We start from the raw sequence: 57671 nt of genomic DNA, 5'->3' as shown, positions 1-57671 counted from the left end.
GCCGCCGATTTCGCCGGCATCGACGACCGGCCTTTCGTCTTCCTCGACCGCAAGACGCCGAGCTATACGGCGATCATTGAGAAGGACGGCAATCTGGTGATCGCCCTTGCCGACATGGATCTCTACCGCTTCTTCGTGCCGCGGCGTCTCTCCATCCGCTGGGTGCGCGAGGCCTTCGCCGTCCATGATCTCATTCTTTTCGACGCCAACCTGCCGGAGGAGACGATCGCGGCGATCGTTGCCAAGGCGCAGTCCCTGGCAAAGCCGGTCGCAGCGATCGCCATTTCGCCCGCAAAGGTCGTCAGGCTGAAACCCTGTATCGGGGATATCGACTACCTGTTCCTGAACGAGGCCGAGGCCGCCGCCCTTGCCGGGCAACAGCCGGAAGACGCTGCCGGCTGGCCGCCGCTTCTGAACGCGATCGGCATCAGGAACGCCGTCGTCACCCGCGGCCGCCGCGAGCTCGTCGCTCTTTGCGAGGGCCGCGCCGTGACGCTGCAGCCGCCGATCGCCGACACTGTCGCCGATGTCACCGGTGCCGGCGATTCTCTTGCAGCCGGCACGCTCGCCGCCTTGATGGACGGCCTGCCGCTCGAGGAGGCCGTCCGCCACGGCACCGCGGCCGCCACGCTGACCGTGCAGTCGCGGCACGCCGTCAACGAAAATCTGACGCCGGATCTCTTGAATGCGGCGCTTGCCCTTGTTCCCAAGGTCAGAATTCTGCATTGAAACGACGAAATTAAATAGTTGAGTGTGATCGCGTCCGAAACCGCTGAGACTTTCGGCATCATGCTCCATCGACGACAGGACAAATCATGACCAAGCCCATCTCGCCTCTTCTGCCGATCGCCTATTCGAAAGAGGTCGCCAGCGCCAAGCAGCGCGGCGCGCCGTTGGTGGCACTGGAATCGACGATCATCACCCACGGCATGCCCTATCCCGGGAATATCGAGATGGCCCGCAGCGTCGAGACGATCATTCGCGAACAGGGTGCCGTCCCGGCAACGATCGCCGTCATTCACGGCACGCTGCATGTCGGCCTTGAAGCCGGCGAACTGGAGCAGCTTGCCAAGGCGACCGAAGTGATGAAGGTGTCGCGCGCCGATCTCGCCTTCGCGATCGCTGAGCGCCGCACCGGCGCTACCACAGTCGCCGCGACGATGATTGCCGCCGCCCGCGCCGGCATCCGGGTTTTTGCCACAGGCGGCATCGGCGGCGTGCACCGCGGCGCCGAGGAAAGCTTTGACATCTCCGCCGATCTCGAGGAACTGGCGCGCACCGGCGTTATCGTCGTCTGCGCCGGCGCCAAGGCAATCCTCGACATTCCGAAGACGCTGGAGGTGCTGGAAACCCGCGGCGTTCCCGTCGTCACTTACGAGAGCGAAGAATTCCCCGCCTTCTGGTCACGCTCCTCGGGCATCCGCAGCCCGCTGTCACTGAACAGCCCGGCCGCCATTGCCAATTTCCAGACGGTGCGCGAACAGCTCGGCATCGACGGCGGCATGCTGATTGCCAACCCGGTGCCCGAGGCTGACGAGATCGCCCGCGAGGAGATGGAAATCTATATTGAGCGGGCGCTGGACAGCGCCGAGCGCGACGAAATCACCGGCAAGGCGGTCACGCCCTATCTGCTCTCGACCATCTTCGACCTGACGGATGGCCAGAGCCTGAAGACCAATATCGCGCTGGTCGAAAACAATGCGCGGCTGGCGGCAGAGATTGCCGTGGCGCTTGGGGAATAAGGTAGCGGGCCGGCAGGAATCGCCTCGGTAGATAGGCCGTACCGGGTGAGCCCCCCTCTGCCCTGCCGGGCATCTCCCCCACAGGTGGGGAGATCGGCTGCGGCACCGGCTTCCACGACAATCAACATTGCAATCCGGCAAACGATAGAGAGGCGGGAGGATCATGCCTCTTGTCGATCTCCCCACCTGTGGGGGAGATGGCCGGCAGGCCAGAGGGGGTGTCTCACGGCACGCCCTCTCAAACCTCTGAGCCACCGAGCTCCTAACTATCCAGCGTTTCCTTCACCACCACCGCAAGCTGCTTCAACGAAAAAGGCTTCGGCAAGAACCCGAATTTTGCCTCGGGCGGCAGGTTGCGGGCGAAGGCATCTTCGGCGTAGCCCGAAACGAAGATGAATTTCATGTCGGGATAGGTCTTGCGCAGCTCGCGCAGCAGTGTCGGCCCGTCCATTTCGGGCATCACCACGTCGGAAACGACGATGTCGACCTTGCCGTCGAGCTCTTCCATAATGTTGAGCGCCTCGACGCCCGATCCCGCCTCGTGCACGGTATAACCGCGGGTTTCCAGCATGCGCTTGCCGCCGCGGCGCACCGCCTCCTCGTCTTCGACGAGAAGGATGACCGCCGATCCAGTCAGGTCCTCCGGCTGCTGCGGTGATGTGGGCTGGGGCAGCACCTCGATGGCGCCGTCGATCGAGCCTGCTTCGCCGGCAACCACCGGCTCCGGGATGTGGCGCGGCAGAAAGACACGGAAGGTCGTGCCCTTGCCGACTTCGGATTCCGGCTGGATGTAGCCGCCCGATTGCTTGACGATGCCGTAGACCATGGCAAGGCCAAGTCCCGTGCCCTTGCCGACATCCTTGGTGGTGAAGAAGGGCTCGAAGATTTTGTCCATGATTTCGGGCGCGATCCCGGTGCCGTTATCGGCAACTTCGATCAGCACCATGTCCTCGGCCGGCATGTAGGAATAGTTGAAGGCGGAGACCTCGGAGGCTGTCAGGTTTCGGGTTCGCAGCGTCAGAGTGCCGCCCTCCGGCATCGCATCGCGCGCATTGACGCAGAGATTGATCAGCACCTGCTCGAATTGCGAAAGGTCTGTTTTGACAGGCCAGAGGTCGCGGCCATATTGCACGTCGAGCTTGACGTTGGTGCCGGAGAGCAGCCGGTCGACCAGCATGCGCAGGTCGCCGACGACATCGGTGAGGTTGAGCACCGAGGGCCGCATCGTCTGTTTGCGCGAGAAGGCGAGCAACTGGCGCACCAACACCGCGGCGCGGTTGGCGTTGCGCTTGATTTCCATCAGGTCGGCAAAGCTGGCATCGGCCGGCCGCGCCTGCAGCAGCAGATGGTCGGAGGAAAGCAGGATCGCCGTCAGCACATTGTTGAAATCATGTGCGATGCCGCCGGCGAGCGTGCCCACAGCATTCATCTTCTGCGTCTGCGCCATCTGCGCTTCCAGCGCCTTCTGCTCGGTCACCTCGACGGCATAGACGATCGCCGCCTCCTCGGGCGCCTCGTCGCTCTGGTCGATGACCGCATTGACATAGAAGCGGAAATAGCGCGCCTCGTCGGTCGGCGTACGGGTATCGAGCGGCGCGATGTCGCCCTGCCGGTCCTTGGCCGCCGCCAGCGCCGCAGCCAACTGCGGCCGATCGCTCTCCTGGACAATGGTTTCGAGATGCGGCGCCTTTTCGAGATCGTCGCGCGAGACGACGCTGGAAAACAGCTTCAGGAACGGCGCGTTGGTCCGCAGGATGCGCCCGTCGCCGTCGACAGAGGCGATTGCCATCGGCGTGTTGTTGAAGAAGCGGGTGAAACGCATAGCGGCAGCCGACGCGGACTGGCCGCCGGCCTCGCTCTTTTCACGCCCCAGCACGATCGTCCGGCTTTCGCCGGGTGCGCCGTCGCGCATCGAGGTGACGCTGTGAATGATCTGCACCGGCAGGCTCTGGCCATTGGTCTTGCGCAGGTCGAGATCGAGCGTCACGGTCTTTTTCAGGCCCGGTTCGGCCTGCACCGACTGGATCAGCGCCAGCCCCTCGCCCGCCACGACGTCGCCGATCGTCATCGAGCCCGGCACGAATTTGGTAAGGTCGAGGCCCAGCCACTCGGCAAGCGTTGCATTGAGATAGAAGATCTCGCCCTTCCTGCCGGCGGAAAAGAAGCCGGCCGGTGCATGGTCGAGATAGTCGATCGCGTTCTGCAACTCCTTGAAGAAGCGCTCCTGGTCGTCGCGCTCGGTGGTAATGTCGGTGATCTGCCAGATCTGCAGCGGTTTGCCGCTGTTCTCCTCGGGCTGCAGCAACCGCGCCTTCAGCCGGTACCAATGCGCGCCGGAGCTGTTGCTGCCAGGCCCGACGGCGCGCAGCAGGCGGAATTCCTCCCGGCCCTCCTTGCCCTCGCGCAGGCCGTTGACCAGCCTGTAGAGTGCTTCGTTCGATTCGCGGTGGCGCGACAGCAGGGTTTCCAGTGTCTGCACCTCGGTCGCCTTGCGCGCGCCGGTCAGCGCGCCATAGGCGGCGTTGGCATAGATGATTCGGCCCTTTTCGTCGGTGATCAGCGTGCCGTCCGGATGGCTGTTGAGGAAGGCGCGCGCCAAGCTGTCGGATTGGCGCTGCGGCATCACCTCGATGAAACCGATGACCGAGGAGACCAGGAAGAAGATGCCGACCATGGCGAGCACGCCGAGACCGCCAAGCACGACCTCGTTGTCGAGCGAGCTCTTGAAGACGACAAAGCCGCCGGCGGCTGCGATCAACACGAGAGCCAGCAGAAGAATGCGCAAAACCGTGCCAGAACGCCCCCCACGATCCACAAGCGGTGCGTTATACTCGTCGGCCTGACGCGGTTTCGTCATGTATTCCTCACATAAGCCCCTCCAGCTTCGTAGCACGAACACGAAGCGGGAATCAGGCACTGTTTCCTTCTTAGCAATTTGCTGCGTCGGCAAAAACACCGCTGGCCGGCAAGACTGCTTGAATTCACAGGCAACAGCGCCATCTGCCCCTGAAGCTCAACCCGGCCACCCGAGCGCATGGTCGCCGGGCGCCAAGCAGCGAAACACGAAATCGCGTTCTCCCGTGACTGGACAGCACCGGCGGCCCTTGCCTAAGGAACGGAAAAGTCGTCAATATGTGCCGAAATGTGAAATGGAGTGAGTGATTATGTTGGGTGATGTTGTCGGAGCTTATGGCAGCCGTTTCCTGCTTGCGGCCGGTGGCGTCGGTCTGGCGCTTCTCTTGCTCATCCTCGTGCTCTGGGTGATTCGCAGACGGGCGCCCTCGCCCTTCTTGCGCGGCGGCCGCAACCGCCAGCCTCGCCTGCAGGTGCTGGATGCCGCAGCTGTCGATGCCCGTCGCCGGCTGGTGCTGGTGCGCCGCGACGACGTCGAGCATTTGATCATGATCGGCGGCCCGAGCGATATCGTCATCGAAAGCCGTATCCTGCCGGGAGCGGCCGAACAGCCGGAAAGCGCCAACCGCCCGCAACTCGTCGAGCAGCGGCCAATACCCCCAGCGCGGCCGGAAACGCCGGCGGTTTCTCCGCCCCACCCGCCGGTCGCGACCCCAGTCGCAGCCCCTGTTGCAGCCCGCATCGAGCCGGCGGCCGAGCCTTCCTTCTCCTCGCCGGTTTCGCCGGTGCCGCTCCCGCACCCCGAACCGCCTGCGCCGCCGGCTGTCGCCCCGCCCGTGGCGACGAGCCCTCTTCCGGCAAACCCCATGACGCTGTCGGTCGAACGCGACTCTCCTGTGCCTGCCGCCCCGCCGCAGCCGCGCCCGCCGGAGCGTCCCGTCGCTCCTCCGGTCGCACAGCCTGCATCTTTCCACGATACAGCAAGTGCGGCCGAGATCCTCGATGCCGCCCGCCAGCGCGTGCTGCCGCAGCAGCGCATTGAACCCGAGATCTCCGCCCCGCCTGTCCACGTGCCGGCCGCCGCCCGCGCCGCACCTGGTACGGCAGAGGCCGATGCGGCTGCGCAGTCGGCAGCGGCAATCCGCGGCGATTTCCAGCGGGTGCTGGATGAGGAGATGTCGAACAATCTGACGGCCGAACGCATCGTCCCGGTGCCGGCGAACCAGGCCCCCCGCCAAGCCATACCGCAGCCGGGCAACCTGCCGCGCCGCGATCCCGATCTTGCTCCGATCACCGGCGCCGATACCGAGCTGCAGAAGGAAGTAGCCCGCATCTTCGGCGAGATGAGCGTCAACCGCGACAAATGAGGCAAACGCGTCCGCGTGAAACCGCGTTGCTGCGCCTTCGTTTTCATCATCAAGTTGCACAAAAGCCGCATGCCGCGGCTTTTTCCGTTTCCGAATGCCTCCGGCCTCCCCATCATGCCGATCATTTGGTATCGATCAGGGTGAAGAGCGTCGGCGCATTCGAGGTTACATATTGCCTAAGTAAATTCCGGTCTCACTCCAGTTTCACCCGTACTGCCGCCTAGCGACACGCTGGCGGCATGCGAACATGTTCATCGGGTGGTGGCGAGAGACCGGTTTGGCATTGTTACAATGTGCCAAGTGCAGCTCCGCTGTCTCAGCTCTTCAGCCGTCCACAACATCGCCACACCGCGCCCGCAAGGGTCTTCTCACGCACCATCTCGATGGGCTTCCGAACGGAAGACCAAGACGATATGTGCAAGACGCTTCGGGTCCGATGGACCATTATTCCCAAGACAGCGCCCCGGCCTTGGATTGCATGCGGCGGATGCGGAGGCCTGAGAGCCTTTCAGTCCAGCGGCAAGATCCGGCTCAATGCCAATGGCCGCAAGCTGGACGCCTGGCTTATCTACAAATGCCTGACCTGCGAACGGACATGGAACCGGCCGATCCTCCAGCGCCGGAATGTCCGCGACATCGATCCTGCCGTTCTTGACGCTTTGCAATCCAACGATCCGGACTGGATCCGCGCGGAAAGCTTCAACCTCGATGCTCTCCGACACAAATCGCTGCGTGTGGATGAGTTTGCCGAATTTGAAATCGCGAAGGAAATGCAGCACGAAACTGCCAATTGGACGAGATTGGCAATCGAACTGATGGTGCCGTTTCCAACAAGCACCCGCCTCGACCGTCTGCTGGCCTCGGAACTGAAGCTTTCACGTTCGCGGCTGCGGGCTCTTCACGACAAAGGCATGGTCCGGACGGCTCCTGAGCGGGCAGACATCATGCGGCGGCGGATCAGAAATGGCGCCCTTGTGGTGATTGACCTCTCCATGGAGACCGAGCGGGAGCAATCGTGGAAACCTCTGGCGACAGGCAATTACGCCGTAGAACAGTGATCAACGAAAAAAGCGCCGCGATCGGATCGCGGCGCTTGTTCTGTTCTCATCTCTGCATGAAGACCATTATTCGTCGCGATAGACCTTTTCGCGGCGTTCGTGGCGCTCCTGCGCCTCGATCGACAGCGTCGCGATCGGGCGGGCGTCGAGACGCTTGAGGCCGATCGGTTCGCCGGTTTCCTCGCAAAAGCCGTAAGTGCCGTCTTCGATGCGCTGCAGTGCCGCGTCGATCTTGGAAATCAGCTTTCTCTGCCGGTCACGGGCGCGAAGTTCGATCGCCCGATCAGTTTCCGACGACGCCCGGTCGGCGAGGTCGGGATGGTTTGCGCTTTCCTCGGCCAGATGGTCGAGGGTTTCACGCGCTTCTCTAAGGATATCATTTCTCCATGCAACCAGCTTCGTCCTAAAGTAGGCACGCTGGTTTACGTTCATGAACTCTTCCTCTTCCGAGGGAACGTAATTGCTAAGATCGATCTTCTCACTCAACGCGATTCTCCTGAAGAACATCTCATCTGGCCGGGTGTATATCCCAAGCGCTAGCCGCGGTTCAAGCCAAATACGACAGGTAAACAGATTTTTAAATCTGTTACAATTTTAGGCTAACGATCTATTTTGTCATGGTTATTCCGGCTTCCGTTTTTTTCTTCGCCTTCAAAACGCCGTGTTGTCAGCCACGTTTTGCGCCGTTGCGGCATGGCTGGCGATTGACGGCGGCCGATTGCAACCGCTACTGAAAAGACCCACCCGATCCTGGATTTGCCCATGACCGTACCGCTGCATCCGCCCAACCGCATCTATCTCCTGCGTCATGCCGAGGCCGCCTGGGCCGACCCCGGGCAGCGCGATTTCGACCGGCCGCTCAACGAAAAGGGCTTTGGCGATGCGGAGATCATCGCCGACAAGGCCGCCGACAAGGGCTACCGTCCCGATCTTGTGATCAGTTCGACGGCGCTGCGCTGCCGCGACACCGCCGGCGCCGTCCACCGGGCAATGGGCGTTGCACTCGACGTGCGTTATGTCGATGCGCTCTACAACGCCACGGTCGACACCTATCTCGAGATCGTCGATGCCCAGGATGAGGCGGCCGTCATGCTGGTCGGCCACAATCCGACCATGGAGCAGACGCTGGAGGCGCTGATTGGCCATGAGGCGATGGTCGGCGCCCTTCCCGGCGGCTTCCCGACGGCTGGCCTTGCCGTCGTCGATTACGACGCTTCCGCCGCCGTCTGGCGCCTCGCCGATTTTGTGATCGTCTGAAAGCTTTCGCGCCGCGTCTTTTTCGGGCGGCGTGCCCTTCCTATATTGCCGGCAGTCACCAACCGGAATCGCGCCTTGCCGCCACGCTTGACATCCTTTGCCGATGACGCCCGCATCGCCCTCGACAATCTCGCCGATCGGGCGAGCGGCCTCGTCAATCCGACCGTGCGGCTCGGCGTCACCGGCCTCTCCCGCTCCGGCAAGACGGTCTTCATTTCCTCGCTGGTTCACAATCTCCTGCATGGCGGCCGCCTGCCGCTGTTCGAGCCGGTGCAATCCGGCCGCGTCTCGGCGGTGCGGCTGGAGCCGCAGCCCGACGATGCCGTGCCGCGCTTCCAGTACGAGGACCATATCCGCGCGCTGGTGAAGGACCGTATCTGGCCGGATTCGACCCGCGCCATTTCCGAACTGCGCATCACGCTGGACTATCAGAGCGCCAGCGGATGGAACCGGCTGTTTTCGCCCGGTCGCCTGTCGATCGACATCGTCGATTATCCCGGCGAATGGCTGCTCGACCTGCCGCTGCTCGGCAAGGATTACCGCACCTTCAGCGAGGAAACGCTGGCGCTGGCGCAAACCGGCGTCCGCTCGGAACTGTCGCGTGGATGGCTGGCGCTGACGCATGCCGCCGATATCCACGCCGGCGCCGACGAAATGGTCGCTCGCGACCTCGCCACCGCCTTTGCCGATTATCTCAAGGCCTGCAAGGCCGACGAACGCTCGCTCTCCACCCTGCCGCCCGGCCGCCTGCTGCTGCCGGGCGATCTCGACGGGTCGCCTGCGCTGACTTTCGCGCCGCTCGCTCTGCCGCCGGACGGGCGTCCCGGCCGCGGCTCGCTCTGGACGATGATGGAACGGCGTTACGAGGCTTATAAATCGGTCGTCGTCAAACCCTTCTTCCGGGAGCATTTCGCCCGGCTCGACCGCCAGATCGTGCTGGTCGATGCACTGCAGGCGATGAACCGCGGCCCTGAAGCCGTGCAGGATCTGGAACGCGCCCTGACCGATGTGCTCGCCTGTTTCCGCCCAGGCACCAATTCGCTGCTCTCCTCGCTGCTCGGGCGCCGCATCGACCGCGTGCTGGTTGCCGCCACCAAGGCCGATCATCTCCACCATGAAAGCCACGACCGGCTCGATGCCCTGACCCGCCGCCTGGTCGATCGTGCCATCGACCGCATCGGCATGGCCGGTGCCGGCATCGACGTCATGGCGCTGGCCTCCGTGCGCGCCACCCGCGAAGCCTCGGTCAAGCGTGAGGGTCATGAACTGCCGGTCATCGTCGGCACGCCGATGGAGGGGGAAACCATTGCCGGCGAGCGCTTCGACGGGCAGAGAAAGACCGCAATCTTTCCCGGCGACCTGCCGGAGGATCCGGAAAGCCTGTTCGACCGCATCGCCTCGGGCGAGACCGGCCTGCAACTGCCCGATGTCAACGTCGTCAGGTTCCGCCCGCCGCAGCTTGAGGAAACCGGCGGCGGCATCAAGCTGTCGGTACCGCATATCCGCCTCGACCGGGCCATGCAGTTCCTGTTCGGAGACCGTCTCGCATGAGCAAGCCTCCGTCCGAGCCGCCACGCCGCCCACCGGCGGTCTTCACCTACGAGGACGAGGCCACCGAGCGTCATGATAACGGCCGCCAACGAGAGCAGCGGCGCAGGCCGGAAAGCTTCTCCGAAAACGTCGTCGTGACGGCCGATGAAGACGATCCCTTCCTCAATCCCGACAAGGATCTGAGCGCAGTGCCCGTGGCAACGCCGCTGAGACGTCGGACCTCCTTCGGCAAGATCGCCGCCGGCGCCTTCGGCATCCTGTTGTCGCTAGGCCTCGGCCTCTGGACCGACAGCCTGATCCGCGATCTCTTCACCCGCGCCGACTGGTTGGGTTATGCAGCCCTTGCCGTGCTCGCGGTCGGCATTCTCGCCGTGTTTGCCCTCGTCATCCGCGAGACATTAGGCATGATGCGCCTTGCCGCTGTCCAGGCGATCAAGGCCGAAGCGGAAGCCGCAATGGTCGAAACCCGGCCGGCAAAGGCGCGCGCCGTCGTCGCCCGCCTGATCACGCTGCTTTCCGCCAATCCCGAAACATCGAACGGCCGCACCACGCTGAAGGCGACCGAGGGCGAGGTCATCGATCCCCCGCACCTGATTGCGCTTGCCGAACGGGAATTGCTCGCTCCGCTCGACCGCAAGGCTCGCGCCTTGATCGTCAACGCCTCGAAGCGCGTCTCGATCGTCACCGCCGTCAGCCCGCGCGCCGTGGTCGATCTGCTCTATGTGCTCTATGAGGCCGTGCGGCTGATCCGCGCCATGGCCGAGCTCTACGGCGGCCGCCCCGGCACGCTCGGCATGTTCCGTCTGCTGCGTGACGTGTTGGCGCATCTGGCGGTCACCGGCTCGATCGCCGTCGGCGACAGCCTCGTCCAGCAGGTGCTCGGCCACGGGCTGGCCTCGAAGCTCTCGGCAAGACTCGGCGAAGGCGTCATCAACGGCCTGATGACCGCCCGTATCGGAATCGCGGCGATGGATCTCTGCCGCCCGCTCGCCTTCCACGCCCTGAAGCGACCGGGAATCGGTGATTTCATCGGCGATCTCGCCCCCTCCATGTCGCCGCGCGGCAACACTCCTTGAACGAAGCAGCGATTCCGCGGCTTTCTCCTCCCCTTGCGTAAAGCGGAAGAAATTACAGCGGATTCAAAGCGATAATGGCGGTATGCTGAAATTACAGCCGCGCGAAAGCCCTGTGCCGCATCGCATTTCGACATGATTGAAAGGAAGGATTAACCATTCTTCGGCAAAACTTGCAGCCAGTTCGTGAGTGGTGTTTGCCAAGGAAAATCCATGTATTCGCGCAAGCTTCTTATTATATGCGGTCTGGCCGCCGCGGCACTGTCTCCCGTCGCAGATGTCGCTCCGGCAGCCACCGCTGCAACCCGTGACAAGGCCTTCTTCGATTCCGTCACCGGCTCCTGGAAGGGCCCGGGCGAAATCGTTGCCGGCAAGTACAAGGGCACCAAATTCACCTGCAATCTGATCGGTGAGCCGACTGGCGACAGTGGCGCCGGCATCAAGCTCGACGGCACCTGCCGCGTCGGCGTCTTCAAGCAACCGATGACCGCCGTCATCTCGCAGTCGGGCTCGACCTACAAGGGCAAGTTCCTCGACGGCGCCGCCGGCAAGGGGCTTGACGTCGTCTCCGGCGCCGTTTCTGAGGATACCGTCGTCGTCGGCATCAACCGCGCCAAGCTGAACGGCGCGATGATCGCCCGGGTGCGGGACGACAAGACGATGAATGTCACCGTTTCCGTCAAGGTCGAAAGCCAGATGATCCCGGTCATCGGTCTGACACTGACCCGCCAGGTCGACGAGATGGCCGTCGGTTCTATCGAATAGATAAATCGTATAGTGGATTTTCCTGAAGCGGCGGGTTTCCCGCCGTTTTCCGTTTCAGGATCTCCGCTTCAGCTTTTGAGCCACCAGTCGCGGCTGTTATCGGCGACTTCGATGCCCGCCACATCAGCATCCGACAGCCAATCGCTGATCGCCCTGCCCTTGACGAAAATGTCCGCCGCGATATCGGCGAGCGGCATCAGCACGAAACCGCGATCGGTCATGCGCGGATGCGGCAGTTCCAGCCGCGGCGCCTCCTGAATGACGTCGCCATAGGTCAGCACGTCGATATCGAGCGTGCGCGGACCCCAGCGCTCGATGCGCTCGCGTTTCATCTCCCGTTCGATCGACAGGCAGACATCGAGCAAAGCCTCGGGTTCCAATCGGGTCTCGACGGCGGCGCAGGCGTTGAAGAAGAAGGATTGGTCGGTCTTGCCCCAGGGCGGCGTGCGATAGAGCCGGGAGACCGCCGTCACCCGGCAGTCATCTCGTTCGTCCAGCCTCTGCAGTGCGGCGGCCATCGCCTTGACGGGATCGCCGACATTGCCGCCGAGACCGAGTGTGGCCGATTGCCATGCGGCCTCAGGCAAAGTGCTCAACGCTCACCTGCACGAAATCGAGCACGCCGGGCACCGGCGCGTTCGGCTTGCGCACCGTGATCTTCGCCCGCCGGACCTGCGGGAATGTCTCGCACAGCCCCTTGGCGATATCGAGCGCCAGGGCCTCGATCAGGTAACGCCGCTTGCCCGTGACGATCTGCTCGATCACGGTGAAGGCGATGCCGTAATTGACGGTATCGTTGATCGAATCGCTTTCCAGCGCCTCGCCGGCAACGACATCGAGCTCGGCATCGACGAAGAAGCGCTGGCCGAGGAATTCCTCCTCGTCATGCACGCCGTGGCGCGCAAAGAAGGCGCAGTTCTGCAGCGTGATCGTGTAGGTGGTCATGTCGGCCGCTTCCTCTCGAATTCCTGGCGCGCATTCAGCATAGCATCGACGATGTCGAGCGCATCCCTGTTGATTGCGACATTGTGCACCCGAAAAACCGCAGCGCCTTGAAGTCTGAGCAGGGCGCTGGTGACAGCCGTCGCCGCGTCTCGGTCCGGCGCCTCACGTCCCGTCACCGCGCCGAGGAAGCGCTTGCGTGACGTGCCGGCGAGCAGCGGCAGGCCAAAGCGGGAAAGTTCGGAAAACCGCGCCATCAGTTCGAGATTCTCCTCCGCCGTCTCCTTGGCGAAGCCGAAGCCCGGATCGAGCACGATGCGATCGCTGCTGACGCCGGCGGCCTGGGCGATCGCAAGCGACCGTTTCAGAAAATGCACCTGGTCGGCGATCACATCGGGAAGCTTCGCCCTGTCGCGGCCGGTATGCATGATGCAGAGCCCGGCCCCGGTCGCCGCGGCGATGTCGGCGATATCGGGCTCCTTCTGCAGCCCGAAGACGTCGTTGACGATATGGGCGCCGGCACTGACCGCCAGCCGCGCCGTCTCGGCGCGATAGGTATCGATCGAGATCAGCGCCTGAGTGCGCCCGCGTAGCGCCTCGATGACGGGCAGCACGCGCGCCTGCTCCTCGGAAGGGCTGACGGATGCTGCGTTCGGCCGGGTCGATTCGCCGCCGATATCGACAATCCCGGCCCCCTCGCTCACTGCCCGCAGCGCGTGTTCGACCGCCGCCTCGACGGTTTCAAAACGTCCGCCGTCGGAAAAGGAGTCCGGCGTCACGTTGATGATCGCCATGATGAGAGAACGACGGCCGAGTTCGATCTGCCGGCCATGGCCCACACGCCATAAACTGCCTTCGAGCCCTGTCACCAGACTTATCCCATTGATCACGAAAAAAGCGCCATCCGATATTGCGCTTGTGGTGGCTATGCCCCAAGCTCCGGTCGATTTCAACACGGGTTGCGTTCAGAATGCCGCTTGCAGTGCGTTATATGGTCCTTCCTATCGCCTTTTCCATTGCTCTTTCCGTCTGCAGCCCAGCGGCGGCAGAAGTGATCGCATCGAAAAGCTACTCCTATTTCGACATCCGCGGCAAAACCGCGGATGAGCTCGACCGCGAACTCAGCCGGCGCGGCCCGACGTCGAGCGGCTCCTCGGCGCGCCATCCCGGCGCAACGAAGATCCGCTTTGGCGGTGAAGCCACCTATATCCAGGATAACGGCCGTTGCCGCGTTGGCAGCGTCAAGGTCACGGTCCACACGCAGATCATCCTGCCGCGCTGGAGCAGCCGCAAGGGCGCCAGCAAGGAGCTGTCGATGATCTGGGATGCCCTGTCGAGCGATATCAAGCGCCACGAGGAGCGCCATGCCGAAATCGCCCGCGATCAGGCCCGCGCCATGGAACGCGCCATTCGCGCGCTGCCGCAGCAGCGCAGCTGCGAGGCCATGCAGGAACTCGTCACTGGCGAATCAGCTCGCGGTATAGACGAGCACGATCGGCAGCAGGCGCGATTCGACCGGGTCGAAGCGGTCAATTTCCAGAAGCGTATGCTGAGGTTGCTGAACAATCGAATCAACGGCCGAGCCGGCGAAAAATAAGGCTTTTTTAGTCTGGTTGCGAGCGGAAAACCTTAGCTGCACAACAAAACTTGTGCGAAACTTGCACCCTCCCCAGTGATTTAATGGTCATTTTTCATCCTGGCAGACTCAACCGGAACGCGTTAATATGAACACATTCGAAAGTTCAGGTACGGCATCTGCACTTTCATCGCTGGGTTCTCCTGGCGCGTTCCGAAGCCGCGGATGTTCCTCCCTCATCCGTAGGTAATGCGCCCGCCTCGCCTCGCTCGCTCAAGCGCGCGAGGCGTCTTTTTTCTGGACGAATTCTGGCGAAGTTTGAAGCGCAGCGCGCTTAAGCCTGGCGTTCCGGCACGTGCACCACGAGACCGTCATAGACAGACTTCATGCGGATCTGACAGGACAGCCGCGAGGTCGGGCGCACATCGAAGGCGAAGTCGAGCATATCCTCTTCCATCGCTTCCGGCTGACCGACCTGTTCGGTCCACGCCTCGTCGACATAGACATGACAGGTCGCGCAGGCACAGGCGCCGCCGCACTCGGCCTCGATGCCGGGCACCGAATTGCGCACGGCATTCTCCATCACGGTGGAGCCTTGGTCGACGTCGAGGTCGAAGCGCGTGCCGTCGAAGGCGACGATGGTAAGTTTGGGCATCAGGACTATTTCCGGTCTTCAAATGATGGGCGGATTTTCTTCCGACAATTCGACGCGTCAGTCAACATCGGGAAATTCACTATAGCCTCGCAGATTGGGGTTTCACCCGCCGTCTCCAAAGCGTCATGCCACAGGTCGCAAAAAGACCCGTGGTTCCGCAATGGAACAACGGGTCCTTGTTTGAACGGTCTAGAGAAAGAAATCAGCCGCGGCAGAGCTTCAGAATGAAATTCTCGGCGTCGATGACGGCTGCACCGAGCGCTGCCGTCGCACCGGCATCGCCGCCGTTTTCCTCGACGGCCTCAGCCGTCTGCGACACGCGGAACGCGCCGACCGAACTTGCCGCGCCCTTCAGGCGGTGCGCGGCCGCGCCGACGCGGATGGTTTCGCCGCTCGCAATATCCTGCAGACATGCACGAGCCTGGCGCGCAAACATCTGAAGGACTTCGATTTCCAACGTCTTGTCGCCCATCGTCTGCTTGGCGAGATGAACCAGATCGATTGGCCGGACCTTCGAGGGACAGGGTCCCTTTGCATTATCCGGCGCCTCGAATACGATGTTCAATGCTGCCATCTGAGCTGCCATTGCCAATTCTCCCGTCTCGTGTCGTGCGCAGTTCCAACAGTTCTGCGTCAGGAGGGTGGCCATCACGTTAAATTCCGGCACATTCAGGGCGGAAATCTCGCCACATGGTTAACGTCCGTTAAATATCGCTAAATTATTGGTTTTTAAGCGGTGCTACGGATTTAAAGATGTTAACAACGGGTTAACGAGCCTCAAATCTCAAGCCTTCATTAATTGTGTGAGGAGCCCAGATGTGTCACTACGATACTGGTGGAGCGGGTTTATGGTACGCGCCTTTGCCGAGTGAGTGGATAATGGTAGTGTTTTGATACCTTCCGTTTGAAAAAGCGGCTATCTACTCTGAAATGACATGCTTAATCCGTCCGTCGTTGGGATGGAAGGGTGGAACGGCAAAGTTGTTCCCCGGGTGAGGCGGAAGCCCGGGATTGCGCTGCCAGACCGGCCGACAGTAACGAGGCGTAACCAATGGCGAACAACAAATATAACGAGTCGGTTGAGGACAAGGCGTTCAAGGCATTGGACGAGGCGCTCCAGATCGACTTCGGCAAAGATAACGTGCCGTCTCGCCGCGGCGACGCGCCTGAAGCCCCGGAGGCTAATGTGTCTGATCCAGTGAACGCGCGTAACCAGCAGGCCCAGGAAGAAGCGCAGCGCCGTAGCCGCCGCGCCGCCGCCGGCGAGCAGACATCCCGGGGGCCGGCCTTCGCGCCCGCAAACGATGCCAGTCGCAATACGCCCGCCTCGATACTGAAATCCTTCGACGGCGCCTCCAGCCGCTCAGCGGTGCGCACCGCCACCCTCTTCTCGGTGCTTTGGGTCATGGGCGGGCTCGGCCTGATGTCGCTGCTTTATGCGCCTCAGATCTGGCAGATCCGTTCGCTCGCCGATCTCGTCGCCCTGCCGGGCGTCATCGCCGGCCTCGTCGGCATCATCATTCCCGTCATGATGTTCTATGCTTTCGCCATCATGATCGCCCGCGCCCAGGACATGCGCAACGCCGCCCGTTCCATGGCAGAGGTGGCATTGCGCCTGGCGGAGCCCGAAACCATCGCCTCCGAGCGCATCATGACCGTCGGCCAGGCCGTCCGCCGTGAGGTCTCGGCGATGAATGAAGGCATCGAGCGCACCATCGCGCGTGCGTCCGAGCTGGAAACGCTCGTCCATTCCGAAGTCAATGCACTTGAACGTTCCTATGCCGACAATGAGTTGCGCGTCCGTGGTCTCGTCCACGAACTCGGCTCCGAGCGCGAGGCAATCGTCAACCACGCCGACCGCATCCGTACCTCGATCGGCAGCGTCCACGACCAGTTGAAGGAAGAGCTGTCGCTTGCGACCGAAGAGATCGCGGTGCGGCTCTCCACATCGGGCGAAGCCTTCGCCTCGCTGATCGACACGCGCGCCGCGACGATTTTGGAACGATCGGACAACGCCCTGCAGTCGATGGGCAGCCTGCTCGCCGCCAAGACCGATAGCCTGTTGCAGACACTGAACGCATCGGGTTTCGCGCTCGCCACCGAATTCGACAGCCGCCTCGAAGCGCTCTCCGTCAATCTCAACGACCATGGCGAAAGGTTGCTCAGCCAATTCGAGACGCGCGCCTCGACCATGGACAGCAGCACCGAGAAGCTGAATGCGGCGCTGAACGAACGCACGCATCAGCTCAGCGAGATCCTGATCGCCCGCACCCGCGAGATCAATGAGAGCCTGAAATCAGGCGAACGCACCATCGGCGGCACGCTCGACGACGTGCTGTCGAAGCTGAACAGCGCCCTCGACGAAAAGGGCGCGAGCTTCCGCCAGAGCCTGCAGACCACCGCCGACGATGCCGTCATGGATCTCGACGTCCGCTCCGGCTTCTTCGAAGAACGGCTGCAGACGACCGTCGCCCAGCTGTCGACCGCCTTCGACGAACGAGTCGCCGAATTCACCAGCGCCTTCGACAAACGCACCGGCTCGCTCGACACCAAGCTGATGGAGAGCCTCGCCCGCATCAACGAGACGCTGACCGGCGGCTCGGATTCGATCGACGGCATCCTGAGTTCCGGCATCGACCGGCTCGGTTTGTCGATGACCGATCAGTCGCTGGCGCTCGCCACCACACTCGCCACCAGTCACGAAGTGCTGGAAAGCACGCTCGGCACCCGGGCGGATGAAATCACCACTGCACTCACCAGCCGGACCGGCGAACTGACCTCGGCGCTGCAGAGCGCCACCTCGGAAATCGCGCTGACGCTTGCATCCGGCACCTCCGAGCTGCAGAACAATCTGCAGACCCGGACAGCCGAATTCCGCGACACGCTGCGCACCACCACCACCGATCTGACGACCGCCGTTGCCGCCGGCACCGAGCAGGTGACCGCTGCCTTCGGCGGCCGCGCCGAGGAACTGACCGGCGCGCTTGCGGCGCGTGCGGCAGAAATCAGTGAGGCGCTCGGCACGGCCCACGGCCGCATCGACAGTGTCATGGCAGAACGCGGTGGCGCGTTGGTCGAGGCGCTCACCACACATCACGGCCGCTTCGAGGAAGCGCTGACGACCCGCTCCGACGCCATCATCAACGCCGTCTCCAGCACCCATGACCGGCTTGCCGAGACGCTCGACGAAAAGGCGATGGCGCTCGCCATCTCTCTGAACGAAAGCCAGGCCCGCATCGAGGATACGCTCGAAACCCGCTCCGAAACGCTGCTGAGCGCCGTATCCGGCACGCATGACCGCCTCTCCGAAACGCTCGATGAAAAGGCCATGGCGCTCGCCATCTCCCTGAACGAAAGCCAGGCCCGCATCGAGGATACGCTCGAGACCCGCTCCGCGGCCCTGTTGACCGCCGTCTCCGGCACACATGACCGCCTGTCCGAAACACTGGACAGCAAGGCAACCGCCCTGACAACCTCGCTTGACGAGCGCAGCGCCCGCATCGAGGGTGCGCTTGGAACGCGTGCGGAGGCGCTGCTGAACGCCGTCTCCGGCACTCACGAGCGCCTCTCCGAAACGCTGGACGGCAAGGCGGCAGCTTTTGCCACTGCGCTGAGCGAAGGCCAGACCCGTATTGCGGATACGCTCGAAACCCGCTCCGCAGCTCTGCTGAACGCCGTCTCCGGCACGCATGATCGTCTGTCCGAAACCCTGGACGAGAAGGCGATGACGCTCGCCATCTCGCTCAATGAGAGCCAGTCGCGGATTGAAGACACGCTTGAAGCGCGCTCCGAAGCCTTCCTCAAGGCCGTGTCGGGCACGCATGACCGTCTTTCCGAAACCCTCGACCAAAAGTCGGCAGCGCTCGCCGCCTCCCTGAACGAGGGTCAGAACCGCCTGCAGGACACGCTGGAGAGCCGTTCGGAATCCTTCCTCACTGCGGTCTCCGCCACCCACGACCGCCTGTCCGAGACACTCGACGACCGGGCAATGGCGCTTGCCATTTCGCTGAACGAGAGCCAGAGCCGTCTCGAAGAGACACTGACATCAGGCGCCGATGCAATTATCAATGCGGTCTCCGGCACGCATGAAGGCCTGAACGGTGTGCTCGACCAGAAGGCCGCCTCCCTTGCCACCTCGCTGAAAGAGGGCCAGACCCGCATCGAGGAAGCCTTGGGGCACCGCACCGCTGCAATCATCAGTGCCGTAACGGCAACTCACGACCGGCTCACCGATACGCTCGACGAAAAGACCATGGCGCTCGCCATTTCGCTCGACGACAACCAGAGCCGCTTCGACAGTGTGCTCGAAGCGCGCAGCAACGCCATCATGGAGGCCGTCTCCGGCGCCGAGTCACGCGTCGCCGGCGCCTTCACCGACAAGACCGATGCCATCCGCGCCGCCTACACCGACAATCAGCAGAGGCTCGAAAATGCGCTCTCCGAGCATAGTGCCGCCCTTTCCGGCGTTCTCGATTCCGGCGGCGCCCGCTTCGAGGATCTCGTCGGCGGCTTGACCGGCCGCATCGAAGGTCGCCTGACCGACGCCCATGTTCGGCTCGGAGGCCTCGCCGACGAGGCCGCCGCACGCATCGAAGGCGGACTCACCTCTGCCCATGAGCGCATCCGCACGACGCTTGAGGATCGCGCCAACGCCATCGACCTGTCGCTGAACCAAGCCCATGCGCTGATCAACGATACGCTGACCGAACATGCGACCAGCATCGGCACCTCGGTGGCAACGAGCGTCAGCATGCTCGAAATGTCGCTGGAGGACCGTGAAGCCTCGATCCGTCAGGCCATCGATGCCAGCGCCCAGACATTGGAAGATCGCATGCATGCCGGCGCCGGCCAGATCGCCAGCCGCTTCCAGGAGGCGGCGAATGCGATTTCCAGCTCAACCCAGAACTTCTCCGCTCATCTCGACCAATCGGTCGAAAGCCTGACTGGCCGGGTCGAAGAAACCGGATCGCGTGTGGAAGCCGGTCTTGCGGCCATCGAGACCCGCATCCGTGACGGTGTCGGCGGCGTTGCCGAAAAGGTTGAAGCCGCCAGCGGCCACCTGTCCGGCGTGCTGGCCGACGGCATATCCCGTATCGGCACGCTCAGCGACGACGCCACTCAGCGCATCTCGGCAACGCTCCAAGGCAGCGCCGCAAACCTCACCCAGGCGATCGACAGCCGCACCGCCAACCTGGCCGAGACGCTCGACAGCCGCGCCACGACCCTGACGGGCGCCATCGACGGCCGCACCGCGAGCCTTGGCGAAACCCTTGACCGCGGCAATGAACGCATCGAGGAACGCCTCTCCACCATGGATCGCGCGTTGACCGTCGGCCTCGAGGCCGTCAACCGCACCATCGAAGGCAAGGCCGTCGGCCTCGCCTCGACGCTACGCAGCGCGGTTGCCGAAGCCGCCCAGGGAATGGAAGGCGAAGCAACGAGGACCACCGAACTGCTCGGCAAGACCGGCCAGCAATTCGCTGTGGATCTCAATGCGAAAAGCGACGAATTCACCCGCACCATGGATGAACGCTCGTCGCAGATCGTCACTCGCGTCGCTGAAGCCCAGAGCCGGCTGGCAAGCCAGGCCGCTGCCGTCGCCCAGACCTTCTCGGAAGCCGGCAACGCAATCGTCAACAAGGTCGCCGAGGCCGAAACCATCGTCGGCACGCAGGTCAATGCCATCTCCAAGGCGCTGTCGGATGCCGGCCAGTCTCTGGAAACGCGCGGCGACGCCATCCGCTTGACGCTGTCGGGGGCCGGAAGCGAGATTTCCGCCACCATGGCGGATGTCGACCGGGCGCTCGAAGCCCGCAGCAGCGCTATCCGCTCCAATCTCGAGGAGCGTGCTCGCGAGATCGATACGACCTTCTCCGAGATCGACCGGGCGCTCGAAGCGCGCGGCAATTCGATCCGCTCGACGCTCGACGAACGCACCCGCGACCTCAACTCGATGCTGTCGGGCCGTTCGGTCGAATTGACGCGCATCCTCGACGAAACCGCCCGTCCGATCATCGACCGGTATACCGACGCCGGCGAGCAGGCCGCCGCCCGCATCACCGCCGCAGCCAACCTCAGCGCCGACCGTCTGCGCGCCGAAAACGAAGCGCTCGCCAGCGCCGTTGCCGCCCGTACCGAAAATGTCGCCAATGCCGTCAGCGCCATCGAAAACAGCCTGGTCGGCAACGTCAATGGCCTCGTCGAGCGCATGGCGGAAAGCAGCGCGGCGATGGCGATGATGATGAACCGCGCCGCCGAGCAGCTGACCACCGTCGACGGCCGTCTCGGCGACACCACCACGCGTTTTGCCGAGTCCGCCAACAGGGCCGCCGAAATGGTCTCGGCCTCGACCAGGCTGCTCGAAGGCAAGGTCGACCGCCTCTCCGACATCTCGGGCCAGACGCTGTCGCAGGTCGGCGGCATCATCGGCCGCTTCGACGAACACTCCAAGGTCCTCACTCAGGCCTCGCAGCTCCTCGGCGCCGCCCAGTCCAATCTCGCCTCGACGCTCGAGGAGCGCGAAAGCGCCCTGCAGACGCTCTCCGTCGGCCTCGTCCAACGCTCCGCCGAGATCGAAAAGACCATGCTCGGCCTCGGCGGCATGATCGAGACTGTGTTCGAGCGGGCAGAGCAACGCTCAAGCCAGGTGACCGGCAATCTGCGCCAGGGCGTGCAATCCTCCTTGGCCGATATCGGCCGCATTCTCACCGAAACCGAGAAGCGCGCCCAGGAAGCGGCCGAGACGATGCGCGAGGCAATCACCCGCGCCGGCGACGAAGCCAATACGACGATCGACGGCACCTTCGCCAATGTCGAGCGCCGCTCCGGCGATCTCTCCAACCGTATTCGCGGCGGTCTGACGGCCTCGCTGTCGGAAGTCGAGCGCATGCTCGGCGAAGCCGGCCGCGCCTCCGACGGCGCCGCCCAGAACATGCGGGAGGCGTTGCGCGAGGCGATCGATGATGCCGTCGGCCGCTTCTCCGGCGCCACGGATGATATCCGCCGCTCCGCCGCCGACATCCGCAACGAGCTCGACGCCACACGCGCCGAACTGAAGCGCGGCGCCTTCGATCTTCCCGAGGAAGCCAAGGAAAGCGCCTCGGCCATGCGCCGGGCCGTCGCCGAGCAGATCAAGGCGCTGCAGGATATCTCCCAGCTTGTCGGCCGCTCGAGCCAGCAGCTTGAGATTTCCGAGCCCGTCGCCCGCACGCTCGCCCAGGCGCAGCCGGCCCCGCGTGCCGCCCAGCCGGTCGCAAGTCAGCCGGTCGTAAGTCAGCCGGTCGCAGCCCAGGCGCCGCAGCCGGCAGCGCCCCCGCCGATCGAAGCGACGGGTCTGCGCGGAACGATCGCGCCGACAGCACCCGCTGCCGCCCCGCAGCGCGCCGCCCCGCAGCCTCTTCGCCAGGACACAGGGCGCCAGGAGCCGGCTCCTCCGGAAAGCGGCGGCTGGATCAGCGATCTCCTGCGCGGCGCGTCGCGTGAGGAGGCCGCCGACGAGGCGTCTGCCCGCGCTCCGGCCCGGCCGGCGGAAACCGCCGCACCGGCCGCGCGCAGCAATGACAGCCGCAATCCGCGCCACGTCGTCGAATCGCTGAACTCGCTCTCGGTCGACATTGCCCGGGCCATCGACCACGACGCCTCGGTCGATCTCTGGCGCCGTTACCAGCGCGGCGAGCGCGACGTCTTCACCCGTCGCCTCTACACGCTGAAGGGCCAGCAGACCTTCGACGAGATCAAGCGCAAATATGACCGCGAACCGGAATTCCGCACCGCCGTCGATCGCTACATCGGTGACTTCGAAAAGCTGCTTGCCGATGTTGCCCGCACCGACCCGAACCGGACGGTGACGCAGTCCTACCTCACCTCGGATACCGGCAAGGTTTACACCATGCTCGCCCACGCCGCAGGCAGGCTCAGCTAAGTTCGCTGATCTGAACTGGAATTGGGAAAGCCGCTTGAACATATGTCAGGCGGCTTTTCTTTTGCGATGCCAGTGGAACTAATGCATGTCGCCCGGAAGTGTGCAGCGGTTCCGGGATAACGACATGCATAAAAACAAAGGACTAAAGCGCGTCGCATGAATCAAGTTTGATGCGACGCGCTTTAAGAGTGCGACTAAGATCTCTCCGGCTTCACTGTCCAGATAAGATCTCCAGCAGCCATTCGTAAGCAATACCGCCACCCAGACCCGACTTTGCCATCCAGCCACGGAAACCTCTCCCGAATGACGCAGGCCCTTCTGATCATCGACGTGCAGAATGCGATCCTCTCCCGAAAAGCTACGCTGGAGAGGCAGCCTCAGATCGATGCAGCACTCGACGGCACCGTCGCGCGGCTGGCCGCACTGCAAGAAAAGGCTCGGCAGGCAGGCGCGCCGATCGTGCTCGTCCAGCATGACGGCGACACCGGTCATCGATTGGCCGTCGGCACGGCGGGATGGGCACTGCGCGAGGAGATTGCGCCGAGACAGGGCGAGGTGGTCGTGCGCAAGAAGAGCGCCGACTCCTTCTTCGAAACCGATCTTGCCGAACGCCTGAACGAACGCTCGGTTACCCGCCTCGTCATCGGCGGCTGCATGTCGCAATTTTGCGTCGACACGACAGTCAGGCGCGCCGTTTCCCTCGGATATGATGTGACTTTGATTGCCGATGGCCACACCACCGGCGACACGGCGACCCTCACCTTCTCCGCGATCATCGCCCACCACAATGAAACGCTCGACGGTTTCGACGCGGGCAAGGCGACGGTGGATATCCGCCCGGGCCGCCGACATTGCTTTTTCATAAAACGTCGGCAGAGACATATCGTCCGCCGGCAGAGAGGGACCGATAGTCCATGCCTCCTGTATTCTCCCGCCTTGTGGGGGAGATGCCCGGCAGGGCAAGGGGCATTCACGGCACGCCCTACAAGACCCGACATCAAATCGAAAGCGGGCGATCAATCCCCAGCCTGACGATCAACGCGTCGACGATCTCTTGCACATCCTTCGCGGCCGTATCGACAACGATCGGCCTCCGCTCCCAATGGTCATACACCCGCTCGACGGTTTCCTGCCACGTCGGTTTGACAAGTCCTTCGACGTCGGTTTCACGCGTCTCGACCCGGCGGCGATGCTCGATCTTGTCGGAACAAATCACCTCGACCTCGACCGCGGTCACCGCAGATCGCGCCGCGACTGCCAGCCAGGCGTCGCGCGTTATCTGAAGAGGATTGACCGAGTCGGCGATCACCATACGGCCGAGCGTGAGATTATCCTCGGCAACCCCATAGGCGACAACATAACCTGCCGGACCGACGTCTATTGAAGGGACACCCGCTCTGATCGCCTGCTCGATGGTGTCAACCCTCACATACACGGCTCCCAGCCGTTTCGCGAGCACGCGGGCGACAGTCGTTTTTCCACTACCCGGCAAGCCGCCGAAGATAATCAGCATGGTTTCCGATCCTGTCGTTGAGTGAATACATCTCGGGCGAAGGAGAACGACAATCGTGCTCCTTTGCTGATCATTACTCTTACCAACGAGATGCCCGAAGGTTCAACGCGCCAGCGACGACAGAATCCCGCTACCACGCGCATCGCCATCGCGGAGATCCGGAATCGCCACCAGCGGCCCCGGCTCCATCTTACCGATAGGCTGCTACCCCCCAGTTGTAGACGCACCGATCGAGGCCGATGGCGATCTCGAGCACGAGGACATCATGGTCGACGGCAGCTCCCCTCTTCGGCTGCGACCGGTAACGCTGCGGAAAATCGCTGCGTCGCGAGATCGAGCAGACCTCCATCCATTTGTCGCCATTGTCGACCTCGATATCCATCGTCACCTCGGAATAGGCCGGCAGCCGGTCGGAGGGCACGATCCGCGTCGGCAGATGGATCAGCGAGGCGATCATGCGGTGCACCGGCTCGAGGCAGGCGGCGTGATAGTCGTTGCCGCTGTCGGCCGTGAAGGCGCATTGGAACTCGAGCTGCCAGAACTCCTTCAGCCGCATGTGCTTGGTCGGCTGCTCCTGCTCACGGCGATAGGATCTGCCGGCCTGCCAGACGCAGAGCGGCAGCCGCGTCTTCGAGTGATTGCCGAGAATATGCTGCATGTAGGCATAGGTCGATGGCGTGGTCTCCGGCCTCAATACCAGCGCGTTATCACCGGCTGACAGTTGTTCCTGAACCCAGATATCGGCATTCGAATAAGCGCTCGAAACCAGTGATCGCGGCATCAAGCTGGGAGCCTCGACCCTTCGAACATCCCAGGCCGGATTGACCGATCTCAGAAAACTGCGGACCTCTTGCGAGAAGAAGCCGATCATATGATCGCGCAGATGGATCTCGCGCTCCTCCCAATGGACGAGCGAATTGACATGATAAAGATTGAGCACGCTGCCTGTCTCCCTGGCAACCTGGATTGACGTGGTGAGGGGCTTTACGTCCAGCCGCGCGCCGGACGCAGAGAGCGCCCCGACGTCACAGCAGGACGCGGAGACCTCGTCCGTCAAAGGCGCGCGCGATCGCAACCTGCAGGCAGGTGCTGATATGGCGGGAGAAAGGCGCGCGCTTCATGCTCATGTTGAATTTCTACGTGCCCCTGCGCGCCATTGTCAAAACCCAAGACGGTAAGACAAAAGCAATCAGCTGTGGATGGGGCCTTTTTATTGCCGCCTGTCCTTCATTTCGTCACAAACTTTCTGGATCCGCTTGCGTTTAGCCGATGGCTCACCCGACCGTCCAACGACAGAGACAGTAACATCGATGACCAAGACGACCTCCCGGCTCCTTGCCACCGCGCTCTCGTCCGCCATGCTGATGGGCGCTTTCACTCTGGCCCAGGCCGGCCAGGCAAGCTTCGTCGTCGATGCGCACTCCGGTCAGGTCCTCGAAGGCTCCAATCAGGACGAATTGAATTATCCGGCGTCGTTGACCAAGATGATGACTCTCTATCTCGCCTTCGAGGCCCTGCATGAGCGGCGCCTCAACTGGGAGCAGAAGCTCACCATGTCGGAAAATGCCGAGAGCAAGGAACCCTTTAAACTCGCTGTCGGCGCAGGCCGCCAGGTGACGCTGCGCGAAGCGGTCGAAAGCATCGTCGTCTTGTCTGCCAACGACTCTGCCGTGGCGATCGCCGAACAGCTTGGTGGCTCCGAACAGGCTTTCGCCATGGCGATGACGGACAAGGCGCGCCAACTCGGCATGAAGGATACTGTCTTCAAGAATCCCTCGGGCCTTCCCGATCCCGAGCAGGTCACCACCGCACGCGATATGGCGACCCTCGGCGTCTCGCTGATGCGGGATTTCCCCGAGGAGTTCAAGCTATTTTCCATGCGCGGCTTCCAGTTCCGCGGCATGAAGCTGCGCGGCCACAACAACCTCATGTATCGCTATGACGGCGTCGACGGCATCAAGACCGGCTTTACCGATGCATCGGGCTACAATGTCGTGACATCGGCGCGGAAGGATGGCCGCCGCGTCGTCGGCGTTGTCATGGGCGAAAAGACCGCAGGCCTGCGCGACGACAAGATGGCAGGACTGCTGGACAGCACCCTGTCGTCGTCATCGAGTGCGACAGCTTCCACGACACCGGGCAACCAGCCGGGAGCGACGATGACGGATTCGCAACCGACGAAATAAGCGCTCGATGCACGTCGCCCGAAAATGCCCAGCGTTTGAGATAACGGCATGCAGGAAACAGAAACCTGCCGAAAGGCTTTTGCTGCCGGTTATCTGAAAACTACCCTCAGGCTAAATTGGATAGGGTGACAATCCAGGCGCCGTCGGGACAAATATTTTTAAACGCCGGCAAGGTCACATTGCGGCGTTCTCCTGCAAACACCGGATCAGATCGAGCGCAGCGTCCAGTTGACGATCTCGGAGGCAACCATTGAGAAGGCACGGTCGAGACCCTTGACGAAGCCGCCATTATCGCCGCCGGCCGGCGCCGTGGCGCGGAATACCTTCTGGGCGCGCACCGAGCCGTTGCGGTCGTTGAGGATCTTGGCGGAGATTTCGACCACCGCCTGGTTGCCGTTTGAAGCGTCGATCTCGAAGGAGCGGATATCGGTGACGACCTGATAGTCGATCGCCAGTCCCTGCCCCGGCATGCCGACGCCACCGAGCTTGCCGGAGTTCTCGAAGGCTTCCACCAGCTTCGACTGCACCATGCGCGGCAGCTTGTCGCCCCATTGCGCCCGCGAGAGATACTGGATTTCCGAGGACGAGACGCGGATGACGATCTGCTCGCTGCCGAGCGCACTCAGCGCCGTTGGCGATGCGATCAGGATCTGGCGGGATTTGGCCGCCGGTCCGTCGCCGTCGACGGCGGCGGAAAGGTCATAGGTATCGTTCTTGGCCGCAGTGCCGCACCCGGAAAGGATCAGCGCCGTCAGCGGCAGCGCGATCACCGTTCCCCTGATCCATGAACGGCGCGACAACAGATGCGATGCGACCATATTAGGCTACCCCTGACTTCCCAGTTAACGCCGCGTCCGGCCGTCATATTGCTTCACCGTGTCCCCGCCGAAGATCAGCCGTTGGGGATTGCGGTCGAAGTTGGTGATCGTATCGTTCAGATTGTTGACGGTTCCACGCATGTCGTTGACGAGCGTCTGCACGTCGCGCAAACCGCCGCTTGAGAATTTCTGCAGATTGTCGGCGATCGGCCCGATGCGCGCATTCAGGTTGTCGGCGACCTTCTTGAAGGATTCCAGCGTATCGCGCGCCTCGGTAAACAGCGATTGTGTGTTGTCGGTTCCAAGCAAGGCATCGACTTTGATCAGGATACCGTCGATGCGGGTCGAGGCCGAATTCAGCTTGTTGGCAAGCTGCGAGACGTCCTGGATCGTCTGGTCGATATCTTTCTGACGCCCCGAAACCGTGTTGGCGACATCGCGGATCGACGCGACCGCGGCGCGTGCATCCTTGGTCGCCTGCGAGATATCGTCAACCGAGCCCTTCAGCTTGGCCGGGTCGATCTGGGCAACAAGGGTGTCGACGCGGTCGAGCGTCGCCTGTGCCTGTTTGCCGAAATCGTTGAAGGTGGTGGCCGTCTGGTCGAACTTCTGGATCGCCCCCTTAAGGTCGCCAGAGGCATCGGCGACATTGGCGGTGATCTTGTCGGCGTTGGAGACGATGTTGTCGATCTTCTTCGCATCAACCGCCTTGACCAGCGATTCCACGGCTTGAAGCGTCGAATCGACACGGCCGGAGACCGCCTTCACGGTATTGGAAAGCTCACCCACACTCTGCAAGAAGGCGTCGATATTGCCGGAATTCTTTGCAAGCGCATCCGAGAACGTCTCGGCATTCTTGAACGTCTGGGTCAGGGGCGCGCGTGAATCCTCGATGAAACCCTGAAGTTCACCGACCGCATCATTGGCGCGATCGAGGATCTTGTCGGCGGTCGCCAAAAGATTGGTGACGCTCGACTGGTCGGCGACGATGACGGCGCGTTTGCCGTTGTCGAGCGCATGTTGGAGGATGCTTTCCTCGCCCTTGCGGCCACCTGAAAGTTCGATATAGGCAGCCCCGGTCAAGCCCTGGATTTCAAGGGCGGCTTTGGTGGAAGGGTAGATCGGCGCATCGGTGCGCACCTGGGTGAAAGCCAGCGAATATTGCGGATCGTCGGCATCGATCGACAGTGTCTGCACCGAGCCGATCTGAATGCCGTTGAAGCGCACCGGCGAGCCGACGCTGAGGCCGTTGGCCGAACCCGGAATACGCACGATCAGCTCGGTCATCGGGCCACCACGGCCATATTCGGCCATCCAGTAGACGAAGCCGAAGGCCGCCGCGATGACCATCACCGTGAAAAAACCGACAATCGTATAATTGGCTTTGGTTTCCATCTTATCCGGTCACTTCCCGCTGCTGCCGTGCCGCGCGCCATCATCCTGCGGCACGATCGAGCGCGCCCGCTTACCCTTGAAATAGGCTTGCACCCACGGATCGTCGTAGGCCAGCATGTCGTTGATCGTGCCTTCCACCATTACTCGTTTCTTTCCGAGCACGGCAATACGGTCGCAGACCGAAAACAGGCTGTCGAGATCATGCGTTACCATATAGACGGTCAGTCCCAGACTATCGCGCAGGTTGGCGATCAGTTCATCGAATTCGGCGGCGCCGATCGGGTCGAGACCCGAGGTCGGTTCATCCAGGAAGACGAGTTCCGGATCAAGCGAGAGTGCACGGGCAAGGGCGGCGCGCTTGATCATGCCGCCTGACAGTTCGGACGGGTATTTGTCGGCGGCATCGGCTGCGAGCCCGACCATGCGGATCTTCAGATGCGCCAGTTCATCCATCAGCGAGCGCGGCAGGTCGAGATATTCGCGCATCGGCACCTGGATGTTTTCCTTGACCGTCAGCGACGAAAACAGGGCCCCCTGCTGGAACAGCACGCCAAGCCGCATGTCGAGCGCGTTGCGCTGCGGTTCGTCGAGTTCGTCGAAATCCTGGCCGAGGATCTTGATCGTGCCGGAGCGGCGCGGCAATAGCCTCAGCACCGTGCGCATCAGCACCGATTTGCCGGTGCCCGACGCGCCGACGAAGCCGAGGATTTCGCCGCGATAGATGTCGAGGTTGAGATTGTCGAGCACCACCTTGGAGCCGAAGGCGACGGTGACGTCGCGCGCCGAGAGCACGATGTCTCTCTCGTTTCTGTCTTCCGTATCGATTGGTTTCTCGTCCACGCGATTCGCCATGCTAGAAGTCGATCGCTGCATAGAACATCGCAAAAAGCCCGTCCATCAGGATGACGACGAAAATCGCCTTCACCACCGCGGCCGTCACATGCTGGCCGAGCGATTCCGCGCTGCCGCCGACCTTCAGCCCTTCGACGGCGGCGACGATGCCGATGACCAGCGCCATGAACGGCGCCTTGATCATGCCTGAGAGCACCGTGGACAGCGTCACCGCCTCGTGCAGGCGCGACAGGAAGTTGGCGAAGGTGATGCCGGAATAGCCCCAGGCGACGGCGGCCGCACCACCGAGCGAGGCGAAATTCGCCAGCACCGTCAAAAGCGGCAGCGCGATGGTCAGCGCCACCAGTCGCGGGAAGATCAGTACGCCGATCGGGTTGAGCCCCATCACCTTCAGCGCGTCGATCTCCTCGCGCATCTTCATCGAGCCGATCTCGGCGGTGATCGCGCTGCCCGAACGGCCGGCGATCATGATCGAGGTCAACAGCACGCCGATTTCGCGCAATTGCAGGATGCCGACGAGATCGACGACGAAGACCTCGGCACCGAAGTAGCGCAGCTGGAAGGCGCCCTGCTGGGCAATGATCGCCCCGATCAGAAACGACATCAGAAGGATGATCGGAACGGCGCGAACGCCCATATTGTCGATTTGGTTGATGATCGAGGCCGGCGAAACGCCGCTGCCGCGGCCGAACTTCATCTGTGCGCCGCGCACCGCCGAGCCGAGGATATACATGGCGGCGGCGAAATTGTCCCAGACGTCGTAGGCCATCTTGCCGACCGGCGCGAAGATGCGCCCAGCAAGCGACACCTTCTCCTTCAACTCCGGCTCCGGTTTGGCCGACTCCTCGGAGAACATCGCCAGCATTTCGTCGATATGCTGATTGGTGCCTTCGAAGCGGACCGACCGTCCGGCCGCCTCCTCTTCCTTCTTCAGCCGGCACAGCAGCCAGATCCCGGCGGTATCGATATCCGTAATGTCGGAAAGATCGACCGTCAGGTCACCGGCCTTCTGGTGCAGCAGCTTCTCGAAGTCACGCAGCACGAAATGCACATAGGCGCTACGCCAGCTGCCTCTGAGACGCACATGCTGCCCCGAGCCATCGGACTGGTCGTCTACGTCAAGTGAGGCAACGTTGCGATTCTCGGCGTTCAAGATACTTATGTCTTTCAAGGCTCACGGCGACATTGCCGACTCGGCGGATCGTTCGCCGCCCGGCGCGTCAATATACAGAAGCAACGTTCGAATTCCATGCTCACAGGACTGCAATAATGCCGCGCACCCTCGATATCCAGATGAATTCATTTCCGATTGCCGGGACCTTCACCATCTCGCGCGGCGCAAAGACCGAGGCCGAGGTGATTACCTGCACGCTCTCCGAAGACGGTGTACAGGGGCTTGGCGAATGCGTGCCCTATCGCCGCTACGGTGAGACCATGGAGAGCGTTTTTGCCCAGATCGAGGCGGCGCGTCCGCTGATCGAGGCCGGGATCTCCCGCCGCGACCTCTTGTCCGCCATGCCGCCGGGCGCTGCCCGCAACGCCGTCGATTGCGCCCTCTGGGACCTGGAAGCGAAACAAACGGGTGAAAGCGTCGCGGCCCGTCTCGGCCTTGCCGATCTGAAGCCGCTCACCACCGCTTACACCATCTCGCTCGGTGAGCCGGAGGTGATGGCCGCAAAGGCTCGCGAACATGCAGGCCGCGCGCTGCTCAAGGTCAAGGTCGGAACCGGCGACGATGAAAGCCGTATCCGCGCCGTCCGCGCGGCCGCACCCGATGCCGCCATCATCCTTGACGCCAATGAAGGCTGGCCGGAAGCCGTGCTGGAACGACATCTCAACATCGCGGCGCAAGCGGGTGTGGCTCTCGTCGAGCAGCCGCTGCCGGCCGGCCGCGACGCTCTGCTTGCCGAAATCCGTCGCCCGCTTCTCGTCTGCGCCGACGAAAGTGTCCACCACACCGGCGATCTCGCAAGCCTTGCAGACCGCTATGACGCGATTAACATCAAGCTCGACAAGACGGGAGGCCTGACGGAGGCCCTGGCGATGAAGGCCGAGGCAGAACGGCTCGGTTTCAGCATCATGATCGGCTGCATGGTCGGCACCTCGCTTGCCATGGCGCCGGCCGCACTGCTCGCCCAGAATGCCGATTTCGTCGATCTCGACGGTCCGCTGCTGCTTGCCCGCGATCGCGAACCCGGCCTGCGCTACGCCGCTTCCCTGGTCTTTCCGCCCGAAAGCACGTTTTGGGGCTGAAGGTAGTAGGCCGAGATGACCAAGCCGAGGCCGGAGAACGCCACCAGCGCCATAACGTAATAGCTGACGACGCCGAGCCAGGCATAGAGATAACCCGACGCCAGCGTCATCAGCGCCATTGCCATGCCGACATAGAAGAAGTAGGCGCCTTGCGCCGAGGATTCCTGCGTCTCCTGCACCGTCGCCATGATCCGCCGCTGCACCCCGGTATGCACGAAGGCATAGGTGAAGCCGTGGAAACATTGCAGCAGGAAAAAACCGGCAAAGCCGGTATTCATCGGAAACAGTATCCAGCGGCAGACGCTGACCGCGCAGCCGAAGCGGATCAGGGTCCAGGCGTCGAAGCGCCGGTTGAGACGCTTCGACAGGAAGAACACCGTCACTTCGGAAGCGACGCCGACGCTCCAGAGCAGGCCGACCTCAGTGCCGGAAAAGCCGAGATGATGCCAGTAGATCGATGAAAAGGCGTTGAGCACCGCATGGCTGGACTGCTGAATGGCGACACCGATCAGCAGCAGCAGCAAGTGCGGCTCGCGCAACCCGCTGCCGGTGGCGGCCGGAATGTTGATCGGCTGGCCACGCCGACGCGTCGGCCCGATGCGCGGGCAGAAGATCGCCATCACCACGGTCATGGCAAAGCCGAACACCATGATATCAAGCACCATCCCGCCGCCCCACCGGCTGATCAGCTGGCCACCGACCAGCGTCGAGACGATGAAGGCAATCGAACCCCAGACGCGCATTGACCCGTAATCGAGGCCCCAGCGGCGCACGCCCGAGATGACGATCGATTCGACGACGGGCACATAGGGCGCGAAAGTGGCGCCCTGCAGTGCATAGACGATCGTCACCGGCCAGAAGGTCGTCGTCCAGAAGAGCGCGATCGCCGTCAGCAGCGACAGGCTGCCCGACCAGAGCAGCACGTCGGCGCGCTCCTTCAAACGGTCGGCGATCATGGCGACAACAGGCGCCACCAACACGCGAACCACCATCGGTATGGCAAGGATAACGCCGATCTCGTGGTCGCTGAAGCTGTGGGTTGCGAGCCACATCGGAAAGAACGGCAGAACGATGCCGTTGACGAGCAGTGGCGCGCAATAGGAAAGCGCGCTGAGCAGCCGGAAGCGCGGAGGCGCTCCCTCACTCGGGGAATGTTGAGCGGGAATCATCGGTGGACCTGAAGGAAACTGATCGTTGTCCTAACACACCACCCTGGAGGCGACCATTGCGAGAAATAGCCCTACTGAAACGTTTTAGAAAATAAATAGTGCCTGTCGCCTGACGGTAACGGCTAAACTCCTGGAGCGCGCGGCGCTGATACGCCGGCCCCAAAAATCAGACGGCCCTCAAATCAGGCGCCCCCCAAATCACGCGGCCTGCGGGGCGAACTCGCCCTGGTCATGCATTTCGATGGCGGCAAGCGCCGGCACACTGCTGGCAAGCGCCCGCCAGGTGATCAGTTCGAACGTGCCGTCGTCGTGCTCGGCCACCGCCGTGCAGCTTTCCACCCAATCGCCCGTATTGATGTAGCGGATGCCGTCCATGTCCTGGATGATGGCATGATGGATGTGTCCGCAGATCACGCCGTCGGCGCCGCTTTTGCGGGCTTCCTCTGTCACGACGCGCTCGAACTCGCCGATGAAGTTGACGGCATGCTTGACCTGCAGCTTCGCCCAGGCCGAGAACGACCAGTAAGGCATGCCGAGGCGTCGGCGCACTGCCGCCAGGAGGATGTTGATGCGGATAGCAGTATCGTAGGCCCAGTCGCCGAGATAGGCGAGCAGGCGTGCGTTGCGGACGACCACATCGAACTCGTCGCCGTGCAAAATCAGGTATTTTTTGCCGTCGGCGCCATCATGCATCATGCGGTCGACGACCTCGATGCCGCCGAAATGCATTCCCGGGAAGTCGCGCAGGAATTCGTCGTGATTGCCGGGGATATAGACGACGCGTGTGCCCTTGCGGGCCTTGCGCAGCAGCTTCTGGACGACATCGTTGCAGACCTGCGGCCAGTACCAGCTGCGCTTCAGGCGCCAGCCGTCGACGATGTCGCCGACGAGCACGATCGTATCGGCCTCGTGGTGGCGCAGGAAATCCAAAAGGAAATCGGCCTTCGCGGCCTTCGAGCCGAGATGGACATCGGAAATGAAGAGCGTTCGGAAATGTCTGGGTTCCATCATGTCTATCACGAGCTGTCGCTCATGCCCCATCTTTCATCTAGCCTTCCAAAACCAGACTCGTGTTTCAGGAAGATGACAGACTGGGGAAAAGCCCTGCGCGCCGGCAATATTGCCCTCTCCATCGAGCGCGTTCATGATGAAGGCGATTCCAGATCCGACATTGCGGGATGGCTGATGCGTCTCTTTCTCGTTCGCCACGGCGAATCTCTCGGCAACCTCAACGAACAGGCCTATCGGCAATTCGGCGATCACAATGTGCCGCTGACTGAGTGGGGTCACCGCCAAGCGGTGGAAGCCGGCGGCGCGATCGCCTCCTATTTGAAGACACTGCCGGGCGCGGATTTCGGCAAGCTGCAGATCTGGTACTCGCCATTCCTCAGAACACGGCAAAGCAAGGATGCCTTGCTTACAGCCCTGCCGGAAAGCTATGTCGGCGAAATCCGGGAGGATTACCTGCTGCGCGAGCAGGATTTCGGTCTGTTCACCGAAATCTATGACCATGCCGAACAGAAGCAGAAATTTCCCGAGGAATTCGAAAAATGGGCGAGACTGCGCAGCAACAGCGGCAAGTTCTACGCGCGGCCGCCAGATGGCGAGAGCCGGGCGGATGTGGCCCAGCGTGTCCGCCTTTTCCTTCAGACCGTCATGCGCGACGCTGAAAATAGCAGCCACAACGTCGTGATCGTCGGCCATGGCGTCACCAACCGGGCGGTCGAAATGAATTTTCTGCACCGCCCCGTCGAATGGTTCGAGCGTTCCGACAATCCTGGAAATGCCGATATCACGTTGATCGAGGGGACGCGCTCGCAAGGATACGTGTCGACCCTGCTGCACCAGGCGGCCGACCGGCAGCCGGGACAGGAAAGTGAACTGCGCGATGCCTATGGCGCCGACGTGACGATCACGCCGAAGCCCGGTGGATAGGTTTCTGGCGGATTACACAAGGCAACCCGCCAACTCCTCACCTCAGGTTATTCGTCGCCTCGGGTGAACCTTCACCTCGGGTGACTGGTCACCCTATGTCGGCGACGTCACCGTTGCCGGTTCCTGCCCGGCCGGTGCCTCCTCGTTCACAGTCTCCGGCCGCTTCGTCCTCAAGAGACGCAGCACGAAGACGAAGAAGACGGGAACGAAGAAGATCGCCAGCACCGTCGCCGAGACCATGCCTCCCAGCACGCCGGTGCCGATCGCATTCTGGCTGGCCGCACTTGGGCCGGTGGCGATTGCCAGCGGCACCACGCCCAATGTAAAGGCGAGCGAGGTCATGATGATCGGCCGGAAGCGCAGCCGAGCGCCTTCGATCGCGGCATCCATCAGCGATTTTCCCTCGGCAAAGCCGTCCTTGGCGAATTCGACGATCAGGATGGCGTTCTTCGCCGACAGACCGATGATCGCGATCAGGCCGACCTTGAAGTAGATGTCGTTGGACATGTCGCGGCTCATTACCGCGAGCACGCAGCCGATGACCCCAAGCGGCACGACCAGCATCACCGACAACGGGATCGACCAGCTCTCGTATAGCCCCGATAGCAGCAGGAAGACGAAAAGGATGCTGAGACCGAACAGGAAGGGCGCCTGCGATCCCGATTTGAGCTCCTCCAGCGACTGGCCGGTCCATTCGAAGCCGAAGCCGTCGGGAAGCTCGGAGGCCAGCCGTTCCATTTCGGTAATCGCCGCGCCCGATGAATATCCCGGCGCCGGAGCGCCCGAAATGCGAACAGAGGGATAGCCGTTGTAACCGACGATCTGCGCCGGCCCCTTCTGCCACTCGGCGACCGCGAAGGATGAGAGCGGCACCATGCCGCCGCTCGCATTGCGGACGTTGAGTTTCATCAGGTCTTCGGCCTGAAGCCTGCTCTTGTCCTGTGCCTGCACGATGACGCGCTGCATGCGGCCGGAATTCGGGAAGTCGTTGACGTAGCTCGAACCGAGATTGGCGGTGATCGTGCTGTTGATGTCGGCGAAGGCGACGCCGAAGGTATTGGCCTTTTCGCGATCGATGACGAGCACCAGCTGAGCCGAATCAGGCATGCCCTCCGGCCGGATACCGGCGATGATGGGGTTCTCAGATGCCTTGCCGAGCAGCATTCCTGCCGCCTCGGTCAGTGCCGCCTGGCCCTTTGCCCCGCGATCCTGAAGGCGGAAGGTGAAGCCGTTGGTCGTGCCGAAGCCTTCGATCGGCGGCGGCGACAATGCGAAGGAAGTCGCATCCTTCAACGCAAACAGCTGCATATTGACGCGGTTGGAGATCTCCTGCACCGAATTGCCCGCGCCACGCTCGGCCCAGTCCTTCAGGGTAACGAACACCAGGGCGGCATTCGGCCCCTGCCCCGAAAAGCTGAAGCCCTGGATCGCCACGACGTTGGCAACCGCCGGCTCCTTCTTGAAGATCGCCTCGATGCTTTCGAGCGAGGCGACCGTGCGGTTACGGCTCGCCTCGGGCGGCCCCTGCACGTCGACGATCAGGAAGCCCTGGTCCTCGTCCGGCACGAAACTGCTCGGCAGGTTGACGAAGAGATAGCCGAGACCGACGACGACCGCGACATAGACCGCCATGACCCGCCAGGAGCGCTTGGCCAGTCCCTCGACGGCGCGGGCGTACCTGCCGGTCAGCCGTTCGAACTTTCGGTTGAACCAGCCGGCGATGCCCTTCTTCTCGTGATGGCCCTTGATCGGCTTCAGGAAAGTCGCGCAGAGCGCCGGCGTCAGCGACAGCGCCAGGAAGGCCGAAAACAGGATCGAGACGACCATGGTCAGGCTGAACTGGCGGTAAATGATGCCTGTCGAACCCGGGAAGAACGCCATCGGCACGAAGACGCAGGAGAGCACCAGCGTGATGCCGAGGATTGCGCCGGTGATCTGCCGCATCGCCTTTTTGGTCGCCTCCTTCGGCGACAGGCCTTCCACCGCCATCAGACGCTCGACGTTCTCGACCACGACGATGGCGTCATCGACGAGGATGCCGATGGCAAGCACCATCGCAAACATCGTCAACACGTTGATCGAGAAGCCGGCGGCAAACATCACCGCCAGCGTCCCGAGCAGCGCGACCGGCACGACGAGCGTCGGAATGATGGTGTAGCGGAAGCTTTGCAGGAAGACGAGCATGACGATAAAGACGAGGGCGACGGCTTCTGCGAGCGTATGCGCCACCTTCTCGATCGATGCCGAGACGAACGGGCTGGTGTCGTAGGGAACGGAATATTCGACGCCCGCCGGGAAGAAACGCGACAGCTCCTCCATCTTCGCCTTGACCAGATTGGACGTGTTGACGGCGTTGCCCGTCGACGACAGCTGGATGGCGATGGCAGCGCTCGGTTGCCCGTTCAGCCGGGTGGAGAAGCTGTAGCTCTCGCTGCCCTCTTCGATCCGCGCGACGTCGCGCAGCCGGACGTTCGACCCGTCGGCATTGGCGCGCAGCACGATGTTCCCGAATTCCTTGCTGTCGGTCAGCTGACCCTTCACCAGTACCGTCGCCGTCAGGTCTTGCGAGATCGGATTGGGTGCGGCGCCGATCTGGCCCGCCGCAACTTGGGCATTCTGCGCCGAGATCGCCCCGCTGATGTCGGAGGCGGTGAGGTTCAAGCCGACCATCTTGTCGGGATCGATCCAGATGCGCATCGCCCGCTGCGAGGCAAACAGCTGCGCCCGGCCGACGCCGTCGAGACGGCGTAGCTCGCCGATGACGTTCCGGTTGAGATAGTCGCCGAGCGCCACCTCATCGGTCTTGCCGTCGGTCGAGGTCAGCGAGATGAACATCAGGAAGCCGGACGACGCCTCCTCGACTGTGACGCCCTGATCCTTGACGGATTGCGGCAGCCGCGGCTCGACGCGGCGGATGGCATTCTGAACGTCGACGGAGGCCTGGTCGATATCGGTGCCCGCCGCAAACGTCGCGGTGATCGTCATCGCGCCCGAGGTGTCGGAGGTCGATTCGAAATAGGCAAGGTGCTCGACCCCGTTCAGCTCTTCCTCGATCTGCCGGGTGACGCCCTGATAGATGTCCTGCGGCGATGCGCCGGGATAGCTGGTAGTAATGCTGAGCTGCGGCGGCGCGACCTTCGGATATTGTGCGACCGGGAGGAACGGCAGCGCGATCAGGCCGGCGATGGAGATGAAGATCGCAAAGACCCATGCCAGGATCGGGCGATCGATAAAGAAACGTGCCATTGATCTTACTCCGGCTTCTTGGCGTCGCCGGACGCGACTTCGCCATCCCGCCACGCTTCCGGCGCGACCTTGGCGCCCGGCTGCAGTTTCTGCACGCCGTCGACGACCAGGCGTTCGCCAGCAGACAGGCCGCTTTCGACCACCCATTCATTGCCGGAGGATTGACCGAGCTCGACGTCGCGCGGCTGCGCCACGTCTCCGTCCTCTACGACATAGACCTGCGCCTTGCCATCGGCCGCACGGATGACGGCGCGTTGCGGGATGAGGATCGCCTTCTCGCGGACGGCCTGCTCGATGCGGACCCTGACGTAAAGACCCGGCAGCAGATCGCCGTTGGGATTGGGGAATTCGCCGCGCAGGGTAACCTGGCCCGTCGTCGCATCGACGCTGGCGCTGCGGAACAGCAGTTTTCCGGCCTGGGCGTAGACCGTGCCGTCGTCGAAGACGAGTTTGATGTCGGCTTTGCCTTGTTCCGTCGAGGCGAGGTTGCCATTCTCGACCGCCCGCTTCAGCGCCAGCAAGTCGCCGGAGGATTGCGTGAAGTCGGCATAGACGGGGTCGATCTGCTGGATCATCGCCAGCGCATCGCCGGCATCTGCCGTCACCAACGCGCCTTCGGTCACCAGTGCGGCGCCGATGATGCCTGAGATCGGTGCCCGGATTTCGGTATAGCCGAGATTGATCTTCGCTTCGTCGAGTGCTGCCTGCGCCAGCGCGACATCGGCGTCGGCCTGGGCAAGGGCGACAGCCGCCGCATCATATTCGACCCCGCTTGCGACATCGCGGTCGCGCAGCGACTTCTGCCGATCCAGCTGCTGCCGGGCATTCAGCTGCGTCGCCCTGGCGCGCTCGAGGCTGGCTTCGGCGCTGGCGACGCGGACCCGGAACAGGGCCGGATCGATCCGATAGAGCACGTCGCCCTGATGAACGAGACTGCCCTGCTCGAACACCCGTTCCTGCAGGATGCCGGAAACCCGGGCCCTCACCTCCGAAACACGCGTCGCGGCGATGCGGCCGGGCAATTCGCTGACAACGGGAACCGGACGCGCGTTCAGCGTCAGCACGCTGACGGCGGCCGGCGGCATGGCGCCGCCTTCCTGTGCGTGAACCGGCAATCCCACGCCGAGGAACAGCGCCAGCGTTAGTGCGTAACGCACTGTTTTCGTATGAAAATGCATAATCCACTAGCCTTCCTGATGGTCCCGCTGAGGTCCAAAAAAGCACAGCCCGCCGAAATGACGTTCGGCGGGCCTCCTGTGCCGACAGATAGCCAATCTTATTTCGGATTGCAAGATACCTACCGGTTGGTATGATAGCGACATCACTTCTTTTGGTATGATAGCTCCGCGATCCCGGGAGTGATACTGATCCCCTCCGGTCTTCTCGTCACGAAACGCATCTCGAACCCAGGTCATGCATTGATAGATAGTCCCCGCAACAGAAAGAAACAACCGGAAGTCGTGCGGCAGGCTCTTCTCGATTGTGCCACCAAGCTGGCACTGGAGAAGGGTCTGGCCGCCGTCAGCCTGCAGGCAGTCGCAAGTGCTGCCGGTGTGACAAAAGGAGGTCTGTTTCACCACTTCCCCAATAAGCAGGCTCTTATTGAGGCCGTGTTCGACGGTATGATGGAAAACCTCGACCGCGAAATCGACCAGGAACTGGAAAAGGACAAGGGCGGCCACGGCACATTCAGCCGCGCCTATGTCCGTACTCTTTTTTCCGATCGCGCTCTCAACAACAGCCCATGGTCGGCGCAGACGATGACCGTGCTGGCCGACCCCTACTCCAAAAGCCTCTGGCACAAATGGATCAATGACCGGCTGGTCAGGCACGCCGAAACCGACGCGGGAATGCGGCTCGAAATCATTCGCCTGGCGGCGGATGGCGCATGGCTCGCCCATGTCCTAAGGCCAGACGACCGCGCCGGCTCGGACGACACGGCTCTGCTGAAGGAATTGATCGAACTCACCGAGGGGTGACAGCCGATCGGCATCCCGCGCCCGAGCGCTGTCACTTGAGCGCGGGATGATCCGGCTAAGCAGCCCGCATGGCCACCGTCGGTTTGACGTTCTGGTTCATGCGGAACAGATTGTTCGGATCGTAGCGCCGCTTGATTTCGGCAAGCCGGCCGTAATTGGCGCCATAGGCGCTTTCCACCCGATCGGCCTCGTCCTCAGGCATGAAGTTGATATAGGCGGTTCCCACAGCATGCGGCTTGGTTGCCTCGAAAAGCTCACGCGCCCAGCCGGTGCAGCTTGCATCCATCCCGCTTTCCCGCCAGCGTGCATGCACGTTCATGACGAAATGCGAGCTGCGCTGCGGAAATGCGGTGGCCTCAGTCGGAATGCGGCCGGCCGCACCGCCGACATGGCCGATGAAGATTTCGCATTCTGGTCCCGGCAGCTTGCGCACGGCGTTGAGCAACACCTCGATCGCTGCGTCGGAGAGCGAGGCGAAATCCTGGCTCTTCCAGTAATTGCGCGCACCTGGCGTCAGCAGCGGGTCGAATGCCTGCTGCCAGCCGGTAAACGGTACCGGGCCGACGACGTCGGCAATCGGTTTTCCGATCGCCCGCAATCTTTCCGTCGCTTTTTCCCCGGCCGCGATGTCTCCGCAATAGCACATCGCAAGCACCACGACCTCTTTGCCATGCCATTCGGCCGGAAGGAACGGCAGCGGCGGCGCCTGGCGCATCACCGCCCAGCAGGTCAGTTCATCGGGTGCGGCTTCCAGCGCCTGCCGATATTCCCTCAGCACCTTTTCCGCGTCAGCGAACGGATGCACCACCAGCCCGGCGAGGACCTCTGTCTTGAGCGGGTTGAGCTGGAATTCGAAGGAGGTAACGACGCCGAAATTGCCGCCACCGCCGCGCAACGCCCAGAACAGGTCCGGTCTTTCCGTCTCGCTCGCCTTGACCAGCTCGCCATCGGCCGTCACCACATCCACCGAAATCAGATTGTCGATCGTCAGCCCGAATTTGCGGGTCAGCCAGCCGAAACCGCCGCCGAGCGTCAGGCCGGCTATGCCGGTGGTCGAATTGATGCCGGTCGGCAGCACCAGCCCGAAGGCGAGCGTTTCCTGGTCGACGTCGGCAAGCGTTGCCCCCGGCTCGATCCTGGCGCGGCGCGTCTCCGGGTCGACCCGCACCGATTTCATCGCCGACAGGTCGATGACGACGCCGCCCTCGCAGACGGCGTTGCCGGCAATACCGTGGCCGCCGCCGCGCACCGAAACGAGCAGATTATTGTCGCGCGCAAACCGCACCGCGCGCACGACATCGGCAGCGCCGGCGCAACGCGCGATAAGCCCGGGCCGCCGGTCGATCATCGCATTCCAGATCGCCCGCGCCTCATTGTAATCCAAGTCTTTACTGGTCAGGAGATTGCCGCGAAATCCGGCGGCAAACGCATTGATGGCCACGTCATTGACCATCGTCTGCCCCTTTTGCAGGGTCGTCAGGTTCAAATTGTCCATGGTTTCCTCCATGCGACCGGCGCCCCGCACCGTCGCGGCCGGGATTTTGCGCCCGTTGCCTTCGGCAAACAAGTTTCGAAAAGGATTAGCTAACATAGACGTGGTAGAACGAAGCGTATCTCGTTGAGATTACTTTTAAAATTTGTACCGGCGCCGACGGACGGCGATCCTTGCGTGGTAGCCCGTTGCGATCGCCGCGCAAGTTCCTACTTTGCAACCTCGTAAATGGCGGGATGCAAATTCGTTGCTTTGATTTGCCATTGCGATAGACAGGATCGCCAACCTGGAGAAGATCGATGGTCAGTTTCGGTGTTTTGACAACCTATGTCCTGGTGGTGCTGGGTCTGATGATCATTCCGGGGCCGGCCACACTCCTCACCCTGGCCAGAGCCATCAGCGGCGGCAAACGCGCCGGAATGGCAACGGGCCTCGGCATTGCTGCGGGTGATCTTGTCCATACGACGATGGCAACCTTCGGCCTGTCGGCATTGCTTGCCACGTCAGCCCTGGCGTTTGAAATCGTCAAATATGCCGGCGTCGCTTACCTGATTTATCTCGGATTCCGGGCCTTCTTCGAGAAGGCGCAAAGCCTCGACATGCCCAAGGCACAAGCGATCAGCCCCATGCGCGCCTTTCGTCAGGGACTCTTTACCGAGATCCTGAATCCCAAGACGGCTTTGTTCTTCTTGGCTTTCCTGCCGCAGTTCATCCATCCGGAAAGCGGGTCCGCCATCGCACAATTCGCCCTGCTCGGAATCATTTTCGTCGGGCTCAGCATCTGCGTAACGTCGCTTCTGGCGATCGCGGCCGGTTCTATCGGCGGCTGGCTGCAGAGCAACCGCCGGGTTGGGCGGTGGCAGGGAAAGGTCGTCGGCACGGTTTACATGGCCTTGGGTGCCAGGCTCGCCCTTCAGCAGCAGTAACCTGCTGCTTCGCGCAAATATCAGCGCACGCTGGAAAATAGCTTTCTCAGGAAGAAACGGCGCGGCGTTTGGGCGTCGCCTTCAAGTTCGCCGAACTGCTCGAAGCCCAGTTTGAGATAGAAGGGTTTCGCTTGAAAATCGAAGGTGTCGAGAAAGATACCCAAACAAGCGCGCTCGCGGGCTATGCGCTCTGCCTGCTCCATCAGCTTGGTACCAAAACCTTCGCCTCTGCGCGCAGCTGGAACAACCAGGTATTTGATAAAAAGCCAATTGTACTCCTCCACGGCATAGAGACCCCCGATGATGTCGAAAGTGTCGGGATCTCTCAGGACTATCCCGAGATCGGGCTGCTCGATCAGGTGAGTCGTGTGCGGAGCGTTGAGGTCCAATAGCAATTTGAGCACTTCGTTCCGCTCTTCGGCGGTTGGCTCATTCGGGAGGATTTCGAGGATGGGCAGCATCACCAAAGGATGAGGCAGCGATCGCGCAGTGTCCAGCTGTCAATTGGAGATGCCCCTCCGCCCGCCCGTCTCACGAAAACTTCTCCCATCCCTATTTCCATACTGTCGCCGCTAACCGATTGATGTATGCAGGGAGCACAAAAGACGTGCACGGAGGCGGCAATGGATCACCAGGAAAAATCCAAGACGGAAAAGAACCTGACAGGCGGCGATCTCGACGAGCAGGCGCTGTTCTTCCACCGCTATCCCCGCCCCGGCAAACTGGAGATCCAGGCAACCAAGCCGCTCGGCAACCAGCGCGACCTGGCACTTGCCTATTCGCCCGGCGTCGCAGCCCCCTGCCTTGCCATCCGCGACAATCCCGAAATGGCGGCCGAATATACCTCGCGCGCCAATCTCGTCGCCGTCATTTCCAACGGCACGGCAGTGCTTGGCCTCGGCAATATCGGCCCGCTGGCCTCGAAGCCGGTGATGGAGGGCAAGGCCGTGCTCTTCAAGAAATTCGCCGGCATCGATGTCTTCGATATCGAAATCGACGCCGCAGGCGTCGAGCAGATGGTCTCGACTATCGCCTCGCTGGAGCCGACCTTCGGCGGCATCAATCTCGAAGACATCAAGGCGCCGGAATGTTTCGAGGTCGAGCGGCGCCTGCGCGAAAAGATGAAGATCCCGGTCTTCCACGACGATCAGCACGGCACGGCAATCATCGTCGCCGCCGCGATCCTCAACGGGCTGGAACTCGCCGGCAAGGCGATCGAAAACGTCAAGATCGTCGCCTCCGGCGCCGGTGCAGCCGCCCTTGCCTGCCTGAACCTGCTGGTGATCCTCGGCGCCAAGCGCGAAAACATCTGGGTCCACGATCTCGAAGGCCTCGTCTATGAGGGCCGCATCGAGCTGATGGACGAATGGAAATCCGTCTACGCCCAGAGGAGCGAGACGCGTACGCTCGCCGAAAATATCGGCGGCGCCGACGTCTTCCTCGGTCTGTCGGCCGCCGGCGTACTGAAGCCCGAGCTGCTGGCGCAGATGGCCGATAAGCCGCTGATCATGGCGCTCGCCAATCCGACGCCGGAAATCATGCCGGATCTTGCCCGTGCCGCCCGCCCCGATGCGATGATCTGCACCGGCCGCTCGGATTTCGCCAACCAGGTCAACAACGTCCTCTGCTTCCCCTATATCTTCCGCGGCGCGCTCGATTGCGGCGCCGAGACGATCAACGAGGAAATGAAGATGGCGGCCGTGCGTGCCATCGCCGCCCTTGCCCGCGAAGAGCCGTCGGATGTCGCTGCCCGCGCCTATTCCGGCGAAACGCCCGTCTTCGGCCCCGACTACCTGATCCCCTCGCCCTTCGATCCGCGCCTCATCCTGCGCATCGCCCCTGCGGTTGCCAAGGCCGCCGAACAGAGCGGCGTGGCGCGCCGCCCGATCCAGGATTTCGACGCCTATCTCGATCAGCTGAACCGCTTCGTCTTCCGCTCCGGTTTCGTCATGAAGCCGATCTTCACCGCGGCCAAGGCAGCAGAACGCAAGCGTGTCATCTTCTCCGAAGGCGAAGACGAGCGCGTGTTGCGCGCCGCCCAGGTGCTGCTCGAGGAAGGCCTCGCCGAACCGATCCTGATCGGCCGCCCGCAGGTCATCGAGACCCGCCTGAAGCGCTACGGTCTGCGTATCCGCCCGCTGCAGGATTTCGAGGTCATCAATCCGGAAGACGATCCGCGCTTCCGCGAATATGTCGATCTCTATTTCTCGCTGGTCGGCCGCCGCGGCGTCATTCCCGAAGCCGCCCGCACCATCGTGCGCACCAACACCACCGTCATCGGCGCACTGGCGCTGAGGCGCGGCGAGGCCGATGCGCTGATCTGCGGTCTGGAAGGCCGCTACGAGAAGCACCTGCGCGACGTCCGCCAGATCATCGGCAAGCGCAAGGATGTTCGTGATTTCTCGGCCCTCAGCCTGATGATCTCACAGCGCGGCGCCACCTTCTTCACCGATACCTACGTCACCTTCAATCCGAACGCCGAAGAAATCGCCGAGGCAACGGTGCTGGCGGCCGAGGAAATCCGCCGTTTCGGCATCACGCCGCGCGCTGCCCTCGTTTCGCATTCCAACTTCGGCTCGCGCGAATCCGAAAGTGCCACAAAGATGCGCAACGCCCTGCAGCTTGTGCGCGAGGCCGCCCCAGATCTCGAGGTCGACGGCGAGATGCACGGCGAAAGCGCCATCACCGAAGCGCTGCGCAAGCGCGTCATGCCGGATACGACCCTGCACGATGAGGCAAACCTGCTGGTCTTCCCGAACCTCGACGCCGCCAACATCACGCTTGGCGTGGTGAAGTCGATGACCGATGGTCTGCATGTCGGCCCGATCCTCCTTGGCACCGCCCTGCCTGCCCACATCCTTGCCCCCTCGGTCACCTCCCGCGGCGTCGTCAACATGGCGGCGCTGGCCGTCGTCGAAGCATCGCAACCGGCTTAAGCCGGTTGCCGGCAAGCAAACGACAGGCGCTTGAGACCGGCCCGACGCCCTGTCAACCACCCTCTATCGACAGGCGTCCTCTGCCCGCGAGCGCATCCGCGCGTTCGTTGCCGATAATCCCTGAATGACCCTTGCACCAGGCAATGGTCACCAGGGCGTTCCGGGATAATTGAAGATCGATCGCTTTCCAGAGTTCCGCATTATCGATCGTTCGCCGTCGGCCATGTCCATTCGGGCTGCTTTTCTTCCAGCCATTGTTCTTCCAGATATGTCGCCGGCTGTTACAGCCTTTGACGGCATAGACGGAATCGGACCAGATGGTCGCAGCTTCGCCGGTTGTTTGGCTGTTGATCCACATGGCCGCCCTGAGAACGGCGGTCAATTCCATCGAATTATTGCTGGAATCTCCAACGCCACCTAAGTCCGCCGCGATTTCCACCGCATCGCGATAAGCGACAAACGACCAGCCTCCATGCCCGGAACCGGGCTCAAAACAACCGTCCGCGAAGACGTGAAGGCCGTGTTGGGTTTCCGCTACGCCTGATGTCGGTGCTGAGGGTCGGATCTCGTCGGGAATGCCTGTCATTTTAACCGAGTCCCAGGCGATTGCTGGATAAGATTACGAAAATACGGTGGGATTTTCTCTGAGCTTATTAAGAGAAATCCGTTAAGGGAAAACGCGCGGCCGTTGACGTCGCATTCGACCCACCGACCGTTTGCTCATTCCGGGACGACGCCGTGAAACGCCGAAACCTGTCTCTCGCCGTCCTCCTCGCTTTCTCAGCGCCCGCCGCCGCGCAGACTAGTGCCGTCTGTGAGGACCTGCGCGGCCGTCTCGCCGACCTGCCGCGATCGATCGGCAATGGCAACGGTCCGGAAGCCCGCCAATATTCCAGCGCCATGGCCGAGCAGAACCTCGAGCTGCGCAAGGTTCGCAACGACCTGCGCAGTTACGGCTGCACCTCGGGCAGCATGGTGGTGATCGGCGGCCAGAATGCCGATTATTGCGCCGAGCTCTCGGACTCCGAAGCCCGAATGATCGACAATATCGGTTACCTCCAGGATCGCCGCAACGAGCTGACCGGCCGGAACGGCGCCGATGACGGCGCCCGGCGGGAGCTGATGTCTGCGCTCGATAGCAATGGCTGCAACAGCGAGAATTTCTATGCGCCTGACGAGCGCAGCGCCAACGACCCTGCCCCGAGCGTCGAGGAACAGGCGATGCGCTCCGATACCTTCATACCGCTCGGCGGTGGTGAGGAGGCCGACCCGCGCTACGGCCTGCCGCGAGCCGAGATGCTGTCGCCGGTCAGCACCATGTGCGTGCGCAGCTGCGATGGCGGTTTCTTCCCGATCAGCTCGAACGCCACTTCGGTCGATTTCGGCCGCGATGCCCAGACCTGCGCCAAGATGTGCCCGGGGATCGAAACCCAACTGTTCTATCGCGAGGTGACGAGCACCGAAGCCTCGAACATGATCTCGGTCGCGACCGGCACACCCTACAGCGCCATGAAAAACGCTTTTGCCTACAAGAACCGCACGCCCGGCGAAAAGACCTCCTGCGCCTGCAATCTCACCGCCTATTATGACGAGATGCGCGGCAAGCAGGCGGTAAGCCAGCCGCCGCAACAAGGCTCGATCACCACCATCCACACCAATCCGCCGGTGAAGGATGGTACGGCTGCCGCGCCGCAGCCATCCGTGCCGGAGCGCCCGTACGACCCAACGCAGAACAAGGTCCGCCAGGTCGGCCCGCAGTTCCTTGCCGGTGACCAGGGCTCGATCGATCTCGCCAATCCTGCCGCACCTGGCCCCCAACCCCAGCAGCAGCAGTAATTGGCTACGGCTCGGTCCGCCCCCAGCCGTCGTGGAAGACGAGTTCCTCGAGCGGCAGCCGCTGCCGCCAACCTTTGACGGAGAGTTCCGGCTGATCATAGAGCCGATCGACAAAACCGGCGCAGAGCCAGGCGACCACCTCGATATGCTCGGGTATGCCGAGAATCGTTTTCAGGTCGCCTTCGTGAAAGATGCTGACCCAGCCGATACCGATCCCTTCGGCGCGCGCCGCAAGCCAGAGATTCTGGATGGCGCAGACGGTGGAATAGCTATCCATCCGCGGATTGTGCGTCCTCCCCAGCACCACGCTGCCGCTGCGCGTGGGATCGCAGGTCACGCAGATGCCGAGCGGCGCCTCTGCGATGCCTTCGAGCTTGAGGGAGCGGTAGGCCTGCTGCCGTTCGCCCTCAAACATCAATGCCGCCTCTTCGTTCGCCTTGGCAAAGGCATCGCGGACGCGCGCGCGCACCGTTGGACTTTTCACCAGAATGAAATTCCACGGCTGCATGAAGCCGACGGAGGGTGCGTGATGAGCGGCCGTCAGCAGCCGTTCCACGACGTCGTCCGGCAAGGGGTCAGGCAGGAACTGGCTGCGAACGTCGCGCCGCGTCAAGATCGCATGATAGACGGCCTCGCGTTCGGCCAAGGAAAAACCGGACGCCGCCGGAAGGGCATCCTCATCAAAGGGTCGCATCGTCAAATCCCCAACAACGCAACCGCCCGCCGTCCGCGCGGGTTGGGTCTATCTTGCCAGGCCGGTCTTCTGACTTGGCGTCATCCGTCTGCCGCAGCCTTCCCGGCAAAGCCAGTGGCATGATTAGCGGCAGACGTCAGCCTTACAGCGTTGGGCACGTTCCGGTCTTGCACCGGATTCCCGATTCTCCCGCCTGGCCGGCGGGCACCTGACGGCGCATCTATTTCAGGAAAGCAGCGCTACGGCAAGCCGGGAGTCCCCTTCTCCCCAGCGGGGAGAAGGTGGCCCGAAGGGTCGGATGAGGGGGCCGCACGGCACACCATTCATTGCCCTTCGCCCGCGCTCACCGCATTCGCGACTTCGCCGCTCACCCCCTTGTATCTGCACGTTAGAGATTTTGTGCGATGGAACCCTCTCCTAAACAGCAAGAAACGGACACCCATCTGATTTGATCACCCGCGTCGGTTTGAAGCGGCTCGGCAGGCCGCAGCGTCGATTGTTTCTATATCCTAGCCGCTGGCGAAGGCGTATGGCTGAACAATCCACACCAGCATCCCGGTTGCCCGTGCCCCGCTTCACCCCGATGATCCTTGCGGTCGCCCTGTTCATGGAACAGATGGATTCGACCGTCATAGCCACCAGCCTGCCGGCGATCGCGGCCGATATCGGCACCTCGCCGATTGCGCTGAAGCTCGCCGTCACCAGCTATCTCGTGGCGCTGGCGATCTTCATCCCGATCAGCGGCTGGATGTCGGATCGGTTCGGCGCGCGTAACATCTTCCGTTTGGCGATCTTCGTTTTCATGATCGGCTCGGTCGCCTGCGCCTTTTCAAACTCGATCGCGGCCTTCGTCGTCGCGCGGCTGATCCAGGGCGCCGGCGGCTCGATGATGACGCCGGTCAGCCGCCTGCTGCTGGTCAGGGGAACGCCGCGCCACGAACTCGTCGATGCCATGGCCTGGCTGACCATTCCCGCGCTGATCGGCCCGATGATGGGCCCGCCGATCGGCGGTTTCCTCACCACCTATCTCAGCTGGCACTGGATCTTCTGGATCAACGTGCCGATCGGCGTGCTCGGCATCATCCTCGTCACGCGTTTCCTGCCGGCGGTCGGGCGGCGCAGCCCGCGGCCGATGGATTTTCCGGGCTTCTTCCTCTGCGGCATCGGCTTTTCCGGCTTCGTCTTCGGCCTGTCGGTGATCAGCCTGCCGGCCGTGCCCGTGATCTACGGGTATGTCACGGTGGCTATTGGCATCCTTGCCGGCCTCCTCTATCTCCTCCATGCCCGCCGCGCGCCCTATCCGCTTCTCGATCCGAAGATGTTCCGCTACCCGATGTTCCGAGCAGCGATCCTCGGCGCCTCGAATTTCCGCATGGGGCTCGGCGCTCTGCCTTTCCTGATGCCGCTGATGCTGCAGCTCGGCTTCGGCCTGACGCCGCTGCAATCAGGCTCGGTCACTTTCGTCAGCGCGCTCGGCTCCATGGGCTCGAAATTCGCCGCTTCGCGCACCTTCAATGCCTTCGGCTTCCGCACCGTGATATCGATCACCACCTTGCTGGCGGCGATCTTCCTCGGCATCAACGGCCTCTTTACCGTCGAAACGCCGCTGTATTTGATCATGGCCTGTCTGCTGATCGGCGGCCTGTTCCGCTCGATGGCCTTCTCGGGCGTCAACGCCATGGCCTTCGGCGATGTCGATGACGCCGACAGCAGCCAGGCAACCGCAATCAACGCCGTTGCCCAGCGGATCTCCATGGCAATGGGTGTGGCGATTGCCGGAGGCATCCTCGAAATTTCGAGCAGCTTCCACGGCGGCAGGCTGCTGGTATCGGATTTCCACATCGCCTTTTTCAGCGTCTCGGCGATTTCGGCGCTGGCCTGCATCACCTTCCTGCGCCTGCCGCGCGATGCCGGCGCCGAACTGACGACGCGCCGCCGCAAACGCCGCCAGCCCGAGCCCGAGCCCGAGCCCGAAGAGGCAATCGCGGAAAACAGCTGAGCAAGCCAAATCCCCGGCGGGCGCAATGGCGGATACGTGTGCTCCGGCATCCCTTTCCACTTTATGATTTATTCACACATCAAAGACACACTGCGTTTGCGCGTTTTGGGTTGCTATCAGACATGGGCATGAGTGCTCGTGATGTGACCGTCAGCGGCGATGCCCGTGTTGATACGCCGGTCGGGAACATCGCCGACCGAGCCGCAATTCCAGGCCCCGCGGAATGTTCCAATTTTTGAAAACGATGCCTCTGACAGCCAAGCTGGCGGCGATTATCGTTGCCGTCAATCTTTGCGGCATTTCCGCCTTCGCCACCTACACCTGGATGTACGAAACCAAGGCGTTAATCGACGGCGCCAAGGCAAACTGGTCCAAGGATGCGGAGCAGTTTGCGTCGCTGGCCGCGGGCGGCGTGAAATGGGGCAAGGCCAACGCCGTGCGTGAGGCCTATTCGCTTTACCGCGACGATCCATCACTCGATCTTGTGCAGTTTGCCGCCTTCAACGCCGAACCTTCGGCCGTCGATACCTGGACACGCGACGGCATCAGCGGCTTGCCCGCACCGGCCGATCTGGCAAAGAGCCTGAGCGCGAAGCCTGAGAAAACCACGATCGACGACAGCGGAATATCTGCCGGCGTTGTGACGATCATCGCGCCGCTTCCGTTGGATAAATCGGGCAAGGCGACCGGTTATGTCGTTACGAACTGGTCTGTCGAAAAAATCGCTGCCGAAGTCAGGCAGAAGGTTCTGATTTCGCTGCTGACGCAGTTCATGATCACCGCCATGGCCGTTGTCGCTTTCCTTCTCGCTATGCGCAGCCTCGTCGGCCGGCCGATCCGGATCATCAGCGAACGGATCAGCGCCTTGCAGAAAGGCGATCTGGCCTCTCCCGTCACCTACAGGGAAAATGGCGATGAGATCGGGTTCCTGGCACGTGCCTTGGAAGTCTTCCGTAACGAGGCAATTGCCAAGGTCGAGAGAGAGCAAGCCGCTGCCGAGCAGAGCGCCTCGTTCGATGTCGAACGGGCACGCAACGCATCGTTGACGGAAGAGGCCAACAACGCTCAGCGGCTGGTCATGAACGCGCTCGCCAATGAATTGGAAAAGCTTGCCGCCGGTGACTTCTCGATACACTTGGCCGATCTCGGCCCCGAATTCGATAAACTGCGGCAGGATTTCAACCGCATGGTCGAAGCGGTCGCGGCAGCACTGACGGAGATCAAGACCGCTTCCGTTGCGGTTGAAGGTGGGTCAAGCGAAATAGCCTTCTCCGCCGATCAGCTCGCCAAGCGAACCGAGCAACAGGCCGCAGCCTTGGAACAGACCGCCGCCGCACTGGATGAGGTGACCACCACGGTCAGAGCATCGTCGCAACGGGCCGAAAATGCCGGGAAGCTTGTCGAGGAGACAAAGCGCAGCGCTCATGTCTCAGCGACCGTGGTTCGTGACGCGATCGGAGCGATGGACCGGATTCAGACCTCGTCGAGCCAGATCGGCCGGATCATCGGCGTCATCGATGAAATCGCCTTCCAGACGAACCTGCTGGCGCTGAATGCCGGCGTCGAGGCGGCGCGCGCCGGCGAAGCCGGCAAAGGGTTTGCGGTCGTGGCGCAGGAAGTGCGGGAACTCGCCCAACGGTCTGCCAATGCGGCAAAGGAAATCAAGAACCTCATCAATGTCTCCGGTCAGGAGGTTGCAGCAGGCGTCGGGCTGGTGAATGAAACCGGCGATGCCCTGTTGAAGATCGAGGAGCAGATCAACCGCATCAGCGACAGTATCGCTTCCATCGTTCAGTCCTATCGCGAACAGGCGACGGGTCTGCAGGAAATCAACGGCGCGATCAACCAGATGGATCAGGCGACACAGCAGAACGCGGCGATGGTCGAGGAAACCAACGCGGCCTGCCAGGAGCTGCTGACCCAGGGACGCCTTCTGCAGGACTCAGCCGGCAGGTTCACTGTTGGCACCTCTGCCGCCAGCCCGCCCAAAACCGCTCAGCCGAGCATTCGTCAATCTCGCCCCGAGCTCAGGGCCCCCGAGCTCAGGGCCCCCGAGCCCAGGGCCTTTGTGCAGCGGCACGCAGGAAATGCCGCCGTCGCCGCTGCTCCCGGTGCCTGGGAAGAGTTCTGACCTCACCTTCGTTCAATGCGCTTTTATTCCACAGCATCCCATAATCAGGAAGGGAACAGTTATGAAGAAAGTCGTCTCCGCATTTCTTTTGGCCTGCACCGCAATTGCAGCGTCGACCGGCGTATCCATGGCGCTGGATGCGAAGCTCGCCCCGATCTCCGACTACGTGACGAGTGACGTAAAGCCCTGGCTGAACGATCCGGTCGTCATCGAGGCTATCAAGGCGCAGAACGCCGCAAACGCCAGTTTGGGCCAGGGCGATATCGACGCCCTCGACAAGAAGTGGCGCGCCGAGGTCGATGGCTCAGACCATTCGATGATCGACGGCGTGCTCGGCAATGCGCTGTCAAAATTCCTTCAGGAGAAGAAGGCTGCTTCAAACGGCAAGATTGCCGAGGTCTTCGTCATGGATGCAAAGGGGCTGAATGTCGGTCAAAGCGATCCCACGTCGGATTACTGGCAGGGTGACGAGGGCAAGTTCCAGAAGTCCTTCGGAGCCGGCAAGGACGCTGTTTTCGTCGACGATATCGAAAAGGACGAATCGACCCAGGCACTGCAGTCGCAGGCAAGCGTCACGATTTCCGACGACAAGGGAACGCCGATCGGCGCCATCACCGTCGGCGTGAACGTTGACGCCCTATGATCTCGGGATCTGCATTTAATTTGTCACCGTAATCCAGACCCAACATCGCCCAGCAGCATGCGCTGTTGGGCGATTGTTTAAGCCTCCTGCAGCGGCAATTGTGCCACAGCTGAGCGCCCGGCTTTTGCGCCGCAAATTCTGCGTGACAATGCACGGCCGCGACGCTACATAAGCCTGATGTCGACCACGTCTATCTACGCCTCGCGATTTTATTGGTACCGCTGCTCCCAGCGGACGCGGGTCCATGCGTAACTGAAATCGACGCAACGACAACCCGAACAGCCGCTAGTCTACCTGGCGGCTTTTTTTGTTCCGCACGGTATGACCAAACAGGAGCCTTGCCGTGTCTGATACCATTGATGATCTGCGAATCCTCGAGATCACCCCACTGACCAAACCCGCCGATATCATCGCCGAAATCCACCGCAATGCCGCCGTCACGGCAACCGTGACCAGCAATCGTGATGCGATCCATAAGATTCTACATGGCGACGACGATCGCCTGATTGTCGTGATCGGCCCCTGCTCGATCCACGACCCCATTGCCGCCCGGGAATATGCCGCGCGGCTGGAGGAGCAGCGACGGCGCTTCACCGGCGATCTTGAGATCGTCATGCGCGTCTATTTCGAAAAACCCCGCACCACCGTCGGCTGGAAGGGCCTGATCAACGACCCGCATCTCGACGGCAGCTACCGCATCGAGGAAGGGCTGAGGATCGCCAGACGACTGTTGCTCGATATCAATGCGACAGGGCTTCCCGCCGGCGTCGAATTCCTCGACACGATCACGCCGCAATACATTGCCGACCTAGTCAGCTGGGGCGCGATCGGCGCGCGCACGACCGAAAGCCAGATCCACCGGCAGCTTGCCTCCGGCCTTTCCTGTCCGATCGGTTTCAAGAACGGCACCGACGGCGGCGCACGTGTGGCGCTCGACGCCATCCTTGCCGCTTCGCAGCCGCATCACTTCCCTGCCGTCACCAAGGACGGACAGGCTGGCATCGCCTCGACGACCGGCAATGAGGACTGCCACATCATTCTGCGCGGCGGCAAACAGCCGAACTACGAAGCGACCGATGTCGAAGCGGTCACGGCCGAGGCCGTCAAGCTCGGCCTGACCCCGCGCATCCTCATCGACGCCAGCCATGCCAATAGCGGCAAGGATCCGATGAACCAGCCGCGCGTCGTCAGATCCGTGGCCGCGCAGATCGCCGCCGGAAACCGCCACATCAAGGGCATGATGATCGAGAGCAACCTCGTCGCCGGCCGCCAGGATCTCGTTCCCGGCAAGCCGCTGGTCTACGGCCAGTCCATCACCGATGGCTGCATCGACTGGGATATGTCGGTGACGACGCTGGAAGACCTGGCGCAATCCGCCCGCGTCCGGCGCAAGGCCGCTGTTTAAGCTTCCGGAAAATAACGCACATAGGCGAACTCTTCGCCATCAGGAGACCAGCAGGGCACGTTGATCGTGCCCTGCCCGCCGAAGAGCTCGAACAGCGTCTTCAGATTGCCGCCATCCATGTCCATCAACCGCAGCCGCACGTCGAGATCCCGTGGGTGATCGAATACCGAGGGGTCGTAGGACAGGATCAACACCTTGTCATTCTTAGGCGACGGATGGGCGAACCAGTTGCCCTGATTGTCCGAGGTCACCTGCTCCAGCCCGGTGCCGTCGGGATGGATGCGCCAGATCTGCATCAGCCCGGTGCGGCTGGAGTTGAAGTAGATCCATTGCCCGTCGGCGGAATAATCCGGTCCGTCATTGCGGCCCTCGCCATGCGTCAGTCGCGTCTCGGCGCCGCCTTCGACCGAGATCGTATAGATGTCGAAGAGGTCGTCGCGGATGCCGCAATAGGCGAGTTCGCGGCCATCAGGCGACCAGCCGTGCCAGTAGGACGGCGCGTTCTGGGTGACGAGCCGCGGCGCGCCGCCCCCGATCGGCAGGACATAGATCGTCGACTTGCCGAATTCGGTCTTGTCGGAAATGACGATCTCAGTGCCGTCGGGCGAGATGCCGTGATCATTGTTGCAGTTGACGGCAAAGCCGGTATCGAGCTTGGTGACTTCACCGCGACCGAGCGGCAGCCGGTAGAGCCGCCCGTCGCCGTTCAGCAGCAGGTAGGAACCGTCAGGCGAGAAGTTCGGAGCCTCCACCAGTCTGTCCGTCTGCCAGACTTCGCGAGCCCTGCCCGTCCTGACATTATAGATCTCGACCGAGCTGCGCATGCTTCCTCCCCCGCATTTCTATAACAACTGCGCCAGCGATCTCGATCGCGCTAGCGATCCCGGAACCGGTTGGTGATGGGATACCGCCGGTCGCGTCCGAAATTCTTCTTGGTGATCTTCACGCCCGGCGCCGATTGCCGGCGCTTATATTCGGCGAGATAGAGCAGGTGCTCGATGCGATGGACGGTCGCCACGTCATGGCCGCGCGCGACGATCTCCTCGACCGCCATCTCCTTCTCCACCAGGCATTCGAGAATATCGTCGAGGGCGGGATAAGGCGGCAGCGAATCCTGGTCCTTCTGGTCGGGACGCAGTTCGGCCGAGGGCGCCTTGTCGATGATATTTTTCGGGATCACCTCGCCTGACGGCCCCAGCGCACCCGGCGGCACATTCTCGTTGCGCCAGCGGGCCAACGCATAGACCTGCATCTTGTAGAGGTCCTTGATCGGATTGAAGCCGCCGTTCATGTCGCCGTAGAGCGTGGCGTAACCGACCGACATTTCCGACTTGTTGCCCGTCGTCACCACCATTGAGCCGAACTTGTTGGAGATCGCCATCAGGATGACGCCGCGCGCCCGGCTCTGCAGGTTTTCCTCGGTGATACCACTGTTCGTTCCCGCGAAGAGATCAGACAGCGCGCTGCTGAAGCCCGTCACCGGTTGCTCGATCGGCACGATGTCGTAGCGGCAGCCGAGCGCCTTGGCGCAATCGGCCGCATCCTTCAAAGAATCTTCCGATGTGTAGCGGTAGGGCAGCATGACGGTGCGCACCCGCTCCTCGCCCAGCGCATCGACGGCGATTGCCGTGCAGATCGCCGAGTCGATGCCGCCGGAAAGGCCGAGCACCACCGTCTTGAAGCCGTTCTTGTTGACGTAGTCGCGAAAGCCGAGCAGGCAGGCGCGGTAGTCGGCTTCCTCGCCTTCGGGAATATGGGCCATCGGTCCTTCGGCGCAGTGCCAGCCAGACCCACCGCGCTTCCACGTCGTCACCGCCAGCGCCGTCTCGAACTGGCTCATCTGGAAGGCGAGCGATTTGTCGGCATTGAAAGCGAAGCTGGCGCCGTCGAAGACCAGTTCGTCCTGGCCGCCGAGTTGTGCGGCATAGACCAGCGGCAGACCGGTCTCGATCACCTGCTTCAGCACCACCTGATGGCGGATATCGACCTTGCCGCGATAATAGGGCGAGCCGTTCGGCGACAGTAGAATCTCGGCCCCGCTTTCGGCCAACGTCTCACAGACGCCAAGATCGCCCCAGATGTCTTCGCAGATCGGAATGCCGATGCGCACGCCGCGGAAATTCACCGGACCCGGCATGGAGCCCTGGTCGAAGACACGCTTCTCGTCGAATTCGCCATAGTTTGGCAGATCGATCTTGTCGCGCACCGCAATCACCTTGCCGCCGTCGAGCACGGCGACGGAATTATAGCGCCCCGTTTCGTCCTGCCGGGGAAAACCGATGACGACACCCGGCCCGCCATCGGCGGTATCGGCAGCCAGGCTCTCCACCGCTTTCCAGCAGGCGCGAATGAAGGCCGGCTTCAATACCAGATCTTCAGGCGGATAACCGGAAATGAAAAGTTCGGTCAGGACGAGCAGATGCGCGCCTTCCCGAGCCGCATCGGCGCGCGCTTCGCGTGCCTTGGCGAGATTGCCGGCGACATCGCCGACTGTCGGATTGAGCTGACCGATGGCGATGCGGAAGATATCAGAAAGAGCGTTTTCCTGTGTCATGTCATTTATTTAGCCTGCACCTTCCGGGACCGCAACATGTCCGCAGCAAAAGCCGCACCTTGCTGTGACGAAATTTTTGTGAACGGACGCGCCGCGACCTCGCGGCATAGACACGCATTGCAATTTGCCGGCGGACCGGAATACTGGCGCGCAAATCAACAGCGTCGATAACGGGCACCGGAAACAGGCCATGTCTAATCTTTCGAACTTCATGCACCATCATTTCGACAAGCCGGCCGACGAACTCGGCGATATCGAAAAACGCGTGCTGGCGAAGGCGCACGAGCGCAAGGTCATCTCGACCGATGTCAACGCCGCTCTTTCCGCCGAGGCCTCGTTCGGCGAGCGCATCGCCGACAGCATCGCCCGCATCGGCGGTTCCTGGTCGTTCATCATCGCCTTCTTCGTTTTCCTCCTCGCCTGGACGGTGATCAACACCATCATTCTGGTGAGCGGTGCCTTCGACCCCTATCCCTTCGTCTTCCTGAACCTGATCCTGTCGATGCTCGCCGCCATCCAGGCGCCGATCATCATGATGTCGCAGAACCGCCAGGCCGAGCGCGACCGCTTCGAGGCCGCCAAAGACTACGAAGTCAATCTCAAGGCCGAACTCGAAGTGCTCTCCCTGCACCAGAAGATCGATATGCGCGTGCTGACCGAATTGACGGCGTTGCGCGAGGACGTGGCGCGTCTCACCGCCGAGCTTTCCGCTAAGGGTTAATGCATGTCGCCCGGAAGTGCAGCGGTTCCGGGACAACGACATGCATAAAACAAAGGGCTAAAGTGCGTCGCATGCATCAAATGTGATGCGACGCGCTTTAGCAGGCTGCTGAAAAACCCACTGGCTTTTGGGCTGGACACATGATTCCATCTTGCAAGTGATTTCGAGGGAATTTGGATGCGCGGCGGGGATGATCGGACGGGGTCGCTGTTTTCGTATGTCGACCTT

General features: G+C 62.2%; 45 protein-coding genes, 1 pseudogene and 1 riboswitch (1 of these 47 running past the window's edge). Of the genes and pseudogenes, 23 read left to right on the top strand and 23 right to left on the bottom strand.

The annotated features are described in order from the left end of the window. Positions 1–729: the 3' portion of a carbohydrate kinase family protein gene (locus HJB82_RS26445; RefSeq protein WP_221117082.1), read on the top strand. Its footprint begins 216 nt before the window's first position; the window shows 729 of its 945 coding nt (coding positions 217–945); the start codon falls outside the window, past its left edge; the stop codon is at positions 727–729. An 86-nt stretch (positions 730–815) separates the two neighbouring features. Continuing rightward, on the top strand, positions 816–1742 hold the full coding sequence (locus tag HJB82_RS26440) for a pseudouridine-5'-phosphate glycosidase (RefSeq protein ID WP_164014206.1): 927 nt from the start codon (positions 816–818) through the stop codon (positions 1740–1742). 262 nt (positions 1743–2004) lie between these two features. Here HJB82_RS26440 and cckA read toward each other — a convergent pair whose 3' ends face one another. Then, on the bottom strand, positions 2005–4599 hold the full coding sequence (gene cckA / locus HJB82_RS26435; RefSeq protein WP_207580655.1) for a cell cycle histidine kinase CckA: 2595 nt from the start codon (positions 4597–4599) through the stop codon (positions 2005–2007). A 307-nt stretch (positions 4600–4906) separates the two neighbouring features. Here cckA and HJB82_RS26430 point away from each other — a divergent pair, with 307 nt between their 5' ends. Together HJB82_RS26430 and HJB82_RS26425 are read left to right on the top strand one after the other, a co-directional pair. After that, on the top strand, positions 4907–5962 hold the full coding sequence (locus HJB82_RS26430; protein ID WP_221141956.1) for a flagellar biosynthetic protein FliO: 1056 nt from the start codon (positions 4907–4909) through the stop codon (positions 5960–5962). Between the two features lie 413 nt (positions 5963–6375). After that, a complete protein-coding gene (locus tag HJB82_RS26425; protein WP_221141954.1) occupies positions 6376–7020 on the top strand; it encodes a DUF1062 domain-containing protein in 645 nt (214 codons plus the stop codon). A gap of 66 nt (positions 7021–7086) precedes the next feature. On the opposite strand, the gene dksA is transcribed toward HJB82_RS26425, so the two are convergent. Beyond that, entirely contained in the window at positions 7087–7506 is a 420-nt protein-coding gene (gene dksA, locus HJB82_RS26420) for an RNA polymerase-binding protein DksA (protein WP_164014196.1), read from the bottom strand. Positions 7507–7782: 276 nt separating this feature from the next. Between dksA and HJB82_RS26415 the strand changes: the two genes are divergently transcribed. The 4 genes from HJB82_RS26415 to HJB82_RS26400 all read left to right on the top strand — a co-directional run bounded on the left by HJB82_RS26415 (position 7783) and on the right by HJB82_RS26400 (position 11666). Then, positions 7783–8277: a histidine phosphatase family protein gene (locus tag HJB82_RS26415; RefSeq protein WP_221141952.1), complete on the top strand. Its 495-nt coding sequence runs from the start codon at positions 7783–7785 to the stop codon at positions 8275–8277. 75 nt (positions 8278–8352) lie between these two features. Further along, the gene (locus tag HJB82_RS26410; protein WP_207580659.1) at positions 8353–9828 is read left to right on the top strand and encodes a YcjX family protein; all 1476 of its coding nucleotides are present in this window, start codon (positions 8353–8355) and stop codon (positions 9826–9828) included. Continuing rightward, complete coding sequence (locus HJB82_RS26405) at positions 9825–10904, top strand: YcjF family protein (RefSeq protein ID WP_221141949.1); 1080 nt, start codon at positions 9825–9827, stop codon at positions 10902–10904. Before HJB82_RS26410 ends, HJB82_RS26405 begins: the two co-directional genes overlap by 4 nt. A gap of 210 nt (positions 10905–11114) precedes the next feature. Beyond that, complete coding sequence (locus HJB82_RS26400) at positions 11115–11666, top strand: hypothetical protein (protein WP_207580661.1); 552 nt, start codon at positions 11115–11117, stop codon at positions 11664–11666. Between the two features lie 68 nt (positions 11667–11734). Here HJB82_RS26400 and folK read toward each other — a convergent pair whose 3' ends face one another. The 3 genes from folK to folP are packed head-to-tail and all read right to left on the bottom strand — an operon-like array spanning position 11735 to position 13477. After that, entirely contained in the window at positions 11735–12253 is a 519-nt protein-coding gene (folK, locus tag HJB82_RS26395; RefSeq protein WP_207584317.1) for a 2-amino-4-hydroxy-6-hydroxymethyldihydropteridine diphosphokinase, read from the bottom strand. Further along, a complete protein-coding gene (gene folB, locus HJB82_RS26390; RefSeq protein ID WP_003579602.1) occupies positions 12246–12611 on the bottom strand; it encodes a dihydroneopterin aldolase in 366 nt (121 codons plus the stop codon). Before folB ends, folK begins: the two co-directional genes overlap by 8 nt. Further along, entirely contained in the window at positions 12608–13477 is an 870-nt protein-coding gene (folP, locus tag HJB82_RS26385) for a dihydropteroate synthase (protein ID WP_207580662.1), read from the bottom strand. Before folP ends, folB begins: the two co-directional genes overlap by 4 nt. A 101-nt stretch (positions 13478–13578) precedes the next feature. On the opposite strand from folP, the gene HJB82_RS26380 reads away from it, so the two are divergent. Beyond that, complete coding sequence (locus tag HJB82_RS26380) at positions 13579–14205, top strand: DUF922 domain-containing Zn-dependent protease (protein ID WP_207580663.1); 627 nt, start codon at positions 13579–13581, stop codon at positions 14203–14205. Positions 14206–14518: 313 nt separating this feature from the next. On the opposite strand, the gene HJB82_RS26375 is transcribed toward HJB82_RS26380, so the two are convergent. After that, positions 14519–14839 carry a 2Fe-2S iron-sulfur cluster-binding protein gene (locus tag HJB82_RS26375; protein WP_207580664.1) on the bottom strand — a complete coding sequence of 107 codons (321 nt, stop codon included), beginning with the start codon at positions 14837–14839 and terminating at the stop codon, positions 14519–14521. A 202-nt stretch (positions 14840–15041) separates the two neighbouring features. After that, the gene (locus tag HJB82_RS26370) at positions 15042–15425 is read right to left on the bottom strand and encodes an Hpt domain-containing protein (protein WP_007629359.1); all 384 of its coding nucleotides are present in this window, start codon (positions 15423–15425) and stop codon (positions 15042–15044) included. 465 nt (positions 15426–15890) lie between these two features. Here HJB82_RS26370 and HJB82_RS26365 point away from each other — a divergent pair, with 465 nt between their 5' ends. Then, complete coding sequence (locus HJB82_RS26365) at positions 15891–22760, top strand: hypothetical protein (RefSeq protein WP_221141947.1); 6870 nt, start codon at positions 15891–15893, stop codon at positions 22758–22760. Positions 22761–23063: 303 nt separating this feature from the next. Further along, positions 23064–23625 (top strand): annotated as a pseudogene (locus tag HJB82_RS26360) (cysteine hydrolase family protein). A gap of 132 nt (positions 23626–23757) precedes the next feature. On the opposite strand, the gene HJB82_RS26355 reads toward HJB82_RS26360, so the two are convergent. Then, the gene (locus HJB82_RS26355) at positions 23758–24273 is read right to left on the bottom strand and encodes an AAA family ATPase (RefSeq protein ID WP_207580667.1); all 516 of its coding nucleotides are present in this window, start codon (positions 24271–24273) and stop codon (positions 23758–23760) included. A 190-nt stretch (positions 24274–24463) separates the two neighbouring features. Beyond that, positions 24464–25213: an aminoacyl--tRNA ligase-related protein gene (locus tag HJB82_RS26350; protein ID WP_221141945.1), complete on the bottom strand. Its 750-nt coding sequence runs from the start codon at positions 25211–25213 to the stop codon at positions 24464–24466. A 370-nt stretch (positions 25214–25583) separates the two neighbouring features. Here HJB82_RS26350 and HJB82_RS26345 point away from each other — a divergent pair, with 370 nt between their 5' ends. Further along, a complete protein-coding gene (locus HJB82_RS26345; protein ID WP_221141942.1) occupies positions 25584–26459 on the top strand; it encodes a D-alanyl-D-alanine carboxypeptidase family protein in 876 nt (291 codons plus the stop codon). Positions 26460–26665: 206 nt separating this feature from the next. On the opposite strand, the gene HJB82_RS26340 is transcribed toward HJB82_RS26345, so the two are convergent. Genes HJB82_RS26340 through HJB82_RS26325 form a run of 4 tightly spaced genes read right to left on the bottom strand, consistent with a single transcriptional unit; the run spans position 26666 to position 30695 of the window. Further along, positions 26666–27277: an ABC-type transport auxiliary lipoprotein family protein gene (locus HJB82_RS26340; protein ID WP_207580670.1), complete on the bottom strand. Its 612-nt coding sequence runs from the start codon at positions 27275–27277 to the stop codon at positions 26666–26668. 24 nt (positions 27278–27301) lie between these two features. Then, a complete protein-coding gene (locus HJB82_RS26335) occupies positions 27302–28672 on the bottom strand; it encodes an MlaD family protein (protein ID WP_221141939.1) in 1371 nt (456 codons plus the stop codon). A 9-nt stretch (positions 28673–28681) separates the two neighbouring features. Continuing rightward, positions 28682–29524, bottom strand: a complete 843-nt coding sequence (locus HJB82_RS26330) for an ABC transporter ATP-binding protein (RefSeq protein WP_221133171.1) — start codon at positions 29522–29524, stop codon at positions 28682–28684. Between the two features lies 1 nt (position 29525). After that, on the bottom strand, positions 29526–30695 hold the full coding sequence (locus HJB82_RS26325) for an ABC transporter permease (protein ID WP_221141937.1): 1170 nt from the start codon (positions 30693–30695) through the stop codon (positions 29526–29528). Between the two features lie 98 nt (positions 30696–30793). Between HJB82_RS26325 and dgcA the strand changes: the two genes are divergently transcribed. After that, positions 30794–31777: an N-acetyl-D-Glu racemase DgcA gene (gene dgcA / locus HJB82_RS26320; RefSeq protein WP_221141935.1), complete on the top strand. Its 984-nt coding sequence runs from the start codon at positions 30794–30796 to the stop codon at positions 31775–31777. Here dgcA and HJB82_RS26315 read toward each other — a convergent pair. Continuing rightward, positions 31729–32946: an MFS transporter gene (locus HJB82_RS26315; protein ID WP_221141933.1), complete on the bottom strand. Its 1218-nt coding sequence runs from the start codon at positions 32944–32946 to the stop codon at positions 31729–31731. The two genes, dgcA and HJB82_RS26315, sit on opposite strands and share 49 nt — an antisense overlap. A 198-nt stretch (positions 32947–33144) precedes the next feature. Next, positions 33145–33987, bottom strand: coding sequence for a UDP-2,3-diacylglucosamine diphosphatase (locus HJB82_RS26310; RefSeq protein WP_164014159.1), 843 nt, complete (start codon positions 33985–33987; stop codon positions 33145–33147). Positions 33988–34131: 144 nt separating this feature from the next. On the opposite strand from HJB82_RS26310, the gene HJB82_RS26305 reads away from it, so the two are divergent. Continuing rightward, positions 34132–34881, top strand: a complete 750-nt coding sequence (locus tag HJB82_RS26305; protein WP_221141995.1) for a histidine phosphatase family protein — start codon at positions 34132–34134, stop codon at positions 34879–34881. A gap of 93 nt (positions 34882–34974) precedes the next feature. Here HJB82_RS26305 and HJB82_RS26300 read toward each other — a convergent pair whose 3' ends face one another. Together HJB82_RS26300 and HJB82_RS26295 are read right to left on the bottom strand one after the other, a co-directional pair. Next, positions 34975–38127 carry an efflux RND transporter permease subunit gene (locus HJB82_RS26300; protein WP_221141931.1) on the bottom strand — a complete coding sequence of 1051 codons (3153 nt, stop codon included), beginning with the start codon at positions 38125–38127 and terminating at the stop codon, positions 34975–34977. A 5-nt stretch (positions 38128–38132) separates the two neighbouring features. Then, positions 38133–39305 (bottom strand): efflux RND transporter periplasmic adaptor subunit, encoded by a 1173-nt coding sequence (locus tag HJB82_RS26295; RefSeq protein WP_221117073.1) that lies wholly within the window; start codon positions 39303–39305, stop codon positions 38133–38135. A 240-nt stretch (positions 39306–39545) separates the two neighbouring features. Between HJB82_RS26295 and HJB82_RS26290 the strand changes: the two genes are divergently transcribed. Next, positions 39546–40106: a TetR/AcrR family transcriptional regulator gene (locus HJB82_RS26290; RefSeq protein WP_221141929.1), complete on the top strand. Its 561-nt coding sequence runs from the start codon at positions 39546–39548 to the stop codon at positions 40104–40106. 55 nt (positions 40107–40161) lie between these two features. Here the strand turns inward: HJB82_RS26290 and HJB82_RS26285 are convergent, their stop codons facing one another. Continuing rightward, on the bottom strand, positions 40162–41601 hold the full coding sequence (locus HJB82_RS26285) for an FAD-binding oxidoreductase (protein WP_221141927.1): 1440 nt from the start codon (positions 41599–41601) through the stop codon (positions 40162–40164). A 296-nt stretch (positions 41602–41897) separates the two neighbouring features. On the opposite strand from HJB82_RS26285, the gene HJB82_RS26280 reads away from it, so the two are divergent. Beyond that, positions 41898–42524, top strand: coding sequence for a LysE family translocator (locus HJB82_RS26280; RefSeq protein ID WP_207580679.1), 627 nt, complete (start codon positions 41898–41900; stop codon positions 42522–42524). A gap of 20 nt (positions 42525–42544) precedes the next feature. On the opposite strand, the gene HJB82_RS26275 is transcribed toward HJB82_RS26280, so the two are convergent. Then, positions 42545–42985: a GNAT family N-acetyltransferase gene (locus HJB82_RS26275; protein ID WP_221141994.1), complete on the bottom strand. Its 441-nt coding sequence runs from the start codon at positions 42983–42985 to the stop codon at positions 42545–42547. 162 nt (positions 42986–43147) lie between these two features. Between HJB82_RS26275 and HJB82_RS26270 the strand changes: the two genes are divergently transcribed. Next, positions 43148–45460, top strand: coding sequence for an NADP-dependent malic enzyme (locus HJB82_RS26270; RefSeq protein WP_221133166.1), 2313 nt, complete (start codon positions 43148–43150; stop codon positions 45458–45460). Between the two features lie 52 nt (positions 45461–45512). Here HJB82_RS26270 and HJB82_RS26265 read toward each other — a convergent pair whose 3' ends face one another. Continuing rightward, entirely contained in the window at positions 45513–46046 is a 534-nt protein-coding gene (locus HJB82_RS26265; protein ID WP_207580681.1) for a ribonuclease H, read from the bottom strand. Between the two features lie 152 nt (positions 46047–46198). On the opposite strand from HJB82_RS26265, the gene HJB82_RS26260 reads away from it, so the two are divergent. Continuing rightward, the gene (locus tag HJB82_RS26260; protein ID WP_221133165.1) at positions 46199–47296 is read left to right on the top strand and encodes a DUF2865 domain-containing protein; all 1098 of its coding nucleotides are present in this window, start codon (positions 46199–46201) and stop codon (positions 47294–47296) included. 4 nt (positions 47297–47300) lie between these two features. On the opposite strand, the gene bluB is transcribed toward HJB82_RS26260, so the two are convergent. Further along, the gene (gene bluB, locus HJB82_RS26255) at positions 47301–47990 is read right to left on the bottom strand and encodes a 5,6-dimethylbenzimidazole synthase (protein WP_221117068.1); all 690 of its coding nucleotides are present in this window, start codon (positions 47988–47990) and stop codon (positions 47301–47303) included. 41 nt (positions 47991–48031) lie between these two features. Beyond that, positions 48032–48217: riboswitch (cobalamin riboswitch) on the bottom strand. Between the two features lie 356 nt (positions 48218–48573). Here bluB and HJB82_RS26250 point away from each other — a divergent pair. From HJB82_RS26250 to HJB82_RS26235, 4 genes are all read left to right on the top strand, one after another. After that, complete coding sequence (locus tag HJB82_RS26250) at positions 48574–49989, top strand: MFS transporter (protein ID WP_409201836.1); 1416 nt, start codon at positions 48574–48576, stop codon at positions 49987–49989. A 223-nt stretch (positions 49990–50212) separates the two neighbouring features. Beyond that, positions 50213–52120 carry a HAMP domain-containing methyl-accepting chemotaxis protein gene (locus HJB82_RS26245; RefSeq protein WP_221141922.1) on the top strand — a complete coding sequence of 636 codons (1908 nt, stop codon included), beginning with the start codon at positions 50213–50215 and terminating at the stop codon, positions 52118–52120. Positions 52121–52181: 61 nt separating this feature from the next. Next, entirely contained in the window at positions 52182–52763 is a 582-nt protein-coding gene (locus HJB82_RS26240; RefSeq protein ID WP_207580687.1) for a hypothetical protein, read from the top strand. 343 nt (positions 52764–53106) lie between these two features. Next, on the top strand, positions 53107–54168 hold the full coding sequence (locus HJB82_RS26235; protein WP_207580688.1) for a 3-deoxy-7-phosphoheptulonate synthase: 1062 nt from the start codon (positions 53107–53109) through the stop codon (positions 54166–54168). Here HJB82_RS26235 and HJB82_RS26230 read toward each other — a convergent pair. Next, positions 54165–54992, bottom strand: coding sequence for a hypothetical protein (locus HJB82_RS26230; RefSeq protein WP_221117121.1), 828 nt, complete (start codon positions 54990–54992; stop codon positions 54165–54167). The two genes, HJB82_RS26235 and HJB82_RS26230, sit on opposite strands and share 4 nt — an antisense overlap. 50 nt (positions 54993–55042) lie before the next feature. Next, a complete protein-coding gene (locus HJB82_RS26225; RefSeq protein ID WP_207580690.1) occupies positions 55043–56722 on the bottom strand; it encodes an NAD+ synthase in 1680 nt (559 codons plus the stop codon). Positions 56723–56912: 190 nt separating this feature from the next. Here HJB82_RS26225 and HJB82_RS26220 point away from each other — a divergent pair, with 190 nt between their 5' ends. After that, the gene (locus HJB82_RS26220) at positions 56913–57443 is read left to right on the top strand and encodes a DUF1003 domain-containing protein (protein WP_207580691.1); all 531 of its coding nucleotides are present in this window, start codon (positions 56913–56915) and stop codon (positions 57441–57443) included. The last annotated feature ends 228 nt before the right edge of the window (positions 57444–57671 follow it).

This window comes from Rhizobium sp. NZLR10, assembly GCF_019685125.1.
Lineage (GTDB): Bacteria > Pseudomonadota > Alphaproteobacteria > Rhizobiales > Rhizobiaceae > Rhizobium.
Note: the sequence above shows the minus strand (reverse complement) of the source record. Positions and strands in the feature narration are given on the sequence as shown.

What these genes read in the sequence shown, in the direction of transcription:
- HJB82_RS26335 (WP_221141939.1), bottom strand. Translation starts at nt 28,672, where the DNA reads ATGGAAACCAAAGCCAATTATACGATTGTCGGTTTTTTCACGGTGATG.
- HJB82_RS26365 (WP_221141947.1), top strand. Translation starts at nt 15,891, where the DNA reads ATGGCGAACAACAAATATAACGAGTCGGTTGAGGACAAGGCGTTCAAG.
- HJB82_RS26240 (WP_207580687.1), top strand. Translation starts at nt 52,182, where the DNA reads ATGAAGAAAGTCGTCTCCGCATTTCTTTTGGCCTGCACCGCAATTGCA.
- HJB82_RS26230 (WP_221117121.1), bottom strand. Translation starts at nt 54,992, where the DNA reads ATGCGCAGCTCGGTCGAGATCTATAATGTCAGGACGGGCAGGGCTCGC.
- HJB82_RS26225 (WP_207580690.1), bottom strand. Translation starts at nt 56,722, where the DNA reads ATGACACAGGAAAACGCTCTTTCTGATATCTTCCGCATCGCCATCGGT.
- HJB82_RS26340 (WP_207580670.1), bottom strand. Translation starts at nt 27,277, where the DNA reads ATGGTCGCATCGCATCTGTTGTCGCGCCGTTCATGGATCAGGGGAACG.
- HJB82_RS26250 (WP_409201836.1), top strand. Translation starts at nt 48,574, where the DNA reads ATGATCCTTGCGGTCGCCCTGTTCATGGAACAGATGGATTCGACCGTC.
- HJB82_RS26275 (WP_221141994.1), bottom strand. Translation starts at nt 42,985, where the DNA reads ATGCTGCCCATCCTCGAAATCCTCCCGAATGAGCCAACCGCCGAAGAG.
- HJB82_RS26245 (WP_221141922.1), top strand. Translation starts at nt 50,213, where the DNA reads ATGTTCCAATTTTTGAAAACGATGCCTCTGACAGCCAAGCTGGCGGCG.
- HJB82_RS26220 (WP_207580691.1), top strand. Translation starts at nt 56,913, where the DNA reads ATGTCTAATCTTTCGAACTTCATGCACCATCATTTCGACAAGCCGGCC.
- HJB82_RS26305 (WP_221141995.1), top strand. Translation starts at nt 34,132, where the DNA reads ATGCGTCTCTTTCTCGTTCGCCACGGCGAATCTCTCGGCAACCTCAAC.
- HJB82_RS26405 (WP_221141949.1), top strand. Translation starts at nt 9,825, where the DNA reads ATGAGCAAGCCTCCGTCCGAGCCGCCACGCCGCCCACCGGCGGTCTTC.
- HJB82_RS26270 (WP_221133166.1), top strand. Translation starts at nt 43,148, where the DNA reads ATGGATCACCAGGAAAAATCCAAGACGGAAAAGAACCTGACAGGCGGC.
- HJB82_RS26345 (WP_221141942.1), top strand. Translation starts at nt 25,584, where the DNA reads ATGACCAAGACGACCTCCCGGCTCCTTGCCACCGCGCTCTCGTCCGCC.
- HJB82_RS26355 (WP_207580667.1), bottom strand. Translation starts at nt 24,273, where the DNA reads ATGCTGATTATCTTCGGCGGCTTGCCGGGTAGTGGAAAAACGACTGTC.
- HJB82_RS26400 (WP_207580661.1), top strand. Translation starts at nt 11,115, where the DNA reads ATGTATTCGCGCAAGCTTCTTATTATATGCGGTCTGGCCGCCGCGGCA.
- HJB82_RS26370 (WP_007629359.1), bottom strand. Translation starts at nt 15,425, where the DNA reads ATGGCAGCTCAGATGGCAGCATTGAACATCGTATTCGAGGCGCCGGAT.
- dgcA (WP_221141935.1), top strand. Translation starts at nt 30,794, where the DNA reads ATGCCGCGCACCCTCGATATCCAGATGAATTCATTTCCGATTGCCGGG.
- HJB82_RS26295 (WP_221117073.1), bottom strand. Translation starts at nt 39,305, where the DNA reads ATGCATTTTCATACGAAAACAGTGCGTTACGCACTAACGCTGGCGCTG.
- HJB82_RS26425 (WP_221141954.1), top strand. Translation starts at nt 6,376, where the DNA reads ATGTGCAAGACGCTTCGGGTCCGATGGACCATTATTCCCAAGACAGCG.
- HJB82_RS26430 (WP_221141956.1), top strand. Translation starts at nt 4,907, where the DNA reads ATGTTGGGTGATGTTGTCGGAGCTTATGGCAGCCGTTTCCTGCTTGCG.
- HJB82_RS26280 (WP_207580679.1), top strand. Translation starts at nt 41,898, where the DNA reads ATGGTCAGTTTCGGTGTTTTGACAACCTATGTCCTGGTGGTGCTGGGT.
- HJB82_RS26375 (WP_207580664.1), bottom strand. Translation starts at nt 14,839, where the DNA reads ATGCCCAAACTTACCATCGTCGCCTTCGACGGCACGCGCTTCGACCTC.
- HJB82_RS26300 (WP_221141931.1), bottom strand. Translation starts at nt 38,127, where the DNA reads ATGGCACGTTTCTTTATCGATCGCCCGATCCTGGCATGGGTCTTTGCG.
- HJB82_RS26315 (WP_221141933.1), bottom strand. Translation starts at nt 32,946, where the DNA reads ATGATTCCCGCTCAACATTCCCCGAGTGAGGGAGCGCCTCCGCGCTTC.
- bluB (WP_221117068.1), bottom strand. Translation starts at nt 47,990, where the DNA reads ATGCGACCCTTTGATGAGGATGCCCTTCCGGCGGCGTCCGGTTTTTCC.
- HJB82_RS26310 (WP_164014159.1), bottom strand. Translation starts at nt 33,987, where the DNA reads ATGGGGCATGAGCGACAGCTCGTGATAGACATGATGGAACCCAGACAT.
- HJB82_RS26380 (WP_207580663.1), top strand. Translation starts at nt 13,579, where the DNA reads ATGCCGCTTGCAGTGCGTTATATGGTCCTTCCTATCGCCTTTTCCATT.
- HJB82_RS26285 (WP_221141927.1), bottom strand. Translation starts at nt 41,601, where the DNA reads ATGGACAATTTGAACCTGACGACCCTGCAAAAGGGGCAGACGATGGTC.
- HJB82_RS26265 (WP_207580681.1), bottom strand. Translation starts at nt 46,046, where the DNA reads ATGACAGGCATTCCCGACGAGATCCGACCCTCAGCACCGACATCAGGC.
- HJB82_RS26330 (WP_221133171.1), bottom strand. Translation starts at nt 29,524, where the DNA reads ATGGCGAATCGCGTGGACGAGAAACCAATCGATACGGAAGACAGAAAC.
- cckA (WP_207580655.1), bottom strand. Translation starts at nt 4,599, where the DNA reads ATGACGAAACCGCGTCAGGCCGACGAGTATAACGCACCGCTTGTGGAT.
- HJB82_RS26440 (WP_164014206.1), top strand. Translation starts at nt 816, where the DNA reads ATGACCAAGCCCATCTCGCCTCTTCTGCCGATCGCCTATTCGAAAGAG.
- HJB82_RS26415 (WP_221141952.1), top strand. Translation starts at nt 7,783, where the DNA reads ATGACCGTACCGCTGCATCCGCCCAACCGCATCTATCTCCTGCGTCAT.
- folB (WP_003579602.1), bottom strand. Translation starts at nt 12,611, where the DNA reads ATGACCACCTACACGATCACGCTGCAGAACTGCGCCTTCTTTGCGCGC.